Raw genomic sequence first — 57671 nt, 5'->3', positions numbered from 1 at the left:
ACTTTTCTTTTAACGTGTGATTATTTTTATGATCCACAGATGATGGCTAATGAATACAGAATTTTGCTACCAACAGCGCTATGTTTTAGATAAACAGTATTTTAATGAATGTTTTGAGCAATCGGTTGAACCAATCAGTGTTGGTCGTGCTTATGCTAAATCGATATTTTTTATCTTTTTTGGAGCCTTACTGGTGCTAATCACTGAGGTTAACCCTTACGCTGCTTGGTTTGTTTTTGCGCTGGGCATATTAGAAGCCTTAAGTGTTTATTATAAAAAGCCTTGGTGGGTCGCTCGGCAACTGCTAAGCAAGGCAGCCAATAATGAGGTTACATTAACGATTGATGAACAAGGCATTAAAAGTCACTCTTTCTATCAACAAACAATGATTTCTTGGTCAGATATTTCCCGCTTGATGCAGACTGAACTAGGCTGGATTATTGAGCACGCTGGCGGAAAAACCTATTTATCAAATCGCGTATTGTCATCTGATGCTATCGCCTATATTAGCGAACATTCACCTGTTGAAGTCATCAACAAGGCGTAAGCTTGTTTACCTTTGCCTATGTTGTCGTTACTTTTACAAAACTGAAGTTAGATAGTGCTGACTATCTGATGATAAACTGATGTAAATCAATTCAAATGAGAACTATTCTCAAAAATGTTGACAGTACCTCGTTTGTTCATTAGGCTTGCAGCCAATTACACTCTACCATCATTACTCTATTTGGATTGGAACTAAGATGTTAAATACCTCCTTGTTAAAGAAGATTGTATTAACCTGTTTATTATTACCCAGCATTGTTGCGCAAGCGGCAGAAGTGAACGTTTATTCTTATCGCCAACCTTTTTTAGTTAAACCGTTATTTGATGTTTTTAGCAAAGAAACGGGGATTAAAGTCAATGTGGTGTTTGCTAAAAAAGGCATGGCAGAACGATTAAAACGCGAAGGGGAATACAGCCCTGCTGATGTGTTACTCACCACCGATATCAGTCGATTGGTTGAGTTACAGGCAAATCAATTGCTACAACCAGTTGAATCAGCTGTGATAGAACAAGCAGTACCTGCCCAGTTTCAAGCGACAGATAATACGTGGTTTGCTTTAACGACTCGGGTGAGAAATATTTATTCAGCGAAGCGTTTAGGCGAGGTTGCCCTTAATTATGAAGATTTAGCCGACCCTAAATATAAAGGCCGTGTTTGTACACGCAGTGGTAAACATCCATATAATGTTGCCTTGGTTGCCTCTATGATTGCTGAGCATGGTGAGGAGGAAACCTTGCAGTGGTTAAAAGGACTAAAAGCCAATTTAGCACGTAAGCCACAAGGCAGTGATCGTGGTCAAGTACAAGCAATTCATCAAAATCTATGTGATTTGTCTTTAGGAAATAGTTATTACTTTGGCAAAATGCTTAAAGATAACAAACAAAAAGTATGGGCTGACGCTGTTAATATTAATTTCCCAAATCAAAATAATCGCGGCGCACACGTGAATATTTCGGGTGTTGCCATGGCAAAATATGCACCTAATAAAGACAACGCATTAAAATTGATGGAGTTTTTAGTATCAGCTAAAGCCCAGCAAATGTATGCTGAAACGAATATGGAGTACCCTGTAAGAGTCGGTGTTCCTGTATCAGCATTGGTGGCTTCTTGGGGAACATTTAAAGCGGATGAGTTATCGTTAGCGGAAATCGCCAAGCACCGTAAAGCTGCGATAAAGCTTATTGATCAGGCTAAATTTGACTTGTAATAGAATTTTATTTTGAGCCTTGGTCATAAAAGTCAAGCATGGAGCTTTACGAGTTGGTTAATAGCACTGGCGTTAATAACACCAGTGCTAGTGATGCTTACCTCAGGTATCTTTGTTTCTAGCGAGCTGTTTTCTCACCTTTGGCAATCTGTTTTACCTACATACATTAGTAATACGCTAATATTGGCAGTATTAGTGGTGTTTATTGCGCTGCTCTTTGGCGTGCCTTGTGCGATCATCATTAGTCAAACCAATGTGGTGGGGCGGCGATACCTGCGTTGGTTATTAATGTTGCCGTTAGCCATGCCAGCTTACTTAGTCGCGTATTTATATACTGACTTGTTTGATTATGCCGGTCCCGTGCAAAGGGCATTACGGGCATATTTTCAATGGCAATCACCCAGTGATTATTGGTTCTTTGATATCAGAACCATTACTGGTGCTGCTATTATGCTGGCTTTGGTATTATTTCCTTACGTGTATATGTTGGTACGTACCGCGTTTGAATGTCAGGACCAACAACTACTGCGTGCCAGCCGCAGCCTCGGCTATAGTTTTTCCAAAAGTTTTATCAAAGTGGCGTTGCCATTAGCTCGGCCTGCTATTGCGATTGCCGCCAGTTTAGTCTTGATGGAAACGCTGGCGGATTTTGCCACCGTGCAATATTTTGCTGTTAATACCTTAACCACAGCCATTTATGATACTTGGTTAGAATATGGCGATCTATCCACTGCCAATGCACTGGCGAGTATTTTGATGTTATTTGTACTGTTTGCTGTTGTCGCCGAACAAAAGGCGAGGGCGGGTCATCGACATCAATCAAACCGACCGAATAACCACATACAATTACGGCAACTGAGCACAGGTCAACATTTACTGTTTGCAGGGTATTGCTGGCTGCTCGTGTTGGCGGGATTTGTCATTCCATGCTTGTTACTCGTGCAGATGGCCATTGATTATGCAACCTTAACCCAACTTCAACAACTGCTAAGCTCAGGGCTAAACAGTGTTAAAGTTTCAGTCTTTACCGCAACTATTACCACGCTGATAGCATTACTCTTGGTATTGTTTAATCGCTTACATTCACATACGTGGCGTAAATATCCGCTACAAATATCCGGGGTAGGTTATGCCATTCCAGGAACTGTACTGGCAATGGCAATGCTAGCCACCTTTGGGCCATTAGATCATTGGCTTAACGATCTTGCTAAAGCCTTGTCGTTCTCTGGTCCCGGACTACTGTTATCAGGTTCCATTTTTGCGATTGTTTTTGCTCTGGTGGTTCGTTTTGCTGCAATCGCCAATGGTACGATTCAAAGTGGGGTGGAGCAAATCCCTGCGTCTCTTGATATTGCACCTGCCAGTTTAGGCGTTGGATTAGGGCGTAGTTTATTAAAAGTGCATTTGCCTATTTTAAAGTCATCAATCTTTGTGGCTTGGCTGTTGGTGTTTGTTGAAGCAATGAAAGAGCTGCCAGCTGTATTACTACTTAGACCGTTTAATTTTGACACCTTGAGTACACAGATTTATCAATTAATATCTGATGAACAGCTTGAACGAGGTGCATTGGGGGCCTTGCTCATTGTATTATTTGGCTTATTGCCCATTATTTATTTGAATAAAAGAGAGTAACGTTTGACAACTTTGCTGACGATTAGCGATCTAGACGTGCAACTGCGAGACAAGCAGCTGTTAAAAAACATTGATTTAACACTCGATGCTGGGAATATCTTGGGGTTAGTCGGCCCGAGTGGTTGTGGCAAAACCACCTTACTCAATACTATTGCAGGTTTTATCGAGCAAACCAACGGCCAGATAGTGTTGGATGAAGAGCTCGTCGCCTCGCATGATTATATTGCCCCGGCTGAAGATCGCCAAATAGGAATGATTTTTCAAGATTATGCATTATTCCCGCATTTAACCGTTGAACAAAATGTTGCCTTTGGCATTGCCAATCTAACAAAAAATGAACAAGCTGCGCGCGTTGATCGCTTATTAACCTTGTTAAAGTTAACCGAATTAGAGCAGCGCTATCCTCATCAACTATCGGGAGGTCAACAGCAACGAGTAGCAATTGCGCGAGCATTAGCCCCACAGCCTAAGCTATTATTACTTGATGAGCCGTTTTCTAATATAGATGCTAGGTTACGTAATGAATTAATGCTTGAGTTACGTAGTTTACTGAAGCAGTTAGAGATGACCGCCATTTTTGTTACCCATAATAAGGATGAAGTCTTCACCTTTGCCGATAGAATAGCGGTAATGCATTATGGTGACATATTACAATCAGGTACACCCGCACATGTTTTTCAACAGCCAGCTAGCTGGCAAGTCGCTGACTTTTTACAAATAGGCAGTTGGTTACCCGTACAACAACAAGCTAGCAAATGGCAAAGTGCTTTAGGTCCATTGAGCGAATTTTCTTCTGAGAGATTGGAGAACAATAAGGTTGATGAACAGTATTATTTATTAGTGAAACCAAAGTACGTTGAAATAGCCGCGGAGCAACCTGCCAATGTGGTTGTTCATCATGTTAGTATAACGGAGCAAGGCTTTCATTATTTATTGGCCAGTCTGTCCGATGAACCAAGGCTTTCATTTCAACAATTAAGTTATTACAGTGATGTGTGCTACCAACAAGGGCAAGAATTGTCTTTGAATATAATTGCACATGATTATCAAATATTTAGTCGTTGATCCCCCTTGTTATTCAAAATATCATGGTAAAAAATAAAATTTTTGCCATTTTCTGGGACGCAGATCCACAAAACCCCACAAAAACATAAACTTCCTCATACCCCTTTATTTTATTAGTGATCATGGCGATCAAATTAAAGATTCTTTGCTTGACATCACTTTACTTTACTCACTAAACTGTAACAATGTGGAGAAAAGTGGGAAATAGTGGATCTAGGTAGATTCCAAAAATAAAAATAGGGTTATGTTTAGAGGCACCAGTGCAATTACGCTTGATAGCAAGAATAGGATCACGATACCAACAAGGTATCGCGAAGAGCTATTTGCTGATTGCCAAGGAAAAATGGTGTGCACCGTTGATATCCAACACCCCTGTTTGCTGCTTTATCCTGTCCCTGAATGGGAAGAAATTGAATTAAAACTCTGTGGTTTATCGAGTATGAATCCACAGGAGCGAATATTACAGCAAGTATTGTTAGGTAATGCTTCCGACTGTGAGATTGATAAGAGTGGTCGCTTATTAATTAATGGTCCGTTGCGTCAACATGCCGGTTTAGAAAAAAACATAATGTTAGTTGGTCAGCTGAAGAAATTTGAAATCTGGAGCGAACAGGCATGGCAACATCAAATGCAGCAAGGCATTGCCAAGATACAGTCAGGTGAAATCGAATTAACTGAACGATTACTTGATTTATCTTTATAACACATAGAATTATTACAAAACGGCGTTTACAAAATGCAAACAGATAAGTCTCACATTTCTGTGCTGCTTGACGAAGCAATCACAGGACTCGCGATACAAGCAGACGGTATTTACATTGACTGTACCTTTGGTCGCGGCGGCCACTCGGGGCTTATTTTATCTCAGCTCTCAGAACGAGGGCAATTAATAGCCATTGATAGAGATCCCACAGCGATAGAAGCGGCAAAGAAATATGCGCAAGATAGTCGCTTTAGTATTGAACATCATGGTTTTGCTGAACTTCAACAAATAGCAGAGCAACATCAATTGCTGGGTAAAGTCGATGGCATTCTACTTGACCTAGGTGTTTCTTCTCCGCAATTAGATGAAGCTGAACGTGGTTTTAGCTTTATGAAAGATGGACCACTGGATATGCGCATGGACACAACCCGTGGCCAAACGGCGGCACAGTGGTTAGCTAGTGCAGATGTTGAAGATATTAGTTGGGTATTGAAAACCTTTGGTGAAGAAAAGCATGCTTGGCGTATTGCCAATGCCATTGTTGATACGCGAGATGAGGCGCCATTAACTCGAACCAGTGAACTGGCTGAACTTATAAAGAAAACCGCGCCCCAACGAGAAATTAAAAAACACCCCGCAACACGAAGCTTTCAGGCGATCCGCATTTATATTAATAGCGAATTAGAACAAATTGAAAAAGCATTGAACGCATCACTCAACGTGTTGAAGCCAGGCGGGCGATTAGTGGTGATCAGCTTTCACTCATTAGAAGATCGCTTAGTAAAACAGTTTATGAAAAAGCAATCTCAAGGTAAGCAAGTGCCTAGAGGTATGCCGATAACGGAAACAGAATTAAATAAAGGTAAAAAATTGGCTTTAGTTGGTCGTAAGCAGAAACCAACTAAGCAAGAAGTTGAAGAAAATGTACGCTCGCGAAGTTCAGTAATGCGAGTTGCACAGCGTCTCGCGGATTAACTATGGCGAATGCAAAGGTCATATTGGCTTTTGAGCTTTGGCATGACATTAAGCAACATTTTTTTGCTTATTTATTGTTGTTGCTCGTGGTTTTTTCGGCGTTTGCGGTAATTTATTTTACCCACTTAAATCGTCAAAGCACGAGTCATTTAGAGCAGTTGTTAACTGAACGAGATGAACTAGATATTGAATGGCGTAATTTATTGTTAGAACAAAACAGTTTGGCTGAGCATAGTGCCATTGAGAGTAAAGCCGAGGCATTATTAAACATGGTGAAACCAAATGCTCAGTCAGAAGTGATCATTAAAGAGTAAACGAAGGTAAGCGTGAATAAAAAAGCAACAAAATATCAACCAACTACAGTCGCATGGCGGTTTTACCTCGTGCTGTCTGTGATTGCGCTTGTTTATTTGGGGTTAGTTGCTCGCACGGCTTATATTCAAGTAATTGAGCCAGATATGCTGAAAAAGCAAGGCGATTTACGTTCGTTAAGGATCAGCGCTAATAAAGTGCATCGAGGTTCAATCGTTGATCGTAATGGTCATGAATTAGCGGTGAGTGTGCCGGTACAAACCGTTTGGGCGGATCCAAAAGTAGTGGTCGAAAATAATGCCTTGGCAAAAGTCGATCACTGGCAGGCACTTGCCGATGTGCTCGATAAAGATGTTAATGAAATCAAGGCACGGGTTACACGCAACCCGACTAAACGCTTTGTCTATGTCGAACGTCAGGTATCACCTGCCATGGCAAACTATATTAAGCAACTTAAGATCCCTGGTATTTATTTACGTAAAGAATCAAAACGTTTTTATCCCGCAGGTGAAATAAGTGCGCATGTGGTGGGTTTTACCAATGTTGATGATAAAGGTATTGAAGGGGTTGAGCGCGTTTATGATCAACTATTAACCGGAGAAAACGGTAAAAAACGTTATCGTAAAGACGCCAAAGGTCACCGCATTGAAGTCATTGAAGATGTTGAATCTGTGCCACCACAAGATTTAGTGTTAAGTATTGATCAGCGTATTCAGGCCTTGGCTTATCAAGAGTTAAAAGGTGCGGTAAAAGCATTTAAAGCCTCGTCAGGCTCTGTGGTGGTAGCTGATGTCCATAGCGGTGAAATTTTAGCCTTGGTTAACAGTCCCTCCTTTAACCCAAATAATCGTGCCAATACAGCCATTCATAGGTTTAGAAATCGTGCCATCACAGATTTTTATGAGCCTGGCTCAACACTGAAACCATTAACTGCGTTAATCGCGATGGAATTTGGCTCTGTTGAGTCTGACACTATTATTGATACCTCGCCTGGTTGGATGCGTTTAGGTGGTAGTCGTGTCAGTGACCCCATTAACCGAGGCAAGTTAAGTATTACTGATATTTTGGTGCACTCGTCAAATATGGGCACAACCAAGCTCGCCTTATCCGTACCAAAACAATTTTTATTAGATAAATTTTTCGATGCGGGCTTTGGTGAAGAAACTGGCGTAGGTCTTATTGGTGAAAGCCCTGGTATCATGCATGATCGCAGTCGTTGGTCACAATTTGAATTAGCCACATTATCTTGGGGACACGGCGTTGCCGCGACACCATTACAGTTAGCGCGATTCTATTCTTCTCTGGCAAATGGTGGTGTTAAAAAACCATTAACCATTATTAAGGGCGGTAATGATGACCCTGTTTTTGGTGCCGAACAACGTATTTTCTCAGCATCGTCAACTGAAAACTTGTTGCCTATGCTTGAAGCGGTTGTGAACGATCATACGCCGCTAGCTAAGGTAGAAGGTTATCGAGTTGGTGGAAAAACTGGCACCGCAATTAAAGCCGTAGCTGGTGGTTATGGCAATGATTATGTTGGCTTATTTGCTGGTATTGCACCTTTGTCAAAACCTGAGCTTGCCGTAGTGGTGGTGATTAACGAGCCAGGTGGTGATCTGTATCATGGCGGCGAAGTTGCTGCACCGGTTTTCTCTCGAGTAATGAAAGGTGCATTACGCTTGTTAAATATTGCACCTGATCAGGAAAAAACTGCTGCACAGCAGATCAGTGATAAGGAGTTAACGCATGTTTAGCTCTAATGGTCAAAGTGTTAGCCAAGTATTAGCCCAGTTTAATATTGATGTGTCTTTAACATTGCCAGAACAAGAACGTCATTTAGTTAACGATAGCCGAGTGCTTAGTGCGGGTGATATTTTCTGTGCCGTCAATGGCACAAAAGAAGCGGGGAGTGCCTATATTCCACAGGCGCTCGCACAAAACTGTCATGTTGTGCTACTTGAAACTGAACATGGTTCAGCGCATGGCTCGCACACGGTGGAATACAGTGCTGATGGCAGTGAAGTAGTCATTATTCGTTTCTTTGAGCTTAATAAGCAACTATTTAATCTTGCCAGTGAATTCTATCAGCGACCACAACAACAGCTTACTGTGGTCGGGGTAACTGGCACTAATGGCAAAACCAGTACTTGCCAAATGATCGCAAAATTATTGAGTGCACAGCAAAAGGCGTGTGCTGTCATCGGTACGAATGGTGCAGGAAAACTAGGTAATTTGTTACCCATTATTAATACCACGCCAGGCGCTACCGAGTTGATGAAATGGTTGCAATCGTTTGTTGAACAAGGCCAACAATATGTGGCAATGGAAGTTTCATCACATGCATTAGAACAGCGCCGAGTGAGTGCTGATTTATATAATGTTGCAGTGTTTACCAACTTAACCCGTGATCATCTAGATTATCATCAAACCATGGACAATTATGCCAAGGCTAAACGGGCGTTATTTAGTGGCAAGCAAGATCAAACCGCAATCATCAATGGTGATGATGCCACCGCGCAGCAATGGTTAGCAAAGTGGCTGAGTCAAGCCCCATTGATTGTTTATGGTCGTGATCTGTCGGTTACCAAATTTCAACACTTTGCCTACGCAAGTGAGATCTGCCACACGCATCAAGGGGTGTCATTTAAATTAACCACCCATTTAGGCAATATCACTATTGAAAGCTGCTTAATTGGCGACTTCAACGTGGATAATTTATTGGCGGCAATTGCCGTTTTGCTGGATGCAGATGTTGCCCTCGGGGATATAGCAACAGCCGTTACAACACTAACACCCACTATGGGGCGTATGGAAGCCTTTAGTGCTGCTGGGAAAGCGCTGGCTGTAGTGGATTATGCTCATACACCTGATGCGTTGAAAAATGCTTTACTTGCCTGTCGACAACATTGTCAAGGTCAACTTTGGGTAGTGTTTGGCTGTGGTGGAGACAGAGATAAAGGTAAGCGTCCGCTAATGGGCGAAATTGCACAAGTGTATAGTGATCGCATGATAGTAACTAATGACAATCCTCGCACCGAGCAGCCAGAACAAATTGCTGGAGATATTTTAGCAGGCTGTAAAGCACCAGATGAAATTACTGTAGTACTTGAGCGTGAACAAGCTGTGCTTTCGGCCTTGAAACAAGCTAAGCAGGACGATGTGGTCTTACTGGCGGGTAAAGGCCATGAAGATTATATCGTGATTGGTGAACAAAAAATTTCTTATAACGAACGAGAACTTGTGCGTTCAACGTACGCTCAAGGAGCACAGTTATGATCCCATTACTTTTATCGGAAATAGCACAAGCGGTCGATGGTACCTTAATCGGTGACGATATAAAAATTGATCAAATAGTCACAGACAGTCGCTCATTACTTCCAAATGATGTGTTTTTAGCCCTCAAAGGCGTGAATTTTGATGGTCATCGTTTTTTAGCACAAGTGGTGGATAAACAATGCTCTGCCGTGATTGTGGATCATGATTGTCAACTAGATGTACCACAAATTGTAGTGGCAGATACCCATAAAGCATTAGGACAAATTGGTGCCTACGTTAAGGCGAAAGTGGCACCAAAAACAGTGGCGATCACAGGGAGTAGCGGTAAAACAACAGTCAAAGAAATGGTCGCGGCAATTTTAGCTCGATTAGGTAATGTGCTAGCGACACAAGGCAATTTTAATAATGATATTGGCGTGCCATTAACCTTGTTACGCCTTACCCCTGAGCATGATTTTGCCGTGGTTGAACTTGGTGCAAATCACATGGGGGAAATTGCTTATACCTCAAGTTTAGTCAAACCCGATGTCGCAGTGATCAATAATATTGCAGCAGCTCACTTGGAGGGATTTGGTGATTTGTGTGGGGTAGCCCGTGCTAAAGGTGAAATTTATGAAGGATTACAACCTGATGGTATCGCGTTATATAATCAAGATTGTAAATTAGCCAATAAATGGCAATGGCGTTTGACAGATAAAACGGTAAGACGCTTTTCTTGTTTTAATCGAGCTGACTGTTACAGCGGTGACGTGATATTAGATGAAAATGGTTGCGCCAGCTTTACCTTAACCACACAAATTGGCGAATGTTTTATCGAGTTGTCAGTCCCTGGTAGACATAATGTCTGCAATGCCGTGGCAGCCGCAGCTATCGCTATTGAATTTGGCGCAACGTTAGACGATATCCGCTTAGGGTTAGCAGAAATGACGCCGGTAAAAGGGCGATTAAACCTTCATCATATTAATGACAATTTTAAACTCATTGATGATAGCTATAACGCCAATGTGGAATCGATCAAAGCCGCGACTGATTTATTAGCCAGTTACCCTGGACGTAAAATATTAATTTTAGGAGATATGGGTGAATTAGGCTCTGATGCTCGCAGCTACCACCAAGAAGTGGGTGAATATGCCAGTGAGCAAAACATTGATGATTTACTGACATTAGGTGTACTTAGTCAAAGTACGGCTGATGCTTTTGCAGCGCATACAGGACGTGGTAAGCATTTTAGTGAGCGGGATCAGTTATTGGAACAATTACAGGATTTATTAGCTGATGAAGCGCAGCAAGTGTCGATTTTAGTCAAAGGTTCCCGTAGCTCTCATATGGAATATGTAGTGAACGATATTATTCGCTGGCAAGCGCATAAAATGAAAGAGGGAGCTGCATAATGCTACTTTGGCTTGGTGAGTTTTTAACACAGTATTACAGTGCCTTTAACGTTTTTTCATACTTAACGTTTCGTGCCATCGTTTCTACCTTAACTGCCTTGGCAGTTTCACTGTACTTTGGCCCTAAATTGATCCGCGCATTACAGCGGATGCAAATTGGTCAAACTGTACGTGATGATGGTCCTGAAAGCCACTTATCAAAATCAGGTACGCCAACCATGGGAGGTATTCTCATTTTGGCGGCTATTGTTTCAAGCGTACTATTATGGGGTGATTTAACTAATCATTATGTTTGGGTAGTACTGTTCGTCATTGTTAGCTTTGGCATCATCGGCTTTGTTGATGACTATCGTAAAGTGATCCGCAAAGATTCAAATGGCTTAATCGCGCGTTGGAAGTACTTTTGGCAGACGATTATTGGCTTCGGTACCGCTTTTACGCTGTATTATTTAGCGCAAGGCCCTGAAGAAACCGCTTTGATCATTCCATTTGTTAAAGATGTATTACCGCAATTGGGAATTTTCTATATTGTTATGACTTATTTTGTCATTGTCGGAACCAGTAATGCGGTTAACCTGACCGATGGCTTAGACGGCTTAGCGATTGTCCCAACCATTATGGTCGCAGGAGCCTTTGCCGTATTTGCTTACGTCACCGGAAATGTCAATTTTTCCACTTATTTAAATATTCCCTATATTCCCATGACCAGTGAATTAGTGGTTGTTTGCACCGCGATTGTCGGTGCTGGTATTGGCTTTTTATGGTTTAACACTTACCCAGCCTTAGTGTTTATGGGGGATGTCGGTTCATTAGCACTTGGTGCTGCGCTTGGTGTGATTGCGGTATTAGTTCGACAAGAGCTGGTGTTATTTATTATGGGCGGCGTTTTTGTGATGGAAACGGTGTCGGTTATTTTACAAGTTGGTTCATATAAGTTGAGAGGGCAACGAATATTTCGTATGGCACCTATTCATCATCATTATGAGTTAAAAGGCTGGCCAGAGCCCAGAGTTATCGTCCGCTTTTGGATTATTTCATTGGTACTGGTATTAATCGGCTTAGCTACTTTGAAGTTACGTTAAGAGTATATAGCTATGATGTTAGAGCGAGTTATCGCTAAGTTAAAAAACAAACGCATTTTAGTGTTAGGCGCAGGTCTGACAGGAATGTCGTGCGTGAATTTTTTAACAAAACATCAGCTAAGCTGTACGGTAAATGACAGCCGAGCAGACATTATTGACCCTAAAGTGTTTGATCAGCAATATCCTGACCATACCCTTGTACTGGGTAAATGGCAGCAGCAGGCCATAGAAACAGCGGATGTTATAATTGCAAGCCCTGGTATTGATTTGTGTGCTGAGGGCATCTCATCATTAATCAAACCGGAAACGGTATTAATGGGAGATGTTGAGTTATTTTGTCAACTGACAGATAAACCAATCTTGGCGGTGACAGGTTCAAATGGTAAGTCGACTGTCGTGTCATTGCTTGCTCATATCGGTGAAGCTTTAGGTTATAACATTGGGCTAGGTGGTAATATTGGTACGCCAGTGTTAGATCAACTGACCGATGATATTGATTATTACGTTTTAGAATTGTCCAGCTTTCAATTAGAAACAGTGACCACCATGAAAGCGCTAGCTGCCACCGTGTTAAATGTCAGTGATGATCATTTAGATCGTCATAAAACATTGGCTAGTTATAGTGCGATTAAACAAAAAATTTATCAATTGGCTAATGTTGCCGTGATTAATCGTGACGATAGCTTGAGCCACACAAGTATCACCTCTGAACAACAGCATGTGGACAGTAAAGTAGTCTCGTTTGGTCATGACAAGCCTGATAGCGGAGACTTTGGCTTAATGACTGTCTCCGGAAATATCTACCTTGCATATGGTGAAACGCCACTGATTGCACTCGATAGTTTACCTCTTGCTGGTATTCATAATGCGATGAATTACCTTGCGGTGTTAGCCTTAGGTGTTAGTGCTGGCTGGTCATTAGAAAATATGGTGCAAGCCTTAGACAGCTTCACTGGTTTGCCTCATCGTTGCCAGCGGGTAGATACGCGAGACGATATTATTTGGATAAATGATTCAAAGGCAACGAATGTCGGCGCAACTATTGCCGCTATTAATGGGTTAGCACCAACACTCAAAGCAAGCAATAAGTTGATATTACTTGCAGGAGGAGATGGTAAGGGCGCAGATTTTTCGCCATTACAACCCGTATTTTCTCAGCATGTAGCACAGGTTTTTGCTATCGGGAAAGACGGTGACAAAATAGCTGCGTTATCTGAGCACTCAATGCAGTTAGCTAACTTACCGTTAGCTGTCACTCAGGCAAGCAGTATTGCTAATGCTGGCGATATCGTGTTGTTGTCTCCTGCTTGTGCCAGCATTGATATGTTTAAAAACTTTGCAGAACGCGGGCAAGTCTTTGTTGATGCGGTCCAAGCATTACAGGAGGCATGTTAATGGCGTTATTATCTCTTCCTTCGCTAGCACTTCGCTTCCCTTTACTCAAAGAAAGTGAAGTTGTGCAAACGACAACGTTTGATCGAAGTTATGTCATTTTAGCGATTGCCATGTATGTGATTGGCTTAATTATGGTTGCTAGTGCTTCTATGCCAGTGGCTGAACGGTTATTTGATAATCCATTTCATTTTGTTACTCGTCACATCATTTATATCGGTTTAAGCTTTGCTATCGCTGCGATCACTTTACAAATACCACTAGCAAGCTGGCATCAACACAGTACACATTTATTGATACTTGGCATCGCGTTATTGGTGGTGGTCTTATTAATCGGGCGTACGGTTAATGGTTCAACCCGTTGGATAGTATTAGGCCCTATCACAGTACAGGCGGCAGAGCCGGCAAAATTGTTTTTCTTTTGTTACTTATCGGCTTATTTAGTGCGCCGTCGCGATGAAGTGATGGAAAACGTTAAAGGCTTTATCAAGCCGTTGATCGTTTTTGGTGCCTTAGCCAGTTTATTATTGTTTCAACCGGATTTAGGAACCGTTGTCGTCATGTTTGTCACAACCTTTGGTCTGCTGTTTTTAGCAGGGGCGAAGTTATGGCAGTTTATTAGTGTTGCTGCGGTTGGTTTATCGGCTATTTCAGCGTTAGCGTACTTTTCTCCTTATCGATGGGCGCGCGTCACCAGCTTTTTAGATCCTTGGAAAGACCCTTTTGGCAGCGGCTATCAACTGACACAATCGCTAATGGCATATGGACGAGGGGAACTATCGGGGCAAGGGCTAGGCAATAGTATCCAAAAACTGGAGTATTTACCCGAAGCACACACCGACTTTGTTATGGCGGTGCTGGCGGAAGAGTTTGGTTTTATTGGCATTTGCTTAGTGTTGGTGTTGAGCATGACATTAGTATTTAAAGCCTTGATGCTGGGTAGAAGAGCAGTACAGAAGGAAAAATATTTTGAAGGTTTCTTTGCCTTTGCCATTGGTATTTGGTTTAGCTTTCAGGGGGCAGTCAACATTGGGGCGAGCGCAGGTATCGTACCAACCAAAGGTTTGACTATGCCGTTAATTAGTTATGGCGGCAGTTCGATGATTATTATGACTATCGCGGTAGTGGTGCTGATCCGTATCGATCATGAAATGCGACTACAGAGCATTCAAGCAACAGCCAATCATAAGAAAAAAGGAGGGCGAAAATGACAATGAATAAAACTCGTCCCACTTTATTAGTAATGGCTGGCGGCACTGGCGGACATATTTTCCCTGGTATTGCCGTTGCCGATTATTTGGCGGCACAAGGTTGGGATATTCACTGGTTAGGTACCGCAAAACGTATGGAAGCAGAGATCATTCCTAAGCATGGCTTTGAAATTTCATTTATTAATATTGCCGGTCTGCGTAATAAAAGCTGGCAAGCGTGGTTAAAACTACCGTTCAAGTTAATGCAATCTGTGTGGCAATCGATGTCTGTCATTCGTCAGGTACAACCTGATGTTGTCTTAGGTATGGGCGGCTATGCTAGTGCTCCAGGGGGATTTGCTGCTTGGTTATTAACTAAGCCATTAGTGTTGCACGAACAAAATGCCGTTGCGGGTTTAAGTAATCGTTTTTTAAGTGTGTTAGCGACTAGAGTGTTGAGTGCATTTCCTGGCGCATTTAAAGCGCGGGTAAAACATCAAGTGGTGGGCAATCCTTTACGCAGTGATATTGTCGCGTTAGAAAATATTGCACCTGAGCGACCAGCAAGCACCAAAAAGGTACTGGTTGTTGGTGGTAGTTTAGGGGCAAAAGTGCTGAATGAAACCGTGCCAAAAGCGATGAAGCAGATAAAGGTACAAAATATTACTGTCTGGCATCAAACCGGCAAAGGCAATCAATCTGCGGTGTTAGACAGTTATAAAAACTATGGCTTGCCACAAGACAATGTCAAAGTGACGGAATTTATTGATGATATGGCCGAGGCCTACCAATGGGCGGATGTAGTGATTTGTCGTGCTGGTGCCTTGACGGTGTCAGAGTTAGCAATGGCTGCAAAACCTGCGATATTTGTGCCTTTGCCACACGCAGTCGATGATCATCAAACGAAAAATGCTTTGTATTTAGTCGAGCGCAATGCGGCAAAAATGCTCCCGCAGAAAGAGTTTAATGGTACCAGCTTAGCGCAAATGCTAAATAGTCTGTTTATTTCAGACAAGGTGCTTCAATCTATGTCTAAAGCGGCACATGATGCAGCCCATGCTGATGCAACCATTCGTGTCGCAAAAACTTGTATGGAGCTAGTGAAATAATGAGTAGTAAAGAGAATAATCAAGCAATGGCTCCGATTAAAATACCAGAAATGCGCCGAGTAAAATCCATTCATTTTGTCGGTATTGGTGGTGCTGGAATGGGTGGTATCGCAGAAGTATTATTGAATGAAGGTTACCGAATTACCGGATCTGACATTGGTGAAAATCAGGTTGTTAAACGTTTACGTGACTTAGGTGCAACTATTACGATTGGTCATCATCAAGACAACATTGAGGGGGCGAGTGTCATTGTTGTATCTACTGCGATTGATCAACAAAATCCTGAATTAATTCACGCATCTAAGCTACGTATTCCGGTGGTAAGACGCGCAGAAATGTTGGCTGAACTGATGCGTTTTCGTCATGGTGTGGCGGTTGCTGGTACGCACGGGAAAACTACAACCACCAGTTTGATTGCCAGTATTTATGCAGAAGCTAACTTAGACCCTACTTTTGTCATTGGTGGCTTACTTAATAGTGCTGGCACTAATGCCCGTCTTGGGACAAGTCGTTATCTTATCGCTGAAGCAGATGAAAGTGACGCGTCTTTCTTACATTTACAACCTATGGTTGCCGTGGTGACAAACATCGATGAAGACCACATGGAAACCTATGATGGTGATTTTGAAAAGCTTAAAGATACATATATTGAGTTTTTACATAACCTACCTTTTTACGGTTTAGCCGTTGTTTGTATTGATAACCCAGTGGTACGTGAGATTTTACCTCGCATCAGTCGTCAGGTGATCACTTATGGTTTTTCTCAGGACGCTGATGTAGTGGCGACTAATTATCAGCAAAGTGGTGGCAAAAGTTACTTTACGGTGGAGCGTGAAGGACAGGCTGATTTAGATTTAAGTGTTAATTTACCAGGACAACATAATGTCTTAAATGCGTTAGCGGGTATCGCAGTGGCAACCGATCAAGGCATTAATGATGAAGCTATGGTGACTTCACTTGCGGGTTTTGCCGGTATTGGCAGACGGTTTGAGCACTTAGCGAATTTACATACCGAGAAAGGCGACATGGTGTTAATTGATGACTATGGCCATCATCCGCGCGAAGTTGCCGCGACGATAAAAGCGATGCGTGAAGGCTGGCCGAATAATCGGTTAGTGATGATTTTTCAGCCGCATCGTTATTCTCGCACCCGTGATTTATATGAAGATTTTGTTGATGTGTTATCGCAAGTGGATTGTTTATTACTGTTAGATGTTTACAGTGCCGGTGAAGCACCTGTGCTGACTGCTGATAGCAAGAACTTAGCGCGCAGTATACGTCAACGTGGGCAAGTTGATCCAATCTATGTTGGTGATCAGGAGCAATTACCAGAGTTATTAGCGGCTCAATTACAAGATGGTGATATGGTGATCACACAAGGCGCTGGTAATATTGGCATGGTGTCTCGCCAGCTTGCTAGTAACCCGATATTTGCAGGTGGTGGTGATGAGTAAGTTAACAGACATTAAAAATGAGCATATTGCCGTACTGTATGGCGGTGATTCTGCAGAGCGTGAAGTGTCGTTGCTTTCAGGTAAGGCCATAGCTAAAGGCCTTAAAAGAGAAGGTTTTAAGGTCACTTTGATTGATACTAAAGGTTACTGTTTATCTCAGTTAAGCCAATTAAACATTGATCGAGTATTTATTGCTCTACATGGTCGTGGCGGTGAAGATGGTTGTGTACAGGGTGCGCTTGAATATATGGGGATCCCATATACAGGCTCGGGTGTCCTTGGTTCCGCATTATCTATGGATAAAAATCGCAGTAAGCAAGTCATGCAAGCATGTGGTTTACCAACGGCACCGTTTGTTGTGGTGGATAAAGCACATTTTAATGAAGCAAAAGCCAGCAACATTCTCGCTAAGCTTGGCGGTAAAGTGATGGTGAAACCTGCTCATGAAGGTTCAAGCATTGGCATGTCGATGGCAAATGATGCCACACAGCTGACAAAGGCATTGGCAGACGCATTTTCTTATGACGCGGAAGTGTTAGTAGAAGCATGGATTAATGGCCCCGAATATACCGTTAGCATTCTAGGGGAACAAGCCTTGCCAGCGATACACATGGAAACGCCCAATGCGTTTTATGATTATCAGGCAAAGTACCAATCGACAAGTACCTTGTATCACTGTCCTTGTCATTTATCTGAACAAGATGAACAAACATTGCAAAGTCTGGCGTTACAAGCGTTTAAAGCAACTGGTGCACAAGGCTGGGGACGCGTAGATGTGATGCGTAATGAAAATAATGACTGGCAAATATTAGAAGTAAACACCGTACCAGGCATGACGGAAACTTCCTTAGTACCTAAGGCGGCAAAGGTGGCGGGTCTAAGTTTTGAGCAACTGGTGACTCGCATCCTTGAATTGAGCGCAGAAAAAGACACAGGGAGTTCACACGACTGATGTCACAACGTAGCGAACAATTAAGCTTAGCTGAACAAACACCAGAAAAACTTCATTGGAGTTTTTGGTTTGGTGTAACGTTTTTTGTTTCGGTAATTGTCGCATTAGGTGCATTAAGCTGGTTCGTCATTGGAAAAATTTCGGCAGAAGAAACAGCGCCAGTTACATCGGTGGTGATCAGTGGTGAAATGCCCTATACCAAAAAAGCTGATATTGAACAGCAAATAGAAAGCATAGCGCTGAACAACTTCTTTAATGTTGATGTCAATGTTGTTCAACAGAGAGTTGAAAGCTTGCCTTGGGTATATTCGGTGTCGGTACGTAAACAATGGCCAAACGAATTAAAAATATACGTAGTCGATCAAAAGCCGATTGCATTTTGGAATGGCGATTTTTTATTAAACGAACAAGGGGTCGCATTTCAGGCGGATAGTGAGCGAATTAACCACTTCTTACCGTCATTATATGGTCCCGAGGGTAGTGAAGGTATCGCGTTAGAAAATTACCGTAATTTTAATGGTTTATTGAGCTACGCCAATTTAGCCATTGATGAATTACTGTTATCTGAACGGTATTCATGGCAGTTGACATTAGACGATGGGGTGATCCTCAATTTAGGGCGAGAAAATCGTGTTAAAAGGGTACAACGTTTTATGGATGTATACCCAAAAATTAAAGCAAATAAACAAGCAGATCAGCAAGTAAAATATGTTGATTTACGTTATGAAACTGGGCTTTCCGTTGGTTGGAAACCGCAAATGGCAAAAGAAAGAGTTTAACATTAATGGCAAAAGTTAATGAAAGAAACCTCGTTGTAGGTTTAGATATTGGCACTTCGAAAATATCGGTTGCGGTAGGTGAAATTACGCCTGATAACCAACTAAGTATTGTTGGTGTCGGGAATCAGCCAGCGCGAGGAATGGATAAGGGCGGAGTCAATGATCTGAATTTAGTGATTCAGTCAATACAGCGTGCCATTAATGAAGCTGAACTTATGGCGGATTGTCATATTAGCTCTGTCTATTTGGGCATCTCAGGTAAGCATATCAGTTGTCAAAATGAAAATGGCATGGTGCCGATTAACGACAAAGAAGTGATCCAAGAAGATGTAGATAATGTCATTCATACCGCGCGCTCTGTGCCAATTTCGGCAGAACGAAGAATGCTGCATGTCTTGCCGCAAGAGTACTCCATTGATTGTCAGGATGGCATTAAAAGCCCTATTGGTATGTCAGGTGTGCGAATGGAAGCGAAAGTTCATATTGTCACTTGTGCTAATGATATGGCAAAAAACATTGTTAAGTGTGTTGAGCGCTGCGATTTAAAAGTCGATCAGTTAATTTTTTCCGCCCTAGCATCGAGCTATTCAATTTTAACCGATGATGAAAAAGAGCTGGGCATTTGTGTCGTTGATATGGGTGCCGGCACTATGGATATTGCCGTCTTTACGGGGGGGGCTTTACGTCATACCGCAGTGATCCCGGTAGCGGGTAATCAGGTGACTAGCGATATTGCTAAAATTTTTCGAACACCATTAAGCCACGCAGAAGATATAAAAGTGCAATATGCGTGTGCACTTCGTCAAATGGTGAGCATGGAAGAAAATATTGAAGTGCCGAGTGTTGGTGGACGCCCTGCTCGTTCGATGTCTCGTCACACCTTAGCAGAAGTTGTGGAACCGAGATATCACGAGTTATTTGAATTGATCCAAGAAGAATTGCGTGAAAGTGGTTTAGAAGATCAAATTGCGGCAGGTTATGTATTAACAGGTGGTACCTCGAAAATGGAAGGGGTGGTGGAATTTGCCGAAGATGTATTTCAAATGCCAGTGCGAATTGCAGTACCTCATGATGTTGCAGGGCTGAGAGAGTACGTTAACGATCCAACATACTCAACGGTAGTGGGATTATTACACTATGGCATGCAGGCAAGCGATCAAAGTAGCAATGATACTAAGTCGACAGAAGGTGTCGCAGGTATTGGTTCACGTATTTTGGCGTGGTTTAAAGGCGAATTTTAAAATTTATGGGTAAGTAACACTTACTTGTATTTGGTAGAGCAAGAAGTTTTGGTGGAACAAAACGATAATAATCGGAGAGAGAAAAATGTTTGAATTAATGGAAGATCATAACGAAGAAGCGGTAATTAAAGTCATAGGTGTTGGCGGCGGTGGCGGTAATGCCGTTGAACATATGGTGAGCCAGACCATTGAAGGCGTCGAATTTATTACGGCAAATACAGACTCACAGGCATTACGTAATTCATCGGCGAATGTGACTTTACAGTTAGGCAGTGATGTCACCAAAGGTTTAGGTGCGGGTGCTAACCCTGAAATTGGACGCCGCAGCGCTGAAGAAGACAGAGAGACCATCAAAGAAACCTTACAAGGTGCTGACATGGTATTTATCGCTGCTGGTATGGGTGGAGGCACTGGTACTGGTGCTGCGCCTGTTGTTGCGGAAGTTGCCAAAGAAATGGGGATTTTAACTGTCGCGGTTGTGACGAAGCCATTCCCATTTGAAGGTAAAAAACGTATGAACTATGCTGAGCAAGGCATCGACTTCTTAGCTAAAAGTGTTGACTCATTAATCACTATCCCAAATGAAAAGTTATTAAAAGTATTAGGTCCAGGCACATCGTTACTCGATGCATTCAAAGCCGCCAACAATGTTTTGCTAGGTGCGGTACAAGGTATTGCTGAACTTATTACTCGTCCAGGTCTTATTAATGTGGATTTTGCTGATGTGCGCACTGTGATGTCAGAAATGGGCACGGCAATGATGGGCTCAGGTTTAGCATCAGGTGAAGATCGTGCTGAAGAAGCGGCTGAAGCTGCAATTTCAAGCCCATTATTGGAAGACGTTGACTTAGCTGGCGCACGCGGCATTCTTGTTAATATCACTGCGGGCATGGATATTAGTATTGATGAATTTGAAACGGTTGGTAATGCTGTTAAAGCCTTTGCCTCAGAAAATGCTACTGTGGTTGTCGGTGCAGTGATTGATCCTGAAATGACAGAAGACTTACGTGTAACGGTTGTAGCTACAGGTATTGGTGCTGAGCGTAAACCAGATATCACGTTAGTTAACCCAACACCTGCGGTAGAACCTATTGCCGTGGGACAAGAGTTTATAACTAATGCGCAGCCTGAACCAAGTACTCAGTCAGTTGTCTCACCTGAATCAATCAGAGAAGCCCAAACTGTGTCACAAGAAAGCCTTGATGAGTATTTGGATATCCCTGCGTTTTTAAGAAAACAGGCTGACTAAGGATTAATTTGAAATTAATTTAAAAGCTACAAGCTGAGGTTTTGATTTTGTTAGGCTTTTTTGCTATATTATGCGCCCGCCGATTTCAGGCGTGCTATTTATAGTGGAATATAGGCTTAAGAAGGCTATTTATGATTAAACAATGTACAATTAAAGAGCAAGTATCAGCCGTAGGGGTTGGTTTACATAAAGGTGAAAAGGTGCAGATCACTCTCCGTCCTGCGCCTGCAAACACAGGTATTGTGTTTCGCCGTGTAGACCTTGATCCCGTTGTTGATATTAAAGCGACACCTGATGCCGTTGGTGAAACAACTTTATGTACCTGTTTAGTGAATGAACAAGGTGTACAGATTTCCACCGTCGAGCACTTGTTATCTGCATTAGCAGGCTTAGGTATTGATAATTTGATTATCGATGTAGATTCCCCTGAGATTCCAATTATGGATGGTAGTGCCTTACCGTTTGTTTATTTAATACAATCGGTAGGTATTGAAACTTTAAATGCGGCTAAACGCTTTATTCGCATCAAACAACCTATTCGGGTTGAAGAAGGTGATAAGTGGGCGGAATTAACGCCGCATCAAGGCTTTAAAGTTAATTTTGTTATCGACTTTGAACATCCTGTGATCGCTAATACTTGTCAATCGATGACCATGGACTTATCGAGCTGCTCATTTATTAAAGAAATTAGCCGTGCTCGTACGTTCGGTTTTATGCGTGATATTGAATTTTTACGCTCACACAATTTAGCTCTGGGCGGAAGCTTAGAAAATGCGATTGTGTTAGATGAATATCGAATGCTAAATAAAGACGAATTACGTTACGATGATGAATTTGTTAAACACAAAATTCTTGATGCCATTGGTGACTTATACATGTGCGGACACAGCATATTAGGGCAATTAAATGCCTATAAGTCGGGACATGGCGTGAATAATTTATTGTTGCGTGAAGTATTTAAGCAAACTGATGCGTGGGAATGGGTGAGTTATGAAGATGACACCGTTTCTCCGATTGAATTTCAGGAAGTTAGTGCGTCAAACTTTTAATCGCGACATATCTGAACATTAAAACCAGCAATATTGCTGGTTTTTTTATGGCTATTTCTTCGCTAATCGGGCTAATTGTTGTAGTTTTCGTTTCAAACTTTCTGGCGCATTCTCTGCCACTTCATTTAATTGTTTAGCGGTTTTACTTGAGATAAATTGTGTTTTTGCTTCGGGCGTTTGTTGATTAATTGGTGCTTGCTTATTGCGGTATGGTGAGACCTTAATTTCAATCTGATTAAAATCATTATTAGTCGCTTGGGCAAGTTGCTGACAAATCTTCATGCGTTCGAACTGGAGCCGTTGTCCCCAGATACTTGATATCACTTCAATGATGATGCAATTTTGACGAAAATTACCAATATGCCATACTTCTGCTGGCAGGTCGGGGCAAGTTTGTCGTACAATGTCAGCTAACAAAGTTAAAGAGTTGGTTTTTGCTGCAATTTGTGCCAAAGTGCCTGACGAAGATTTTAGCAAGTGGGATGCATCTATAGGATTTTTAGTTTTTCTTGCCATCATTCAACCAGCTAGTAATTAAGCGTATCAATTACTAACAATACCATAAAAGAGTATTATGAGTTTAACATTACTGTATCGTGGAAAAAACGTTAGATTTTCAATGAAATTAAATAAGTTTCATTGGATTTCTGCGATCACGGTATTTGCTATTATATCAGGGTTTATTGTCCATCTGATCATGTCAGCTGACGCTAAGCCTGAAAATTTGCGCTACTCAGTAACGCAATCACCTGAACAATCAAATGAAACTGGCACGGTTAATCAACAACAAGTATTAGCTTTGACCATGAAACTGGCGGAGCTACAGAGCCAAGTATTGAGGTTAAATGCCTTAGGGGATCGTTTAGCCGACGAAGCAAATATACCCGAAAAAGAGTTTAATTTTCATCAAGCGCCACCTAGTGGCGGGCCAATGACTCAGCATTTGAGTGAGCAAAAATCACTCGATGAATTGTTAGTAGAGATAGCAAAAGTCGAAAAAACGCTAGAAATTGAAGAAAAGCAGTTAACTATGCTTGAATCTCTTACATTGGGTCACTATATAGAAAATACGAGTTATTTATCTGGACGACCAATTACTAAAGGTTGGTTATCTTCATATTTTGGTACCAGAAAAGATCCTTTCACTGGTCGCCCTGCGACTCATAAAGGGGTTGATTTTGCTGGCAAAGAAGATTCAGAAATAATCACTACCGCAGCAGGTGTTGTTACTTGGGCGGGTGATCGCTACGGTTATGGTAAATTAATTGAAATTAATCATGGCAAAGGGCTTAAAACTCGCTATGGTCACAATAAGAAAATATTGGTAAAAGTGGGTGACGTGGTAAGTAAAGGGCAGGTAATTGGACGAATGGGGAGTACAGGACGTTCAACAGGCCCACACGTACACTATGAAATTTTGCGAAATAATACGCAAATTAATCCAATAAAGTATGTCTATCGCAAAGCTAAATAGCACACGATAAATGATATTTTTTTGTGATCGGCTTCGGCCGATCACTTTTATTTTAAAGCAGCAGTTTTCTGCTACTCATTTTTAGATGGTTTAAATAAGATGTTTGTAAAGTTAATGACAAAGTTGTTTGGTAGTCGTAATGATCGATTACTCAAACAGATGGGCAAAGAAGTAACAAAAATAAATGCTCTAGAACCGGTATTAGAAGCCTTAAGTGATGACGAGTTAAAAGCAAAAACTGCTGAATTTAAAGAACGTATTGCCAATGGAGAAACTTTAGATAGTTTATTACCAGAAGCATTTGCCGTCGTACGTGAAGCGAGTAAGCGTGTCTTTGGTATGCGCCACTTCGATGTACAGATGATCGGCGGTATGGTGCTTAACGATGGCAAAATTGCTGAAATGAGAACGGGTGAGGGTAAAACTCTTACGGCAACACTACCTTCATATTTAAATGCTTTAACGGGTAAAGGTGTACATGTCATCACAGTTAATGACTACTTAGCCCGCCGTGATGCTGATTGGGCAAGACCATTATTTGAATTTTTGGGCTTAACGGTTGGCTGTAATATTCCTGGTTTGAGCCCACAAGATAAGCAAGCAGCTTATCAAGCGGATGTTACATACGGTACTAACAACGAGTTTGGCTTTGATTATTTACGCGATAATATGGCGTTCTCACCAGAAGAGCGAGTACAGCGCCCATTACACTTTGCGGTTGTCGATGAAGTCGATTCAATATTAATTGATGAAGCGCGTACTCCATTGATCATCTCCGGTGCAGCAGAAGATAGCTCTGAGCTATATAAAAAGATCAATGCCATTGTGCCGAGTTTAGACTTGCAAAATGAAGAAGATAAAGAAGAAGAAGTTGGTCAAAAAGAAGACTTTGTTGAAGGTGACTACACCATAGATGAGAAAGCCAAGCAAATATATCTTACTGAACGTGGTCAGATACGTATCGAAGAGATCATGAATGAGCAAGGTTTAATTGAAGATGGCGATTCATTATTTTCAGCGGGTAACATCACTTTACTACATCATGTGATGGCGGCATTACGCGCCCATAAATTGTTCCAAAAAGATGTCGATTATATCGTTAAAGATGGCGAAATTGTGATCGTTGATGAGCATACCGGTCGTACCATGGAAGGTCGTCGTTGGTCAGAAGGTTTACACCAAGCTGTGGAAGCAAAAGAAGGGGTAGATATTCAAAATGAAAACCAAACATTGGCCTCTATTACTTTCCAGAACTTCTTCCGTATCTATGAAAAACTGTCAGGTATGACAGGTACTGCAGACACTGAAGCGTTTGAGTTTAATCATATTTATGGTTTGGAAACGGTGGTTATTCCAACTAACCAACCGATGATCCGTAAAGATTTACCCGATTTAATTTATCTTACCGCAGAAGAAAAATTTGAAGCGATTTTAGAAGATATACAAGATTGTGTAGAACGTGGTCAGCCGGTATTGGTTGGTACGATCAGCATTGAAACCTCTGAATTTTTATCTTCTTACCTGAAGAAAGCCAAGATTAAGCATAAGGTATTGAATGCTAAGTTCCATCAGCAGGAAGCCGAGATTGTTGCTGATGCCGGTAAGATTGGCGCGGTGACTATAGCAACAAACATGGCCGGACGTGGTACCGATATCGTGTTAGGCGGTAATTTTGATGCCATTGTTGCTAAGTTAAAAAATCCAACAGAAGAAAATATCGCTAAAGCAAAAGAAGCGTGGCAAGAAGAGCACAATAAGGTGTTGGAGTTAGGTGGTTTACATATTGTAGCTACTGAACGACATGAATCCCGCCGTATCGATAATCAGTTGCGTGGTCGTTCTGGTCGTCAAGGTGATGCTGGTTCAACGCGTTTTTATCTATCCATGGAAGATGGTTTAATGCGGATTTTTGCTTCAGAACGTATTACCAATATGATGCGTAAGTTAGGCATGGAACGTGGTGAAGCCATCGAGCATCCTTGGGTAACCAAGAGTATCGAGAATGCTCAACGTAAAGTAGAGGGTCGAAACTTTGATATTCGTAAGCAATTGCTGGAATATGACGATGTCTCAAATGATCAACGTAAAGTCATTTATGAGCAACGTAATGAGTTAATGGACGAATCAGACATTAAAGACGTGATCAGTGCAATTCGTGTAGACGTAGTTAATGGCATAATTGATCAACATATTCCGCCGCAATCTTTAGAAGAAATGTGGGACATTCCTGGGCTTGAAGAGCGTATTAAGGGTGATTTGGCAATCGAAATGCCGATTGCGCAATGGCTTGAACAAGACAGTAAATTACATGAAGAGCCCTTACGTGAAAAAATTCTTGAGCGGGTTGAGCAAGAATACGAAGCGAAGGAAGAAATGGTCGGTGCTGATGTGCTACGCCAGTTTGAAAAAGCAGTGATGTTACAAAGCTTAGACTCTCATTGGAAAGAACATTTAGCGGCGATGGACCACCTTCGTCAAGGTATTCATTTACGTGGCTATGCACAAAAGAATCCGAAGCAAGAGTTCAAGCGTGAGTCATTTGAATTATTCTCAGAATTATTGGAAAATCTTAAATATGATGTGATTGGCATTTTAAGTAAGGTGAAGATCCGTGAGGAATCGGATGTTGAAGCAGTTGAAGAACAACATCGCAAAGCCGAAGATGTGCCAAAAGAATATACGCACGAGTCATCTGAGAACCCTACAGCACAGCAACAAATGCCTCGCGTAGGAAGAAATGAACCTTGCCCTTGCGGTTCTGGTAAGAAATATAAACAATGTCATGGTAAGTTGACCTAACTAAACCATCCAGATTTCACTTCATAATGCCAATCAATTGATTGGCATTATTTTTTGGGAGTAGCTATTAAAATGAAACAAGTGCATGTGGCTGTTGGTGTCATTGTCTCAAATCATCAGTTTTTTTTAACCAAACGACTTGATCACGCGCATCAGGGAGGTAAGTGGGAGTTTCCTGGCGGCAAGGTAGAGCAAGGCGAAACTGTGGCTCAAGCGCTTGCTAGAGAGCTTAAAGAAGAAGTTGCCATAGACGTATTAGCTTGTACAGAATTAATGAAAATTTCTCATGACTATGGCGATAAACAAGTGCTGCTCGATGTGTATTTAGTAGATAATTTTTCTGGCGAGCCGAATGCGCAAGAAGGTCAGCAACAAGGATGGTTTGCTCTAGAAGAGTTATCGAAAATTGACTTTCCAGCTGCGAATGAAGCGATAGTCGCTAAAATAAAGGCCTACTATACGACCTAATTCCATTGGTATAAACACAGTCAAAACTCGATTGCTAAGCTTCAAAGAGCATCCGACGAATTACTTGGTTATTCTGACTCAACAAAGAACTTATTGTGTTGTAAAAATTGTTCTTCAAGCGCGTCAAGCATCTCTTCATTCAGTTCGACATCTTTTTGCATCGGTTGAGATATCTTGTGATTTTCTTCTGCCCAATCACCTAAATCAATCAACTGACAACGTTTGCTGCAAAAGGGTCTAAATTCATTTTCGACTTGCCAGATTATTTGTTTTTCACAAGTGGGACAGGAAACTTTTAAGGTCATATTAATGCTTAATCTAATGTGTTATTGGTTGCTATTATAAAAAATGACGAGCTGTGATACCAGATCAACAGCGAGCAATTTGAAACTGTATCGGTTGATCACAATATTTTCGCCCTGATTCTTGGCAAGGCATCATAAAGCGAATTGAATAGCGAAAACGATTACCACTTACCGTTGGATAATAATGGGCGTTGCTATCGACTTTGATGCGGAGTAGAAAAATACCTTCACCTGTGTCTTGATAAAAACCTTTTTCGGTATATATGGTTTCAAACTCAGCACGTTGGCGTAAAAACTTCAATACTAAAGCTAATGCACTAAATATCTGATCGAGTTGAGATAACCACATCGCTACATCAGCTTTAATGGTGTCAATGGGTTGATTTAACCAATATTTAAGCTGAGGTACATCAAAGCTGGCAGTGCCGCCTTGCATGGCATAACGTTGCTTAAGACCCGTTAAAAACTTATCTTCTTTTAGTTGTGTCCATTGTTGGGTCGGTGATTTAAGAAGGCAGAGTAGGGAAACTGTTTCTTTAATATTTTCTTCTAAGGCTTGATCGTCAATTTCGGGTGAACGCGACCATAGCACCAGATTTTGTTCTAATTTTTCGAGATCTTTTATCAGTACTCCGCGAATATCATTACGCTCTAAAGTATCAATAATGGCGAACAGAGCTGAAAAAAACACTTGCTGGCTCAGTTCAATATTAGATGAAAAACAGTCACTCGCCTGAGCATAAAGTTGCTCGAGTTTTAAGTAGCTTCTGATACGCTCGTTGAGCGGATGTTCATATAATACTGTTGACATGATCCACAAATAAATCTACTAGTTGCGACTATCTTACCTAGTGCAATACTAAATGGCTAATTTTTTTATAAATTAGTGTAATAGTTTGCTATTTAGCGGCAAGATTCTGGTATTTAGCGTTAAGTTGTACCACTTGCTGTTTTGCTTGTGACAGATCTGCAGACTCATTTTCGATAATATCATCGGCTAAGCTTAAGCGTTGTTCGCGGGATATTTGACTGGCGATGATCGCTTCAACTTGTTGTTGATTAACACTGTCACGTTTCGTGGTTCGTGCTATTTGGCTAGCTGGGCTAACGTCAATGACTAAATTTCTGTTGGTAATTTCATTGAGCTTATTTTCGAATAGTAGAGGAGCCGATAAAATACAGTAATCACCAGAGCATTGGGTTAATGCGGCTAAGATATCTTGGCGTATAATGGGGTGCATTAACTGGTTTAGCCATGCTTTTTCCTGTGCATCGTGGAAGATTTTTTCCCTTAATAGCGCACGATTAAGTTCGCCATTTTCCAGTAATATTTCTTTGCCAAAATGTTGAGCAATTTTTTCTAGCGCGGGTTTGCCTTTTGCTACTACTTCACGGGCAATGATGTCGGCATCAACCACAGTCACGCCCAATTGTTCAAAAAAGCGAGAAATAGTGGTTTTTCCGCTACCTATTCCGCCTGTTAATCCAACTATATAATTTGCCATATTTGACCGATTAAACCAGTAGGTTGAGGTACCACTGCCAAATACCCTCACCCCATATTAAGCAAATCCAACCTGCGATGGCAAGGTATGGGCCGAATGGGATCGCCTGTTCACGCTGATGCCCTTTAAAGAGCATTAGGGTAATACCAATGATGGCACCGACAGCAGATGACATTAAAATCATTAAGGGTAATAATTGCCAACCAAACCAAGCACCAAAAACGGCTAGTAACTTAAAGTCACCATGGCCCATGCCTTGTTTGCCGGTGAGCAGTTTAAACAGCCACATGACCGAATAAAGGCTCATATAACCTGCTACCGCACCAATAACAGCCGTTTCAATTGGAACGATTAAGCCATTGAGATTAATTAACAGTCCTAACCATAATAATGGGTAAGTGAATTGATCGGGCAGTAACATATGATCAAAGTCGATCATCGTGAGGCAAATTAGCCCCCAAGTTAACAGCAATACATAGAGTGTTAGTTGGCTCACGCCATAATGATGCGCCACAATTACACTTAATACTGCGGTTGCTGCTTCAATTAAAGGGTAGCGCATTGAAATGCCTTGTTGGCATTGACTACATTTGCCTTTTAACACTAGCCAGCTAATGACTGGGATATTCTCATAAAAACGTATCTTGTGACCACAATGAGGGCAGGTGGAATCTGGTTTTGATAAGGTTAGAGGCTGATATTTTTTAGCGGGTATATCTTTGACTTCTTCGGCTAAAAACTCGCGGCAGTCTTGATACCATTCTTGCTCTAGCATCTTGGGAAAACGGTAAATGACAACATTTAAAAAACTGCCAATAGCTAGGGAGAGTATGAAAATAGAAAGGTAAAAACTGAACGGATAAAGTTCAAACATGGTAAGGGTATTGGCTAACACGACAACCTACTTAATAAGTAAAATAAATACACTGTGCTCTAAATGAGCGCAGTGTACAAAGCTAAGTTAATAAAGTTACAAACAACCGATAAAACTGCAGTATTGTTATACCACCATACCAATTTGGAAAATAGGTAAGTACATAGCAACAATGAGACCCCCGATAACCACACCTAACACTGCCATGATCATCGGCTCAAGTAATGCGGTTAAGTTATCAACGGCATCATCTACTTGGCGCTCATAGACATTAGCCACTTTGGCAAGCATATCATCTACCGCACCAGATTCTTCACCAATCGCGACCATTTGAATGACCATATCGGGGAAAATATTACAGTTACGCATGGCCAAATTCATTTGCATCCCCGAGGTAACTTCAGCACGAATTTCTAATATCGCATCACGAAAGACGGCATTACCTGATGCGCCTGCGGCTGACTCTAACGCATCAGGTAACGGGACACCGGCAGCAAAGGTGGTGGATAAGGTACGGGCATAGCGGGCTACAGCGGCCTTTTTTAAAATATCACCCACAACTGGCAGTTTCAAAATTTGTTTATCAACACTGTCGCGGACGTTTTGACTGTTACGGTGGGCGCGTCTAAATAAAAATCCGGCGGCAAATAATACCCCTAATGCAATATACCAATAAGATTGCATTACATCTGAAATCGCCAGTACTAACAAAGTAAAAGCAGGTAATTCGGCGCCAAAACTGTCAAAAATATCTTTAAATACCGGTACCACAAAAATAAGTAATACGGAGGTGACAATTGCAGCAATAACCATAACAGCAATAGGGTAGGTCAGCGCTTTTTTAATTTTGGCTTTTAACGCTTCGGCTTTTTCTTTGTAGGTGGCGATCCGGTCATAAATGGTTTCTAACGCGCCAGATTGCTCACCCGATTGTACTAAATCACAATAAAGACCATCAAAATACAGTGGATGTTCTCTTAAACATTCTGATAGTGGAATACCTGATTGTAGTTTATTGCCAATATCTGACAGCATTTTTTGCATTTTGCCATTATTATGGCCTTTACCGATCATTTCAATGGTTTGTACTAAAGGTACGCCAGCACCTAACATGGTGGCGATTTGGCGAGTAATGGTGGCAATATCTGCTTGAGTGATGGCTTTATCGCCGCCTAAACCGAATAATGGCTTAGGCTTTTTCTTAACTCGCCCAGGAGTAACGCCTTGTTTACGTAATTGCGCTTTAAGCTCTATCATGCTGGCAGCAGAGAGTTCACCGCTAACTTTTTTACCCTTACGGTTAACCCCTTGCCATTGAAATACGTCTAATGCTTTTGGTGCTATCACTTTTGCTTTGCTTGCCGAAACTGCCATATTCTACCCTATGTAAAGTTAGCTGCTAGTCACTCGGTTAATCTCTTCCAGGCTGGTCATACCCTGCATTGCCTTTTTAAGACCAGATTGCCTTAAGTTATCATAGCCTTCTTTTTGACATTGTGTCGCAATATCAAGCGAATTACCACCTTCCATAATAATGCTGGCAACGTTTTGACTGAGCTTGATCACTTCGTAAATACCAACTCGCCCTTTATAACCACCTGTACATTGATCACAGCCTACTGGTTTATATAAGGTAAATTGGCCAATTAATTCAGCAGGGAAACCCTGATTAATTAACTCAGCTTCAGGCACTTCTTCTTCTTCACGGCATTGAGTACATAAACGTCTGGCTAATCGTTGGGCAATAATAATACTAACAGAGCTGGCGACATTATAGGCTGGTACGCCCATATTCAGTAATCGGGTTAAGGTTTCGGCGGCAGAGTTGGTATGTAAGGTGGATAATACTAAGTGTCCGGTTTGTGCGGCCTTAATGGCAATTTCTGCCGTTTCTAAATCACGTATCTCACCGACCATGACAATATCGGGGTCTTGACGAAGAAATGAGCGTAGTGCACTCGGGAAAGTTAGCCCTGCTTTGGTGTTTATTTGTACCTGATTGATGCCCTCAAGGTTTATCTCTACCGGATCTTCTGCGGTGGAAATATTTCGCTCAGGGGTGTTTAGAATATTTAAACCGGTATACAAAGAAACAGTTTTACCTGAGCCGGTAGGTCCTGTCACCAGTATCATACCTTGGGGTTGTGCTAAGGCATCCATATAAATTTTCTTTTGCTCAGGTTCATAACCTAGCATATCTATGCCTAACATGGCACTGGAAGAATCGAGTATCCGCATTACTATTTTCTCGCCCCACATGGTAGGTAGGGTAGAAACACGAAAATCGATCGATTTGCGTTTAGATAACGCGAGTTTGATGCGACCATCTTGCGGAATACGGCGCTCGGCAATATCAAGTTTAGACATTACTTTTAAACGTGCCGCCATGCGTGATGCTAAGGCGATCGGCGGTTTGGCGACTTCGGTTAAAATACCATCAACACGAAAACGAATGCGATAGGCTTTCTCATAAGGTTCAAAATGTAAATCTGACGCGCCTTTTTTAATGGCATCAAGTAATATTTTGTTAATATAAACAACGATTGGCGCATCTTCTTTATCGCCACTGACGGGATCATCTTCTTTTCTTTCTTCTTGTACATCGATGCCGGATAATTCTTCGGTATCCATGTCAGAGATATCTAAGGCGTCACTTTCTTCTTCTAAGACTTTTTCTATACACTTATGGAGCCCTTGCTCATTGGTGAGCACCAATTCAGTGGAATAGCCGGTATTAAATTGTATTTCTTCTAGGGCATCAAGGTTAGTAGGATCTGACATGGCAACAAACAACACTTTACCCCGTAAAAATAGCGGCAGCGCATTATGTTTGCGGATCAGCTTTTCATTGCGAATGCCTTCAGGCACTAAGCTGGTATCAAATTGTTTTAAATCGATTAACGGATAACCAAAACTGCGGGCAAGAATATTGGCAATATGGTGGGCATCAAACTTTTTATCTTCAACCAAGTATTGTACAAAAGGCTTTTTTTGCTGGATAAAATCGGCACTGATTTTATCCACCATATCAGTGGGGACAATATTATGTTTCGATAATGCTGATAACACACTGGATTGTTGGTGAAGTCCTTTCATAACACCTTGAATAAACTATGTTCTGTGTAAAATAAGTGTAACCTAAACTTGAATGAAAAGACAAAGTTTCTATTTATTTGTCAAAAAAAAAGCCCTAAATAGGGCTTTTTTTTTATAATAGGGTCAATTAAATTAACAAATACCTGCAGCTACACATGTTGATGCAGTAGTATCTACAGCCCAAGTAACATTTCCTGCTGCAGTTAATGTAGGTTCGATTTCATAAATATAACTGCTACCCCCAGCTGTTGCTGTAACTTGAATTACACCATCAGTTACTGAAATTGCAGTTATAATACCTGACGCTGCTGGTGTGGCAATACCATTGCTACCAGCTGAGCAGCCTGTTACTGTATCTAACCTTTGAGCACAAACTTCTACTGCAGCTTTAGGTCCACTTGTTGCTAGAACTGCTTCTGAAAATTCTGCTTTCGCTGTATATGTTTGATAAGCAGGCAAGGCGACTGCTGCCAAAATACCGATGATCGCTACTACGATCATTAATTCAATTAGGGTAAAACCTTTGTTAGTTTTTGCTGTTGCTAAGTTTTGTAGTGTCTTTTTCATAGTAAAAATTCCATATGTTTTTACGGGGGCTGAATTTATACTGCGACAAAAATTAGCAAATGTAAAATTTTGTGATGCATTTTTTTTAATTTTTCGTCTTTTAGCTATTTTTTCAACAAAATCAGCTGGTTTGTTAACAGTTTATTAACCTTTGTTAAAGGTTATTTAATAGCCGATACAAGTATTTAACAGTTAAGCATTGAATTGACTATCGAAGACTATACAGCAGTTATTGAATATCAATTACTGTGCTTTACGTTCTGTAATATCTTAGACAAAGCGCATTGAGAGATCTATGGCGTTAACATGCTTAGTTAAGGCACCCACAGAAATAAAGTCGACCCCTGTTTTTGCATAACGGGTGAGTGTGTCTAAGGTCATATTACCTGACACTTCCAGTTTAGTGTTGCCTTTGGCAATCTGCTGAGTAAGCGAGACTGCTTGTTCAATCATTTGTGGGGTAAAGTTATCAAGCATGATGATGTCAGCTTGTGCGTTTAATGCCTGAGTGAGCTCATCGATGCTTTCTACTTCTACTTCTACCGTTTTATCCGCATGATTTTTTCTGGCGGTATTTATAGCATTAGCAATACCGCCACATGCAGCAATATGATTCTCTTTAATTAGAAAGGCATCAAATAAACCGACTCTATGATTCACGCCGCCACCACATGTTACTGCGTATTTCTGTGCGCTGCGTAAACCGGGAATGGTTTTTCGGGTATCGAGTAATTTTGTACTGGTGCCTGCTAAGCATTCAACGTATTGACTGGTGGTCGTAGCGGTTGCTGATAAGCTTTGCAGGAAATTTAGTGCACTGCGCTCGCCTGTGAGTAGGATACGAGCATTGCCGGATAACTCAAACAAGGTGGTATTTGCTTTAACTGCTTGGCCATCTTGGACAAACCAAGTAATTTTTGTTGCCTCATCGCCTGTCAAATCATTGATATCATCAAGTTGTTTGAATACTTGGTTGACCCATTCAACGCCACAAATAATGCAATCATCTCGGCTGATGACATTGGCAACAGCCTTATGTTGTGCGGGAATTAATTTAGCTGTGATATCTTGTGCTTTAAGTAAGTCATTTTTATTATCTACACCTAAATCTTCACATAACGACCAAGTGACTGTTTGCTGAATATCGTTTAATAATTGTGGGGCGAGCATATTGGCTAATTCTCTATGGTTATTGCTAGTGACTTTACTGTTCTCGAAGGATCAGTTTTTTTCCTGATTGGGTAAATTCTACCTTTTTTAGGGCGCTCATGCCCAATAATATTTCATCAGACTTCATGCCTGGGTTGATACTAGCGCTGACATTGTAAAGGTAAAGGTTACCAATATTAAGTTGTGCGATTTGGGTTTGATAAACCCTGACATTACCGTTTGCTGTTTGGGCAATATGACTTCCCATACTCTTTAGTTGAAGTTGCTCGGCAATATGCACAGGGATTGAAACATTGGTGGCTCCGGTATCAAGTAAAAAAGTCACGGGCAGATCGTTGATATAACCTTGAGTGACATAATGACCTTGTCGATTTTGCATTAATACCACTTCACTTTTACCTGTACTGGTGAGTCGGTAATTGGGATCCTGGTTTGGATTCCATTGCTTTTCTAATAGCTCTTGAAAGAAAAATACCAGTAACCCTAACGTTAACAGCCAAGCGAACCAAATAAAATATTTGCCTAGTTGTAGGGTTTGATCGTTTTTATCTGTTGGTTCGCTCATGACTTTCATTCATCTGTGGCTCGCAGTATGATATTACCACTTGCCTTAAATTTATGCGGCTATTGTATGACAACTCAGCTTGAACGCTCAAATGTTTCTGAAAATTCTGCGCACTTAACCTTAATCGACGGCTGGTTGCAAGGTATCAAACATTGTCGCTCACCTCACTTTGATCACAGGGAGCCGGATGCTAGCCAGCATATTAGTTTATTGGTGATTCATAATATTTCATTACCAGCGGGACAATTCGGCCTACCTTATATTACCGATCTATTTTTGGGACGGTTGAACCTTGATGCTCATCCTAGTTTTAAAGACCTTGCTCAAGTAAGAGTTTCAGCACATTGCTTAATTCGTCGTGATGGTGAGATTATTCAATATGTTTCGTTTAATGACAGGGCTTGGCATGCTGGAATTTCTTGTTTTAATGGTAAAGAAAAATGTAATGATTATTCAATAGGGATAGAACTGGAAGGCACTGATGATATTCCTTATACTGAGCAGCAATATCAACAACTTAGTTTGTTAACTAATGTGCTTAGAGTAAATTATCCCAAAATAACGGATAATATTGTTGGTCATTGTGATATTGCACCTGGCAGAAAGACCGATCCTGGTGAGGCCTTTGATTGGGAGCTTTACCGGCAACTGATTGAGACTAGGGCGTGTTGATCTTTCAAGTTTGTTTTTGCAGCAGTTTGTTGTAGATTTATACAGGGCAGTGCTTTTGGTGTGTGGTTGTTCCACATGATAAAGCACTAAAGATTTTGTGCTCCTGCAAAATCACCTTACCCCACATCCATGTGGGGCAACATAGTAGAAATGACAACAAACGCTGCCTGAAAGGTTCGGTTAAAAGCGTTTTACTCTATGTTGTGAGGAGATTTACTTAGATGGCTAAGCGTCATTCCTCACGTCGCGTTTAAAACGCTTTTATCTCGAACAAAAATTAAACAGCAAAGATCAACACGCCCTAATAATGAATAGTTTGAAATTTAACGGATATAAATCATGAGTTTAATAAGTTTACTAATTGCTTTGGCTGCCGAGCGCTATTTTTCTTCTGCTACATGGCAGTTTAATGTGCATTTTACTCATTACAGTAAGTGGTTTAATCGCTTGCTTGGTGGAGCTAAATCAAAGCGTTCAACTATCATTAATATTGCTTTTATATTAACCCCTGTTATCGCGTGTTACTTTTTATTGCAATTAGTTGATGATGGTTTAGTGCACTTTCTCCTTTCTACTCTTATTTTAATTGCCTGTTTTGGTTGTATCAAAACACGAGACACTTATAAGCAATATTTACTCTGTGCCTTTCGCGGTGAGCAAACTAGCTGTGAAATGCATCATCAACAATTATTAGAAGATAAAAACTTACCGCAAATGAGCTTTGGTCAGATGCTCATTTGGCTTAATTACCGTTATTTTATTGCGATTATGCTCTTTTTTGTGGTGTTTGGCGCCCCAGGCGCATTAGCTTATCGGCTAGTGAGTAAAGTGGTAGAACAACAAGGGCAAAGTGAAACTGATAGCCAAGAATCAGCACCAGATCCGAGTACAAAATCGGCAGAGCAATTACAAGTAGAGCAGTTTAATTACCAACTACTGTTTTGGTTAGATTGGTTACCGGTGCGTATCGTTGCCTTTGGTTATATGTTGGTGGGTCACTTTTCTCGCGCGCTACCTGTCTGGTTAGAAAATTTATTCGACGTAGGAAAATTACCACATTTGATTTTGACTGAGGTTGCGCAAAAATCAGAAGATTTTATGGTTGATCAAGAAGATTGCACAGCAGAACCTTGTTTACTGGTACGACTTGCAAAGCGCACCTTATTACTTTGTTTAGCCCTTATCGCCTTGCTTATTTTAACTGGTGTGATGAGTTAGCCTTCTGCTTATCGTAAGCAAAGCAAGACTGCTTTGCTTACCTTTGTTTATGCACGTTTAAGCGTTTTTTATGCAAAATATCGCTTAATCACTATTGTTGATTTTATACCAATGGAAATAAATATTTAGCCAGTTCAGAGCTGTGTCATGGAAGTTAGAACAAAGCAAATTGATGCAGGTGTAGTCATTCTCCATCAAAGCAATTTGTAACGTTATCACTTTCATGACAAGCTCCCAAAGGGCGAGTTTAATAGGCTTATATGCTTACGTTATTGATTTTGACAAGGGAATAGCCATTCTCTGCAATCAATGCCTTGCCTATAAGCCTTTTAATTCTCGCTGAATGATCAAATCATTAATTCCATTGGTATTAGTCAATCTTATAGTTGTTTTTTTCAGCAACTGTTCTATGTTCTATTTACAATTAACCACTATTTTGCTATTTTTACATCACTTTTATTAATGGTAATACCAATTTACCAAGAGGTTTTTTCTCTTGGTTGTTGCTTAAAATATTGAATTTTTATGGTGCTTGACAACATTAAACAGCCAGTGAAACAAGCGAAACTTTCTGATGTGATTTTGTCGCAGTTAGAAGAGATGATCTTGGAAGGTAGCTTAAAAGCGGGTCAGAAATTACCAGCTGAACGCGAGTTGGCGAGTCAGTTTAATGTCTCTCGTCCGTCATTACGTGAAGCGATCCAAAAATTAGAAGCCAAAGGCTTAGTGACTCGTCGTCAAGGCGGCGGTACTTTTGTCAGCGAGCAGATTTTAAAAGGCTTTTCTGACCCTTTATTTGAATTAATGGCGCAAAGCAATGAATCTCAGTTTGATTTATTAGAATTTCGCCATGGTATTGAAGGCATGTCTGCTTATTATGCCGCGATGCGTGGCACGAAAGCTGATTTTGAAGAAATTCAACGTAAACATAATGCCATTGGTGAAGCACAGCTTGATAATGATTACCACCAAGAAGCTGAAGCGGTATTCGAGTTCTACCTTGCCATTTGTGGGGCTTCCCATAACGGAATAATTTTACATTTAGCACGCAGCATGGCGGCAATAGTCATTGATAATATTGAACAAAACCTGACGACACTTGCGCAACGTCCCGATGTATTTAGCAAAATAGCCGAATACCGTACCAATTTGATGGATGCCATTATTAGTGGCCAGCCGCAAAAAGCCTGGGGAGCAAGTCATCGTCATTTAGCTTTTATTGAAGAAGTATTGCTGAATTTAACAGAAGAGCAAAGCCGCATGGAGCGCTCGATGCGCAGAATGCAGAAGTAGAAAGAGATAAGTAGTTGTTAGGTACGTGATTGCCTAACGTGGACGAATGTCCAACAAATAGCAGATTAAAGTGGACTTTGTTAACGAAGTTGTCATTGAGTTTACTTTAATTGACCAATTTTAATTACATAACAAATCGGAGACTAAGTAATTATGTCTGAGCTCCCAAAGAATGATATTGATGCCATTGAAACACAAGAATGGATTGAATCAATGGAATCCGTACTGGAAAATGAAGGTCCGGATCGAGCACATTTCCTTTTAGAAAAATTAATTGACCATGCACGTCGTAGCGGTACGCATTTACCGTTTGATGCCACAACTGCTTATGTGAACACTATTCCACCTGGACAAGAACCTCATATGCCGGGTGATTTAACCATCGAAGCAAGAATTCGTGCGGCTATTCGTTGGAATGCGGCAGCATTAGTATTACGTGCTTCAAAGAAAGATTTAGAGTTAGGCGGCCATATTGGTTCGTTTGCTTCGTCGGCTACCTTGTATGATGTTGGCTTTAACCACTTCTTTAAAGCGGCAAGCCCTGAAGATGGTGGTGACTTTATTTTCGCTCAAGGTCATATTTCTCCAGGGATCTATGCACGTGCCTTCGTTGAAGGGCGATTAACTGAAAAGCAAATGGATAACTTCCGTCAAGAAGTCGATGGTGAAGGGTTATCGTCTTACCCGCATCCACATTTAATGGATGATTTTTGGCAGTTCCCAACGGTTTCTATGGGCTTAGGTCCATTACAAGCGATTTACACAGCACGTTTTCTTAAGTACTTAACCGATCGTGGTATTAAAGACTGTTCAGGTCAGCGCGTGTATTGTTTCTTAGGTGATGGTGAAACCGATGAGCCAGAATCATTAGGTGCAATTGGCTTAGCAGCACGTGAAGGCTTGGATAATTTAACCTTTATTATCAACTGTAATTTACAGCGTTTGGATGGCCCTGTTCGTGGTAATGGTAAAATTATTCAAGAACTTGAAGGGACTTTCCGAGGTGCAGGTTGGGAAGTGATCAAAGTGATTTGGGGTTCATATTGGGATGCATTATTAGCCCGTGATACCTCAGGTAAGTTATTACAGTTAATGAATGAAACCGTTGATGGTGAATATCAAAACTGTAAAGCCAAAGGTGGTAAATACACCCGTGATAATTTCTTTGGTAAGTACCCAGAAACCGCCGCTATGGTAGCAAATATGTCAGATGAAGATATCTGGCGTTTAAATCGTGGTGGTCATGATCCGGTAAAAGTATATGCTGCCTATGAAAAAGCGATGAATACCAAAGGTCGTCCAACGGTGATCTTAGCGAAAACGGTTAAAGGCTATGGTTTAGGTCAATCAGGTGAAGCACAAAACGTTGCTCATAACGTCAAGAAAATGGACCTTGAATCAATTAAAGCATATCGTGATCGTTTTAATATGCCTATCCCTGATGACAAGATTGAAGATTTACCTTTCTTTAAGTTTGATGAAGATAGCCCTGAATTAAAATATATGCGTGAGCGCCGTCAAGCATTAGGTGGCTCATTGCCTGCACGCCGTCAGCAAGCTGATGAATCATTAGAGATACCGCCATTAAAAACGTTTGATGCGATTTTAAAAGGCTCAGGTGAACGTGAAGTATCCTCTACCATGACATTTGTCCGTGTACTTAACAGCTTATTAAAAGACAAAAAAATTGGTAAGCGTATTGTACCGATCATTCCTGATGAAGCGCGTACTTTTGGTATGGAAGGCTTGTTCCGTCAAGTGGGAATTTACGCTAACGAAGGTCAGAAATATATTCCACAAGATGCAGATCAAGTGGCTTACTATCGTGAAGATAAAAAAGGTCAAGTATTGCAAGAAGGGATTAACGAGCTTGGTGCCATGGCATCATGGGTAGCTTCGGGTACTTCTTATTCTACTTGTAATGCAACCACTATCCCATTTTACATTTACTACTCAATGTTTGGTTTCCAACGTGTTGGTGACTTAGCTTGGGCAGCAGGCGATAGCCAAGCGCGTGGCTTCTTATTAGGTGCTACCGCTGGTCGTACGACCCTTAATGGTGAAGGTTTGCAGCATCAGGACGGACATTCGCATGTGCAAGCGGGTTTGATCCCAAATTGTGTCACTTATGATCCAACTTATGGTTATGAAGTTGCGGTAATTGTGCGTGATGGTTTACGCCGCATGTATGAAGAAAATGAAAATGTTTTCTACTACTTAACTTTGATGAATGAAAATTATCAGCATCCTGCAATGCCTGAAAATAAAGAAATTGCCGATGAAATCATTAAAGGTATTTATAAGTTAGAAACCGTGAAAGCGAAAAAATCAGTAGCGAATGTGCAGCTGATGGGCTCAGGTACTATCTTGTTGCAAGTTCGAGAAGCCGCGCAAATTTTGGCGAATGATTATAATGTGTCAAGTGACGTCTTTTCGGTTACCTCATTTAATGAGTTAGCGCGTGAAGGTCAAGAAGTGACTCGTCATAACATGCTCAACCCAGAAGCGAAACCACAAGTACCATATATTGGCAAAGTGATCACTAAAGAAAATGGTCCAGCGATTGCGGCAACTGATTATGTTAAAGCATATTCAGATCAAGTACGTGCTTTTATTGATACCGAGTATCGCTGTTTAGGTACCGACGGTTTCGGTCGTAGTGATAGTCGTGCCAACTTACGTCGCCACTTTGAAGTGAACGCTGCTTATATCGTGGTTGCGTCATTATTTGAATTGGCCAATCGTGGCGAAATTAAAGCGAGTGTTGTATCTGAAGCAATCAAGCGTTTTGATATTGATACTGACAAACTTAACCCACTGTACGCTTAATAAGGAAATAGGAGAAATATTATGTCTGATGTACAAAAAATTCTAGTTCCTGATGTCGGTGGTGACGAAGTTGAAGTTATCGAAATCTGTGTTGCTGTTGGCGATACTTTAGAAGCTGATGAAGGTATTGTTACCGTTGAAACGGATAAGGCGTCAATGGATATTCCAGCTCCTAATGCAGGCGAGTTGATCTCGTTGAGCGTTAATGTTGGTGACAAGATCAAAGAAGGCGACTTAATTGGTGAGATGAAAGCCGCTGGGGCTACAGAGGAACCAGCGAGTGAAGCTCCGGCAGAACAAGATTCTGCGCCAGCACCAGAGAGCAAGCCAGAACCAGCAGCAGAAACACCTGAACCAGCTGCAAGCTCAGGTAGTGAAGTGATTGATGTCGTAGTGCCTGACATTGGTGAAGATGGCGAAGTAGACGTGATTGATGTGTTAATCGCTGTTGGCGATGAAATCGCGGAAGAAGATGGTTTGATCACACTAGAAACTGATAAAGCAACCATGGATGTGCCGTCTTCACACGCCGGTATTGTTAAAGAAGTTTTAGTGAGCACTGGTGATAAAGTCAAGCAAGGCTCATTAGTGATCAAACTTGAAACTAACAGTGGTGCGCCAGCCGCAATTGAACAGCCTGCTGCGCCTGCACCTGTCAGTGAAGAGCCAAAGGCTGCACCTGCACCGGCAGCGAAAAAACCAGCGCCAGTGCCGCATCATCCAAGTTCAGGTAAAACGACAAAAGGTAATATTTATACTTCGCCATCAATTCGTCGTATTGCCCGTGAATTTGGTGTTGATTTAACTTTAGTCAAAGGTTCTGGTAATAAAGGACGTATTCTAAAAGAAGATGTTCAATCGTATGTGAAATATGAATTGTCGCGTCCAAAAGCCAATGCTGGTAGCTCTGTAGCATCAGGTGAAGGTGGTTTACAGGTAGTTGCTAGTAAACCGGTCGACTTTGCTAAATTTGGTGAAATTGAAGAAAAACCATTATCTCGTATTCAAAAGATCTCTGGTCCATTTTTACATCGCAACTGGGTAACGATTCCACATGTTACGCAATTTGATGAAGCAGATATCACTGACGTTGAAGCATTTCGTAAAGAACAAAATGTTGTTTGTGAGAAACAACAGTTAGGCTTTAAGATCACTCCTCTTGTGTTCATTATGAAAGCGGCAGCAGATGCTTTACGGGCATTCCCAGTTTTTAATTCAAGCTTAAGCGAAGATGGTGAAAGCTTAATTTTGAAGAAATATTGCAATATAGGTGTTGCAGTTGATACGCCAAATGGTTTAGTGGTACCCGTGGTACGTGATGTTGATAAGAAAGGCATTCATGAGTTATCACGTGAATTACTGGAAATCAGTAAAAAAGCACGTGACGGCAAGTTAACGGCTAACGATATGCAAGGTGGATGTTTCACTATTTCAAGCCTTGGTGGTATTGGCGGTACGGCATTTACACCGATTGTTAATGCGCCTGAAGTGGCTATTTTAGGGGTGTCAAAGTCAGAGATGAAGCCTAAGTGGAATGGTTCAGAATTTATACCACGCTTGATGTTACCTTTATCTATGTCTTACGACCATCGTGTAATTGACGGCGCAATTGCGGCACGCTTTACTGTGCACTTAGCATCAGTTATGAGCGATATTCGTAAACTGATACTGTAATAGTTAGTAGTTTTTGATCGGTAATAATGAAATCTTTCAAATAAGGTTTATTATTACCGACATTCTTTGATTAAAAGATGGCGATTTTTATTCACTTTGAGTACACTTCGCCCATAAAAAATTCAGATCCAATCGGTATTTTTTAATAAATCTATCATTGGTTAAATCAAATTAATTTGAGGTTAGCATGAGTAACGATATTAAAACTCAAGTCGTAGTTTTAGGTGCAGGTCCTGGTGGCTACTCAGCAGCATTCCGTGCCGCTGATTTAGGCCTAGATGTGGTATTAGTTGAAAGCCGTGAAACATTAGGTGGTGTTTGTTTAAATGTTGGGTGTATCCCATCAAAAGCATTGCTTCATGTTGCTAAAGTGATTGATGATGCGGCGGAAATGGCATCGCACGGTGTTACTTTTGGTAAGCCTGAAATTGATTTAGACAAAATCCGTAGCTGGAAAGAAAGTGTTATAGGGCAATTAACTGGTGGTTTAGGCGGCATGTCTAAAGCGCGTAAAGTGAAAACGGTGACAGGTTTTGGTAAATTTACTTCTGATAAAAGCATCGAAGTAGAAGGTGCTGACGGCAAAACAACGATCACTTTTGATAATGCTATTATCGCTTGTGGTTCTTCAGTGATTGATTTGCCATTTATCCCTAATGATGATCCTCGTGTGATTGATTCAACAGGGGCATTAGAGCTTAAAGACGTACCTGAAGAAATGCTAGTACTTGGTGGCGGTATTATTGGCTTGGAAATGGGCACAGTCTATAACGCTTTGGGTTCGAATGTGTCGGTAGTTGAGTTTGCTGACCAATTAGTACCAGCTGCTGATAAAGACATTGTACAAATCTATACTAAGTACAATAAGAAAAAATTCAACATGATGTTATCAACTAAGGTTGTTGCTGTTGATGCTAAAGATGATGGTTTATACGTAACATTTGAAGGTAAGAATGCTCCTGAAGGTCAAGTGCGTTATGACAAAATTTTAGTCGCTGTTGGCCGTAAGCCAAATGGTCACTTAGTTGCTGCTGATAAAGCGGGTGTTAATGTTGACGAGCGTGGCTTTATCAATGTTTCTAACGAATTACGTACTAACGTTAATCATATCTTCGCGATTGGTGATGTGGTTGGTCAACCTATGCTTGCGCATAAAGCGGTTCATGAAGCGCACGTTGCTGCTGAAGTGATTGCTGGTAAGAAACACGTATTTGATCCGCGTTGTATCCCTTCTATTGCTTATACCGATCCTGAAATGGCTTGGGTGGGTGTTACTGAACGTGAAGCAAAAGAGCAAGGGCTAAATATTGAAGTGGCAAACTTCCCTTGGGCTGCTTCTGGTCGTGCGATTGCTTCTGCACGCACTGAAGGTAAAACTAAGATGATCTTTGAAAAAGAAACGGGTCGTGTCTTAGGTGGTGCTATTGTTGGTATCAACGCTGGCGAAATGTTGGGTGAAATTTGTTTAGCGGTTGAAATGGGCGCTGATGCAGAAGATGTTGGTTTAACAATCCACGCACATCCAACGTTAAATGAATCAATTGGTTTAGCGGCAGAAATCTTTGAAGGTTCAATTACTGATTTACCGAATCCTAAAGCGGTCAAAAAGAAAAAGTAACCTGAACAATAATAAATAAATAAAAAAACCAGCAATCTTGCTGGTTTTTTTGTCTCTGTTGTATTCACTTTGCTGTTAGCGCTTAGTAACAGGTACCTTTTCAGCGCCAGTGATGGTTGCTTCCGTACGACGGTTAATTGCGTGTGCTTGAGCAGTATTAGCTGGATCTTTTAATTGACTTTCGCCATGGCCGATTGCAGTTAAGCGGTTTGCAGCAACGCCAAAGTCATTCACTAAAATATCAACAATTGCTTTTGCACGTCTTTCAGAAAGATTTTGATTGTATTCAGCTTTACCAATAGCTGAAGTATGTCCATTAATAGTCACCGTTGTTTGACGGTATTTCTTCATAAAGTCGGCGACCTTAGCAATCTCTTTCATTTCGTGTGCTTTTACGTCGCTTTTGTCGTTATCAAAGTTGACTAATAATTCTACGGTCTGCTGGCGTTTCATATAAACAGTACAGCCTAAAGCATCAACTTTGTGTGTGATAGGTGTATTGGCACATTTATCTTTACTATCGATTACGCCATCTTTGTCACTATCTTGGCTGACAACTTTCGCGACTTTTTTCACAGGTGTGCTGTGAGTTTTAATCGGTTTAATCGGAGCAGCATCTCGACCAAAATAATAAACAAAGCCAATCTTGGTAGAAAAGTCAGTGTAATTGTCATCAATTTGATAATGTCCTTTCCCTTCTACATAGAATGCGGTGTTGTTATTGATAAAATAACGATAACCAGCCCCTAAATCAGCAGAAAGGTTTGAATTATCAATATCTAAAAAATCTGCACCCGCGACAAAATATAAGCTCTTTTTGTAGGGGAAATATAGCAAGTCAAACGCAACGCTTGAGCCGTCTGCCACATCATAACCTTGGTTATCGGTATTCACATTGATATTCGTATAAGATAAACGAGCTTCATGTTTTTCTGAAATACGGTAGCCAAATTCAGCACCTAGTCCTGAACCATGATCAATTGATGAATTGCTATCGTTTGTGAATAAACGATCATTGTCTGTTTTAATATACATGCCATGAGCACCGATATAGCTTTGGCCAACTAATGAGCTGGCGTCTGGTTGCTCTGTAGCAAATAATGGTTGAGCTACCAGCGTAAGACCTAGTGCTGGAAGCAGTTTAGCTATTTTATTTTGAGAGAAGTTATACCGACTCATTTGAAAATCCTTTAGTCTTTAGTGTGTTCGAGAATATTAGGGCGTGTTGATCTTTTAAGTTTGTTTTTGCAGCAGTTTGTTGGAAATTTATAAAGAGCAGTGCTTTTGATATGTGGTTGTTCCACATGATAAAGCACTAACATAGTAGAAATGACAACAAACGCTGCCTGAAAGGTTCGGCTAAAAGCGTTTTACTCTTTGTTGTGAGGAGATTTGCTTAGATGACTAAGCGTCATTCCTCACGCCGCGTTTAAAACGCTTTTATCTCGAACAAAAATTAAACAGCAAAGATCAACACGCCCTAGTGTTATTTTAAATGTATATATTACGTTAATAAGGTTAAGTTTTCATTAATAAATGGTGCTAACAACAAAATATCCGAACAAGCTATATTGCGTTATAATTTGTACAAACATGATGAAAAAAGATTTTTTTATGAATGAGCTCAAACGATGTATATTCGTACTTTTGTTATTTTCTGTTGTTACATCAGCGGCAGAAGTTGAAAAACTTTATGATTTTGATCATCAGCTGCACTATAAACAACAGCGGATTTCAGATGTAGAGTATCATATTGAAGTACTCACTGACGAAAATCGACGTTTTAATCGTTTAGCGACTTTCTTATTACGACATGCTTATCATTTATGTCAAAGCTATCAATTTAATTTACAGATATTAGATGGGATAGAGCAGTTTGATGATCGTCGAATAAGTCCGAATTATATTCAACCTTCGTTATCGGCTAACCTTGTGTGCCCGAAAAAATAGACTATCTTTAATCTACATCAACTTTGAATGCTGGTATACCAGTTAAGTGGCGTGTAACATTTTGAATGATAAGTTTTATATATGTAATTTATAACAACTATCATTCTTATGAATGCTTGTGAGATTTTAATTGTTTCGGGCTTATCGTATAATCACGCCGAATTTCTAATTTATAACAGTATTTGTCTTAACGTGTAAATACTGTTTCTTATCACAGAGGTGGACGCCGTGCTTCAAGAATATCGTAAACATGTAGAAGAACGTGCCGCACAAGGCATAGTACCAAAAGCATTAGACGCAGAGCAAACTGCTGCGCTAGTTGAATTAGTGAAAAACCCTCCGGCAGGTGAAGAAGCGTTTTTATTGGATCTTATCACCAATCGTGTACCAGCAGGTGTTGATGATGCGGCTTATGTAAAAGCTGGCTTTTTAGCTGCGATTGCAAAAAATGAAGCAAGCTCACCAATCTTATCGGCTGAAAAGGCGACTGAATTATTAGGCACTATGTTGGGTGGCTATAATATTCAGCCAATGATTGATTTATTAGATGATGCGGCTTTAGCTGACAAAGCCGCAAAAGGATTATCTGATACTTTATTAATGTTTGATGCTTTCTTTGATGTAAAAGAAAAAGCTGAAGCGGGTAACGCGGCGGCGAAAAAAGTGATGCAATCATGGGCGGATGCCGAATGGTTCACTTCGCGTGAAAAAGTTGCTGAAAAGATCACTGTGAAAGTATTTAAAGTGACTGGTGAAACTAATACCGATGATTTATCACCGGCACCAGATGCTTGGTCTCGTCCTGATATTCCATTACACGCAAAAGCGATGCTGAAAATGGAACGTGAAGGTATTACGCCAGATGAGCCAGGAGAAGTTGGTCCAATCAAACAGCTTCAAGAATTACAAAAAGACGGTATTCCACTTGCTTATGTTGGTGACGTTGTTGGTACAGGTTCATCACGTAAGTCAGCCACTAACTCTGTATTATGGTTTATGGGAGATGATATCCCATGTGTACCGAATAAACGCGCTGGTGGTGTTTGTTTAGGTGGTAAAATTGCGCCAATTTTCTATAACACCATGGAAGACTCAGGTGCGTTACCTATTGAATTAGACGTACAAAAAATGAATATGGGAGATATCATTGATATCTATCCTTATGAAGGCGTAGTGAAAAAAGGCGATGAAGTAATTTCAACCTTTAAGCTAAGCCCTGTATTACTTGATGAAGTACGTGCCGGTGGTCGTATTCCATTGATTATCGGTCGTGGCCTTACTGGTCGTGCACGTGAAGCGTTAGGCATGCCAGAAACTGATTTGTTTGCTAAGCCTGTAGATCCTCAAGCGTCTTCAAAAGGTTATACCCTTGCACAAAAAATGGTTGGTAAAGCATGTGGTGTAGATGGGGTTCGTGCTGGTCAATATTGTGAACCTAAAATGACAACGGTTGGTTCTCAAGATACAACAGGCCCAATGACGCGTGATGAATTAAAAGACTTAGCTTGTTTAGGCTTCTCTGCAGATTTAACGATGCAGTCGTTCTGTCATACTTCTGCTTATCCTAAGCCTGTTGATGTACAAACCCACCATACTTTACCTGATTTTATTATGAACCGTGGTGGTGTTTCGCTTCGTCCAGGTGATGGTGTTATCCACTCTTGGTTAAACCGTATGTTATTGCCTGATACTGTTGGTACTGGTGGTGATTCTCATACCCGTTTCCCATTAGGTATTTCATTCCCAGCTGGCTCCGGTTTGGTTGCTTTTGCAGCAGCAACAGGTGTTATGCCATTAGATATGCCTGAATCAGTTTTAGTACGTTTTAAAGGTGAAATGCAACCAGGTATTACTTTACGTGACTTAGTGCATGCAATTCCTTACTACGGCATCAAAAATGGCCTATTAACGGTTGAAAAAGCAGGTAAGATCAATGAATTCTCTGGTCGTGTATTAGAGATTGAAGGCCTTAAAGGCTTAACGGTTGAGCAAGCATTTGAACTTTCTGATGCTTCGGCTGAACGTTCGGCTGGTGGTTGTACTATCAAGCTTGAAGAAGATGCTGTTAAAGAATATTTAGAATCTAACATTGTCATGCTTAAGTGGATGATCAGTGAAGGCTATGGTGATGTACGTACTATCGAACGTCGTATTAAAGCGATGGAAGACTGGTTAGCTAACCCATCATTGATGGAAGCCGATAGTGATGCAGAATACGCCCATGTGCTCGAAATTGATTTAAATGAAATCAAAGAGCCAATTGTTTGTTGTCCTAATGACCCTGATGATGCCAAGTTATTGTCTGAAGTTGCTGGTACTGAAATTGATGAAGTATTCATTGGTTCTTGTATGACAAATATCGGTCACTTCCGTGCAGCAGGTAAATTGATTGATAAATTCGCAGGTACACTACCAACGCGTTTATGGGTTGCACCTCCTACGAAAATGGATAGAGATCAATTAACGGATGAAGGTTACTACAGCATTTATGGTAAAGCTGGTGCCCGTATAGAAACTCCAGGTTGTTCATTATGTATGGGTAACCAAGCACGAGTTGCAGATAAATCAACAGTACTTTCTACGTCTACCCGTAACTTCCCGAACCGTTTAGGAACAGGTGCAAATGTTTACTTAACATCAGCAGAATTAGCGGGTGTGGGTGCAATTGTTGGTCATTTACCAACGGTTGAAGAGTACATGAAGTACGCTAAAGAACTTGATGCAACGGCAGCGGATACCTACCGTTACTTGAATTTCCATAAAATGGAGCAATACACCAAAAAAGCAGATCAAGTGATCATTCAAGAACCTGCTTAATTAATGTATTAAAAGTTTTAGTGAGAAAAACGCCGCATCATGCGGCGTTTTTTTATGCTCTGATGATATTGCCGCTTTTCATTTTATCAGGGGCAAAGAGCAAACAATACTCAATTGATGTAACTATGCATGTGTCTTTTGTGGTTAAGGGACTTCTAACGAGCAAATTTCACATGAATGTGAGCGATAAAAAGATAAGAGCCCGCAAGCTTTTTTCGTAAATATCAATGTTTATTTAACAGTAAAAGGGGGGGGGCACTGTGATTTAAGATAGTTAAAATCGATGAGTGTAGTGAGAGCTAATCACGATATTTGATAATAAGTTCTTGAAAAGAGTAATACTGCAACAGATATAAGTTTATAAGCCATTTTTAAGTTTAGGAATATATGAAAAGGATATTAATCGTATTTATCGTTATCTTTTGCTCATCTCTGGTAAAAGCTTCGGAAGAAGATGTAGCGCGGATGGATGTTATAACAGCAAAGGAAATGAACACGGTAATTAAAAATATTATCCATATTTTGGATAATTTATATTTGTATCCAAGTAAAGCCGAATACGTGTCTCAAACACTTCTTACCGATTTGAATACAGGACGTTTTAAAACAGAACAAAATATAAGCCATTTTCGTGAATACATTAGAGCTGCTTTGGTTAAGGCGACACATGATACTAGCATAGATGTCATAGAGGAAAAGCCTCTAATACGATACAAGGAAGGTGGCGTAGAAATTCTTAACGCACCCAATAGCGGGGTCGATTTTGAAATTTCAAATGACAATATAGGTTACTTAAATATTAAAGGCGATTTTTCTTCTGAGGAAACATATCAGCTGATAGTTGACGCATTGGGGCTTATGACTGTCGCAGACGCAATAATAATTGATTTACGCTTAGCTAATAGTGCTAGTTTAGATTTAGTTCAGACGTTGATCAGTTATTTTGTTCCATCAGGCACTGTAATCGGAAATTTAGTTTTAAATAATGAAACATCGGATTTAACTTCTTTACCTATTACAGAGCACGAAAAATTTGAGAGTTTAGTTCCTGTATATATTATTAATTCCGCATTCGTATCAGGTGAATGGGAGTTTTTTAGTTATTCACTAAAGAGCCTTGAGAAGGCTGTTGTCATTGGTCAAACTACAATGGGGGTTGGGCATTTAACTCAATCAATAAAGGTTGGTAACGATATTGTTTTGAAGTTCCCTTACGCGCTTATCACTAAACCTGCATCAAATGATACTTGGGAGCAAATAGGAGTAATGCCTGATTATTTTTCAACCGATGATGAAAGTATAAAAAAAGCATATGATTTAATTATGGTTGAACTATCGAAACAATAAATTTTATCTTCTAGTTTGTTGTTAATCACATAGAAAAATAAACTCTATTGTTGAAATCGCCTTAGTGGCGGCGTTTTCTGTGTAAATGCAAAACTGTGTAGGTATCATTTTTAATTATTTGTACATGTAAGTTTGTTATTTGGTTGAGTATAGTTATTTGACACTCCCCTAGCTAAGGGCTAATAAATGGAAATTATTGCGCTGATCCTTTTTGTTTTATCTTCTTCTGGTACACCTGGTCCTAATAATGTGATGTTGTTGACCTCGGGTGTTAATCATGGCGTTCGGCAAACAATCCCTCATGTGTTAGGGATTAATTTGGGTTTCCCGATCATGGTTATTTGTGTCGGGCTTGGCTTAGTGTCACTTTTTCAACAATTTCCTATGTTATATACCGTATTGAAAGTGATCGGCATACTGTATTTATTGTATTTAGCTTATAAGATTGCGACGATTTCACAAATTGAGCGCGGTAGTATTAAACAGCCTCCGTTTACTTTTATGCAAGCGGCTTGTTTTCAATGGTTAAACCCAAAGGCTTGGGTGATGGCGGTGAGCGCGATTGTGGCATTTTCTTCTGCTCAAGAGAGCGCTACTTCAGAAGTGGCAGTTATCGCATTAGTTTATTTACTGTTTGGTTTACCTTGTTCATTTTTCTGGCTGATGATTGGTGCAGGGTTAAAAAATGTATTGGAAAATCAGTCTTTTTTAGTGTGGTTTAACCGAGGCATGGCAGCGGTGTTGGTGCTATCAATTTTACCTATGATAGAGTCGAGTATTGTGTAAAGTGCTACTGTGACCTGAATGAAAATGCCCTGTAACTTTAGGATGTTAACTTGTTTTATCTCACAAGGATTATTTCCCCAGTTTTTTTAGTACTTTTTTCATATGCGCATTAAAATTCTTTTCAAACTTTGTTTGGCCGCAGCTAAAGCCTTCGAGTACTGTTATTCCTTCCATACCTACGGATGATAAATCACGTTCAATCACACAACTGCCATTATCGCCTTTAATGATTTTCATACCTGAAGTTAATTGTTGAGTGGCTTGGCTGATTTTCTCATCGGTTGATGGCTGCTTTTTAGAGTGAGGGACCAATTTAGGTGTGCCGTGCATAATTGAAGGAGATTTTTTTCTACTATATTCAAATACTTGTTCTGATATGTTCTGATTATCAAGTGATTGACTTAACGCTTGCAATTGTTGGCTTGGTGAAAAGCGATGATACTTTTGTGTTTCGGATTTTTGTTGCGTGATAGCTGGGTTAAGGGCTTTATCAGCATTTTGTTGAGATTTTGATGGTGCTTGTTGGTTTTTTTCTTTCTTTGCTGTTAATTCGTCACTGACGGTGACTGATTCATTCATTTCTGTATGCTCTATGCTCGCTGTATTTTCTGTGTTAATAGGTTCATCAGTTGTTGATTGGCTCTCAACTGGTGGTGGCTGTTTTGCAGGAGCTTGATATAAGTAACTGGTAATTGCTTTAGGTTTGAGCTGCTGCGGTATTGGGATCACTAGTGTCTGGCTGATGATCCATAACAGCATTGCATGAAGTAAAATGGCGTAGCAGGCATAGTGGTAATGCTTTTTGGACACGTGAATGCGGTTATTTTTTGAATAATGGTGAGCCAATAGACTGCAATTAGATGATTTTGTTCAAAATAAAATTGTCGTTACCATAAAAAAATAACCTTGATAGATGTATGGTCAGTGATCGTTATGAAAGTTTGTCATTTTAGCATCGCGCTTGCAGGATCTCTTCTATACTTAAGAACAAAAGGTATAATTAGTCTTTCGTTTTTAGGCGGTGAGGTGATTATGGAGTATGAGTTTATTCATGATACGGTAACAGGCTACGCTAAAGCTAAGTTTTCATTTGAGCATCAGATCATAGGGCCGTGGTTAGAACTGGAAGTGGGCAACAATACTGAAAAATTGACTGAGTTGCTCACTGTTATTGATCAGGTGGAATCGGGAGCAATTCAAGAGAAGGTCATTACTGGTTGTGAGTACTCGGTGGTATTAAGTCGTGACGATATTAAAATCCAAGCAAATGCATTACTTAATGGTGAAAGTCAGCTGCCTGATGAATTGCAAAGTGATGAGTTACACTTCGATAGTCAGGATAGTTCAGAGTGTGGGCTCAATGATTTCCGTACGTTATTGCTTTCGTGGGCTAAATTTACGACCAATTAGTATCTTTACAATAATTTTACATTATTTGCGTTGAAATTAATCACATCCAAGTGATAATAACCCCTCTATTATATTAACAAATGACTTGAGACGCTTTATGTCAGATCCTAAGCCTTCTATGAAATCTAGCCCACGCATGGTACCACTGCGTTATGTGTTAATGCCTTTTGCCATTATCTTGGCTGCTATTATTGTCTTGGTTATTGTCGGAGCTTTAGCGCCAAAACCCGCGAAAAAGCCAGTGGAGCTTAAAGCACCGTTAGTGGAGGTCGCACCCTTGGTAAAACAGGCTGTCACTTTTATGATCCCCTCGCAAGGTTCAGTAAAGCCTCGAACACAAACACAATTGATATCTGAGGTATCAGGGCAAGTTATCAAGGTTGATGAACGATTTAAAGTAGGAGGTTTTTTTAACAAGGGTGAAGTGTTACTGGCGATTGATGATATTAATTATCAAGTGGCATTGGTGCAGGCACAAGCTCGGTTAACGACGGCACAAGCGGTGTTAGTTGAGGAACAAGCAAGGGTTAAACAAGCAAAAGAAGAATGGTTGTTATCCGGCAAATCACTTGAGCAGGCGCCACAGGTAGCATTACGTCAACCTCAACTACAAAAAGCACAAGCTGAAGTCAAAGCAGCAAAAGCGAATGTAAAGCAAGCAAAAGTGACATTAGCGCGCACTAAAATCCGCGCCCCTTATGATGCGATGATCCAATCAAAAAATGTTGATATTGGTCAATACGTTGCGATGGGTAGTAACATAGCGACGACTTTTGCAATTGATTATGCCGAAGTGCGTTTACCGGTTAAATTGCGCGATATTCCATTTTTGTCATTACCTAAAGTGGGCGAGAAGAAACAGCATGGCTCTGCTGTCAACTTATCATTATCTATTGGTGCTCAGCAGGTAAGTTGGCCATCAAGTATCAGCCGATATGAAGGGGTTGTGGATAGTCAAAGCCGCGTTCATTATTTAGTGGCCAAAGTTGATGATCCGTATGCGCTTTTAACCGAAGGTCATCAACAAGAACTGCGAGTGGGCACTTTTGTTAATGCAACAATCACTGGCAGAACCATAGATAATGTTATTGCGATCCCGCGTAGCGCTATTACCGGTGCTAATACGGTTTACTTACTTGATCAAAATAACCAACTTCATATTCAGACAGTGGATGTGCTTAGAACGGATAGCAATTTTATTTATACGCAAGATGATCTTAATCTTGATTATCAGTTAGTGATGACAAAGTTAGAAACCCCGATTGAAGGGATGACCTTACGAGTCAATGGTATCGATAACGAACAACCTTCGAAACAAGCTGAACAATTAGCAGGTGATGCCTAATGTCAGTTAGTAAAGAACAGTTTAGAGGTACTATTGCTTGGTTTGCACGTAATAGCGTTGCTGCCAATTTGTTGATGATGTTTATTTTGGTGGCAGGGTTTATTTCTTATCAGAAGATTAATAAGAAAATGTTTCCTGATTTCAATCCAAACACGATTCAGGTGATGGTGCCGCACTTAGGCGCTTCGCCTGAGGAAGTTGAAAAAAGTGTGGTGTTAAAAGTTGAAGAAGCTCTGGAAGATATAGAAGGCTTTAAGCGTATTACTTCACGTGCGCAAGAGGGCATAGGTATCGTGACTATAGAGCTGCAATCTGGTTACTCATTGGCTGAAAAGTTAGATGAAGTGCAAATGCAGGTTGATGCTATCACCACTTTTCCGGCACAAACAGAAAAGCCAATTGTTACCAAGCAAGAATTTAAAAGCCAAGTCATGTGGTTGTCAGTTAGTGGGGATATGTCACGTAGAGCGAGACAAAATTTAGCGCAGGGTATTCGCGATGACATTATGTTACTACCCAGTGTGAATAGCGCTGAAGTAGTTGGCAAACGAGATTATGAGATCAGTATTGAAATTACTGAAGACAAATTACAACGTTATGATTTAACTTTTGATGCGATTACTCGCGCAATACGCAATTCTTCACTCGATATGCCCGGCGGCACCATTAAAACCTATGGTGGTGATATTTTATTGAGAACACAAGGGCAAGCTTATACCGGACAAGAATATGCCAATATTGTCTTAAAAACGGCTAAAGACGGCACCCGAATTTTATTAGCGGATATTGCTAATATTCAGGATGGTTTTGTCGAAAGTGAGGGCTTTGCTGAATTTGATGGTCAACATACTACCAGTATTATGGTGCAGTCCACGGGGGATCAAAATGATCTGGCGATTGCGGCAGAAGTAAAAGCATACGTTGCAAAGAAAAATAAAGAATTGCCAAAAGGGGCGAAACTAGCCGTTTGGGGCGATACGTCTTTTTACTTGTCTGAACGACTCGACATGATGATCAGTAACTTATTACTGGGAGCTGCACTCGTGTTCTTGGTATTAACATTATTCTTGCGGATCCGTATAGCGTTTTGGGTCATGTTAGGTATTCCTATCAGCTTTCTTGGCGCCATTTTTATGATGCCATTGCTAGGTGAGTGGTCAGTTTCTATTAACTTACTGAGCTTATTTGCCTTTATTATGGTGCTTGGGATTGTCGTTGATGATGCAATCGTCATCGGAGAAAGTGCCTATTCGGAAATTCAACGCTATGGTCATTCTCACGATAACGTGATCCGCGGTACCATGCGAGTTGCGATGCCGGCGACTTTTGGTGTCTTAACCACAATCGCAGCATTTGCGCCGCTATTGATGATAGATGCGACTTTTGCTGCTTTTTTCCGTGCTATTGCGCTGGTGGTTTCGTTTTGTTTGATATTTTCATTGATCGAGTCAAAGTGGATTTTACCGGCTCATTTGGCCCATATGAAATATCGTCCATTGACCGATGAAACGGCAAATCGTTTAGAACGTCTGCAAATGCGTTTTAAAGAAAAACTTGATCATTTTATCCATCATAGCTATCAACCTCGTTTACAAAAGGCACTTAAGGTGCGTTATAACACCTTGGCGATATTTACTGCTGGACTGATTTTAACCATGTCTTTAATTGTTGGTGGTTTTGTTAAAGTTGAAGTTTTTCCTAATGTGCCGAGTGATTTCATCCAAGGTAATATCACCATGATCGATGGCACAGCCCCGCATGAACGTAATAAAGCCATTAAGAGAGTGGTCAATGCTGCCCATAAAATAGCAGATGAACATAAAATTGATGGTACCAGTTTTATTAAACACACCATGGTGTTCACACAGGGAAATACCCAAGCGACATTCTTGTTAGAGTTGGTCAAGTCAGAAAATAGAAGCTTAGATGCCTATGAGATTGAAAAATTATGGCGAGCAGAAATTGGAGAAATTGTTGGTGCCAAAGAATTACGCTTTTTTGCTGGTACCAATGCTGGTGGTGGTGCGGCAATTGAATTTCAGTTAACTGGTAAAAATGATGATGAACTTGAAGCAGCAGCGCATGATATTCAGAACAAATTATCCAGTTATGACGGTGTGTTCGATATTCGTAATTCGTTTAGCCGAGGGAGTCAGGAAATTAAATTAAGCATTCGTCCTGAGGCTGAAGTATTGGGGTTAACATTAGCTGATTTAGCGAAGCAAGTGCGTCAGGCATTTTATGGTGACGAAGCACAACGTATCCAACGAGGAAGAGAAGAGCTGAAAGTGATGGTACGTTATCCGAAAGAAGATCGCTTATCAATTTCTGATCTTGAAGATATGTGGATCCGAACACCAAGTGGTGAATTAGTGCCATTTTATCAAGTGGCTGATATCGCGATAGGCCAAGGTTTTTCATCTATTACGCGAATTAATCAAAAACGCTCTATTACTATTTCTGCCGATATTGATAGTGAAAAAGTAGAATCACGTAAAGTTATCGGCGACATGAGTCAAACCAGTATCCCAGAAATTTTGTCTCATTACCCGAGTGTGCAATATGGTGTGGAAGGCGCAAGTAAAGAGCAGCAAGACTTTATCCAACAGCTTGCGATGGCAGGTGTAGCAGCATTGTTTCTTATTTATGTGCTGATTGCTATTCCGACTAAGTCATATACTCAACCATTAGTGATCATGTCGGTGATCCCATTTGGTATTATTGGCGCTATTTTTGGTCACTGGTTACTCGGTAAAACCATCAATATGATGTCTATCTACGGCTTTATTGCGTTAACTGGTGTGGTGGTCAATGATTCATTGATCCTGGTGGATTTTATCAATAAAGCAAAAGATTCAGGTATGAAAATGATTGATGTGGTGAGTCAAGCAGGTACGCAACGTTTTAGAGCTATTTTACTAACGTCTTTGACCACATTTTTTGGTATTTTTCCGCTTTACTTTGAGCAAAGTCTCCAAGCACAATTTATTATCCCAATGGCAATTTCATTAGGTTTTGGGATTGTTTTTGCTACGGTGATCACCTTATTTTTAATTCCTTCGTTATACTTAATCAAAGAAGATATTCGTTGGGTATTTAATAAAAAGGACAACGAAAAAGCTTATCGTGCAACGAGTTAGCAAGAAATAATACTACAGTGCTTATCCATAACATAGGTATAAGCACTGTAGGTTACCTAGTAATTCCACTGAGTTGCTTAATGGCAGTGTTCAAATAGCACGTTAATTGGGATGCGCATGATATCTCGTTTAATAATATTGAGC

Annotated in this window: 49 protein-coding genes (1 of these 49 cut by a window edge); 36 read left to right on the top strand and 13 right to left on the bottom strand. The window is 40.7% G+C overall.

Features of this window, described 5'->3' with window-relative positions; translation table 11 throughout:
- Nucleotides 1–49 precede the first annotated feature (49 nt).
- From IV514_RS10045 to lpxC, 20 genes are all read left to right on the top strand, one after another.
- Nucleotides 50–547: a YcxB family protein gene (locus IV514_RS10045; RefSeq protein WP_206485081.1), complete on the top strand. Its 498-nt coding sequence runs from the start codon at nucleotides 50–52 to the stop codon at nucleotides 545–547.
- 196 nt (nucleotides 548–743) lie between these two features.
- Nucleotides 744–1754, top strand: coding sequence for a Fe(3+) ABC transporter substrate-binding protein (locus tag IV514_RS10040; protein WP_206485079.1), 1011 nt, complete (start codon nucleotides 744–746; stop codon nucleotides 1752–1754).
- Nucleotides 1755–1766: 12 nt separating this feature from the next.
- Nucleotides 1767–3386 (top strand): iron ABC transporter permease, encoded by a 1620-nt coding sequence (locus IV514_RS10035; protein WP_241242277.1) that lies wholly within the window; start codon nucleotides 1767–1769, stop codon nucleotides 3384–3386.
- Between the two features lie 3 nt (nucleotides 3387–3389).
- Entirely contained in the window at nucleotides 3390–4451 is a 1062-nt protein-coding gene (locus IV514_RS10030; RefSeq protein ID WP_206485077.1) for an ABC transporter ATP-binding protein, read from the top strand.
- Between the two features lie 244 nt (nucleotides 4452–4695).
- The gene (mraZ, locus tag IV514_RS10025) at nucleotides 4696–5154 is read left to right on the top strand and encodes a division/cell wall cluster transcriptional repressor MraZ (RefSeq protein ID WP_206485075.1); all 459 of its coding nucleotides are present in this window, start codon (nucleotides 4696–4698) and stop codon (nucleotides 5152–5154) included.
- A gap of 33 nt (nucleotides 5155–5187) precedes the next feature.
- A complete protein-coding gene (gene rsmH, locus IV514_RS10020; protein ID WP_206485073.1) occupies nucleotides 5188–6129 on the top strand; it encodes a 16S rRNA (cytosine(1402)-N(4))-methyltransferase RsmH in 942 nt (313 codons plus the stop codon).
- Nucleotides 6130–6131: 2 nt separating this feature from the next.
- Nucleotides 6132–6443, top strand: coding sequence for a cell division protein FtsL (gene ftsL, locus IV514_RS10015; protein ID WP_206485071.1), 312 nt, complete (start codon nucleotides 6132–6134; stop codon nucleotides 6441–6443).
- A 12-nt stretch (nucleotides 6444–6455) separates the two neighbouring features.
- Nucleotides 6456–8195, top strand: a complete 1740-nt coding sequence (locus IV514_RS10010) for a penicillin-binding transpeptidase domain-containing protein (RefSeq protein WP_206485061.1) — start codon at nucleotides 6456–6458, stop codon at nucleotides 8193–8195.
- Complete coding sequence (locus IV514_RS10005) at nucleotides 8188–9717, top strand: UDP-N-acetylmuramoyl-L-alanyl-D-glutamate--2,6-diaminopimelate ligase (protein WP_206485059.1); 1530 nt, start codon at nucleotides 8188–8190, stop codon at nucleotides 9715–9717. The genes IV514_RS10010 and IV514_RS10005 overlap by 8 nt, the downstream gene beginning before the upstream one ends.
- The gene (gene murF, locus IV514_RS10000; RefSeq protein ID WP_206485056.1) at nucleotides 9714–11108 is read left to right on the top strand and encodes a UDP-N-acetylmuramoyl-tripeptide--D-alanyl-D-alanine ligase; all 1395 of its coding nucleotides are present in this window, start codon (nucleotides 9714–9716) and stop codon (nucleotides 11106–11108) included. The genes IV514_RS10005 and murF overlap by 4 nt, the downstream gene beginning before the upstream one ends.
- Complete coding sequence (gene mraY, locus IV514_RS09995) at nucleotides 11108–12190, top strand: phospho-N-acetylmuramoyl-pentapeptide-transferase (RefSeq protein ID WP_206485055.1); 1083 nt, start codon at nucleotides 11108–11110, stop codon at nucleotides 12188–12190. Before murF ends, mraY begins: the two co-directional genes overlap by 1 nt.
- A 12-nt stretch (nucleotides 12191–12202) precedes the next feature.
- Complete coding sequence (murD, locus tag IV514_RS09990; protein WP_241242276.1) at nucleotides 12203–13585, top strand: UDP-N-acetylmuramoyl-L-alanine--D-glutamate ligase; 1383 nt, start codon at nucleotides 12203–12205, stop codon at nucleotides 13583–13585.
- Complete coding sequence (ftsW, locus tag IV514_RS09985; protein ID WP_206485052.1) at nucleotides 13585–14793, top strand: cell division protein FtsW; 1209 nt, start codon at nucleotides 13585–13587, stop codon at nucleotides 14791–14793. The genes murD and ftsW overlap by 1 nt, the downstream gene beginning before the upstream one ends.
- A complete protein-coding gene (murG, locus tag IV514_RS09980; RefSeq protein WP_241242275.1) occupies nucleotides 14790–15881 on the top strand; it encodes an undecaprenyldiphospho-muramoylpentapeptide beta-N-acetylglucosaminyltransferase in 1092 nt (363 codons plus the stop codon). The genes ftsW and murG overlap by 4 nt, the downstream gene beginning before the upstream one ends.
- Nucleotides 15881–17335: a UDP-N-acetylmuramate--L-alanine ligase gene (gene murC, locus IV514_RS09975; protein WP_241242274.1), complete on the top strand. Its 1455-nt coding sequence runs from the start codon at nucleotides 15881–15883 to the stop codon at nucleotides 17333–17335. The genes murG and murC overlap by 1 nt, the downstream gene beginning before the upstream one ends.
- Complete coding sequence (locus IV514_RS09970; protein WP_206485050.1) at nucleotides 17328–18287, top strand: D-alanine--D-alanine ligase; 960 nt, start codon at nucleotides 17328–17330, stop codon at nucleotides 18285–18287. Before murC ends, IV514_RS09970 begins: the two co-directional genes overlap by 8 nt.
- On the top strand, nucleotides 18287–19066 hold the full coding sequence (locus IV514_RS09965) for a cell division protein FtsQ/DivIB (RefSeq protein ID WP_206485048.1): 780 nt from the start codon (nucleotides 18287–18289) through the stop codon (nucleotides 19064–19066). The genes IV514_RS09970 and IV514_RS09965 overlap by 1 nt, the downstream gene beginning before the upstream one ends.
- Before the next feature lie 5 nt (nucleotides 19067–19071).
- Entirely contained in the window at nucleotides 19072–20307 is a 1236-nt protein-coding gene (ftsA, locus tag IV514_RS09960) for a cell division protein FtsA (RefSeq protein WP_206485044.1), read from the top strand.
- Nucleotides 20308–20392: 85 nt separating this feature from the next.
- A complete protein-coding gene (ftsZ, locus tag IV514_RS09955; protein WP_206485042.1) occupies nucleotides 20393–21556 on the top strand; it encodes a cell division protein FtsZ in 1164 nt (387 codons plus the stop codon).
- A 131-nt stretch (nucleotides 21557–21687) separates the two neighbouring features.
- Nucleotides 21688–22605 carry a UDP-3-O-acyl-N-acetylglucosamine deacetylase gene (gene lpxC / locus IV514_RS09950; RefSeq protein ID WP_206485041.1) on the top strand — a complete coding sequence of 306 codons (918 nt, stop codon included), beginning with the start codon at nucleotides 21688–21690 and terminating at the stop codon, nucleotides 22603–22605.
- Between the two features lie 51 nt (nucleotides 22606–22656).
- Here lpxC and IV514_RS09945 read toward each other — a convergent pair whose 3' ends face one another.
- Nucleotides 22657–23124 carry a DciA family protein gene (locus tag IV514_RS09945; RefSeq protein WP_241242273.1) on the bottom strand — a complete coding sequence of 156 codons (468 nt, stop codon included), beginning with the start codon at nucleotides 23122–23124 and terminating at the stop codon, nucleotides 22657–22659.
- Between the two features lie 55 nt (nucleotides 23125–23179).
- Here IV514_RS09945 and IV514_RS09940 point away from each other — a divergent pair, with 55 nt between their 5' ends.
- From IV514_RS09940 to mutT, 3 genes are all read left to right on the top strand, one after another.
- Nucleotides 23180–24079, top strand: coding sequence for a M23 family metallopeptidase (locus IV514_RS09940; protein ID WP_206485039.1), 900 nt, complete (start codon nucleotides 23180–23182; stop codon nucleotides 24077–24079).
- A gap of 99 nt (nucleotides 24080–24178) precedes the next feature.
- Nucleotides 24179–26878 (top strand): preprotein translocase subunit SecA, encoded by a 2700-nt coding sequence (gene secA / locus IV514_RS09935; RefSeq protein WP_206485037.1) that lies wholly within the window; start codon nucleotides 24179–24181, stop codon nucleotides 26876–26878.
- Nucleotides 26879–26950: 72 nt separating this feature from the next.
- A complete protein-coding gene (mutT, locus tag IV514_RS09930; RefSeq protein ID WP_206485035.1) occupies nucleotides 26951–27346 on the top strand; it encodes an 8-oxo-dGTP diphosphatase MutT in 396 nt (131 codons plus the stop codon).
- Between the two features lie 68 nt (nucleotides 27347–27414).
- Here mutT and yacG read toward each other — a convergent pair whose 3' ends face one another.
- From yacG to IV514_RS09885, 9 genes are all read right to left on the bottom strand, one after another.
- Nucleotides 27415–27651: a DNA gyrase inhibitor YacG gene (gene yacG / locus IV514_RS09925; RefSeq protein WP_206485033.1), complete on the bottom strand. Its 237-nt coding sequence runs from the start codon at nucleotides 27649–27651 to the stop codon at nucleotides 27415–27417.
- Nucleotides 27652–27715: 64 nt separating this feature from the next.
- Complete coding sequence (zapD, locus tag IV514_RS09920; RefSeq protein WP_206485032.1) at nucleotides 27716–28462, bottom strand: cell division protein ZapD; 747 nt, start codon at nucleotides 28460–28462, stop codon at nucleotides 27716–27718.
- Nucleotides 28463–28550: 88 nt separating this feature from the next.
- Nucleotides 28551–29156, bottom strand: a complete 606-nt coding sequence (gene coaE, locus IV514_RS09915) for a dephospho-CoA kinase (RefSeq protein ID WP_206485030.1) — start codon at nucleotides 29154–29156, stop codon at nucleotides 28551–28553.
- Between the two features lie 10 nt (nucleotides 29157–29166).
- Nucleotides 29167–30030 carry an A24 family peptidase gene (locus tag IV514_RS09910; RefSeq protein WP_206485311.1) on the bottom strand — a complete coding sequence of 288 codons (864 nt, stop codon included), beginning with the start codon at nucleotides 30028–30030 and terminating at the stop codon, nucleotides 29167–29169.
- Nucleotides 30031–30156: 126 nt separating this feature from the next.
- Nucleotides 30157–31404: a type II secretion system F family protein gene (locus IV514_RS09905; RefSeq protein WP_241242272.1), complete on the bottom strand. Its 1248-nt coding sequence runs from the start codon at nucleotides 31402–31404 to the stop codon at nucleotides 30157–30159.
- Nucleotides 31405–31422: 18 nt separating this feature from the next.
- A complete protein-coding gene (pilB, locus tag IV514_RS09900; RefSeq protein WP_206485028.1) occupies nucleotides 31423–33126 on the bottom strand; it encodes a type IV-A pilus assembly ATPase PilB in 1704 nt (567 codons plus the stop codon).
- 132 nt (nucleotides 33127–33258) lie between these two features.
- On the bottom strand, nucleotides 33259–33693 hold the full coding sequence (locus tag IV514_RS09895) for a prepilin-type N-terminal cleavage/methylation domain-containing protein (RefSeq protein WP_206485026.1): 435 nt from the start codon (nucleotides 33691–33693) through the stop codon (nucleotides 33259–33261).
- A gap of 270 nt (nucleotides 33694–33963) precedes the next feature.
- Nucleotides 33964–34863 (bottom strand): carboxylating nicotinate-nucleotide diphosphorylase, encoded by a 900-nt coding sequence (nadC, locus tag IV514_RS09890; RefSeq protein ID WP_206485025.1) that lies wholly within the window; start codon nucleotides 34861–34863, stop codon nucleotides 33964–33966.
- Nucleotides 34864–34897: 34 nt separating this feature from the next.
- Nucleotides 34898–35428, bottom strand: a complete 531-nt coding sequence (locus IV514_RS09885; protein ID WP_206485023.1) for a retropepsin-like aspartic protease — start codon at nucleotides 35426–35428, stop codon at nucleotides 34898–34900.
- A gap of 66 nt (nucleotides 35429–35494) precedes the next feature.
- Here IV514_RS09885 and ampD point away from each other — a divergent pair, with 66 nt between their 5' ends.
- The 6 genes from ampD to lpdA all read left to right on the top strand — a co-directional run bounded on the left by ampD (nucleotide 35495) and on the right by lpdA (nucleotide 44732).
- Complete coding sequence (gene ampD / locus IV514_RS09880; protein WP_206485021.1) at nucleotides 35495–36100, top strand: 1,6-anhydro-N-acetylmuramyl-L-alanine amidase AmpD; 606 nt, start codon at nucleotides 35495–35497, stop codon at nucleotides 36098–36100.
- A 339-nt stretch (nucleotides 36101–36439) separates the two neighbouring features.
- The gene (gene ampE, locus IV514_RS09875) at nucleotides 36440–37318 is read left to right on the top strand and encodes a beta-lactamase regulator AmpE (RefSeq protein WP_206485019.1); all 879 of its coding nucleotides are present in this window, start codon (nucleotides 36440–36442) and stop codon (nucleotides 37316–37318) included.
- Between the two features lie 540 nt (nucleotides 37319–37858).
- Entirely contained in the window at nucleotides 37859–38611 is a 753-nt protein-coding gene (gene pdhR / locus IV514_RS09870; RefSeq protein WP_206485309.1) for a pyruvate dehydrogenase complex transcriptional repressor PdhR, read from the top strand.
- 153 nt (nucleotides 38612–38764) lie between these two features.
- Entirely contained in the window at nucleotides 38765–41440 is a 2676-nt protein-coding gene (aceE, locus tag IV514_RS09865; protein ID WP_206485017.1) for a pyruvate dehydrogenase (acetyl-transferring), homodimeric type, read from the top strand.
- Nucleotides 41441–41461: 21 nt separating this feature from the next.
- Entirely contained in the window at nucleotides 41462–43114 is a 1653-nt protein-coding gene (gene aceF, locus IV514_RS09860; protein WP_206485015.1) for a dihydrolipoyllysine-residue acetyltransferase, read from the top strand.
- A gap of 187 nt (nucleotides 43115–43301) precedes the next feature.
- Complete coding sequence (lpdA, locus tag IV514_RS09855) at nucleotides 43302–44732, top strand: dihydrolipoyl dehydrogenase (protein WP_206485013.1); 1431 nt, start codon at nucleotides 43302–43304, stop codon at nucleotides 44730–44732.
- A 75-nt stretch (nucleotides 44733–44807) separates the two neighbouring features.
- Here the strand turns inward: lpdA and IV514_RS09850 are convergent, their stop codons facing one another.
- Complete coding sequence (locus IV514_RS09850; RefSeq protein ID WP_206485011.1) at nucleotides 44808–45911, bottom strand: OmpA family protein; 1104 nt, start codon at nucleotides 45909–45911, stop codon at nucleotides 44808–44810.
- 435 nt (nucleotides 45912–46346) lie between these two features.
- Here IV514_RS09850 and IV514_RS09845 point away from each other — a divergent pair, with 435 nt between their 5' ends.
- The 4 genes from IV514_RS09845 (at nucleotide 46347) to IV514_RS09830 (ending at nucleotide 51632) form a co-directional block, all read left to right on the top strand.
- Nucleotides 46347–46682, top strand: coding sequence for a hypothetical protein (locus IV514_RS09845; RefSeq protein ID WP_206485009.1), 336 nt, complete (start codon nucleotides 46347–46349; stop codon nucleotides 46680–46682).
- A gap of 228 nt (nucleotides 46683–46910) precedes the next feature.
- Nucleotides 46911–49499 carry a bifunctional aconitate hydratase 2/2-methylisocitrate dehydratase gene (gene acnB / locus IV514_RS09840; protein ID WP_206485006.1) on the top strand — a complete coding sequence of 863 codons (2589 nt, stop codon included), beginning with the start codon at nucleotides 46911–46913 and terminating at the stop codon, nucleotides 49497–49499.
- 387 nt (nucleotides 49500–49886) lie between these two features.
- Nucleotides 49887–50846, top strand: a complete 960-nt coding sequence (locus IV514_RS09835) for a S41 family peptidase (protein ID WP_206485004.1) — start codon at nucleotides 49887–49889, stop codon at nucleotides 50844–50846.
- 186 nt (nucleotides 50847–51032) lie between these two features.
- Nucleotides 51033–51632, top strand: a complete 600-nt coding sequence (locus IV514_RS09830; RefSeq protein ID WP_206485002.1) for a LysE family translocator — start codon at nucleotides 51033–51035, stop codon at nucleotides 51630–51632.
- A 69-nt stretch (nucleotides 51633–51701) separates the two neighbouring features.
- Here IV514_RS09830 and IV514_RS09825 read toward each other — a convergent pair whose 3' ends face one another.
- The gene (locus IV514_RS09825; protein WP_206485001.1) at nucleotides 51702–52442 is read right to left on the bottom strand and encodes a hypothetical protein; all 741 of its coding nucleotides are present in this window, start codon (nucleotides 52440–52442) and stop codon (nucleotides 51702–51704) included.
- Nucleotides 52443–52664: 222 nt separating this feature from the next.
- On the opposite strand from IV514_RS09825, the gene IV514_RS09820 reads away from it, so the two are divergent.
- From IV514_RS09820 to IV514_RS09810, 3 genes are all read left to right on the top strand, one after another.
- Entirely contained in the window at nucleotides 52665–53042 is a 378-nt protein-coding gene (locus IV514_RS09820; protein ID WP_206484999.1) for a YacL family protein, read from the top strand.
- Between the two features lie 97 nt (nucleotides 53043–53139).
- A complete protein-coding gene (locus tag IV514_RS09815; RefSeq protein WP_206484997.1) occupies nucleotides 53140–54387 on the top strand; it encodes an efflux RND transporter periplasmic adaptor subunit in 1248 nt (415 codons plus the stop codon).
- Nucleotides 54387–57527: an efflux RND transporter permease subunit gene (locus IV514_RS09810; protein WP_206484996.1), complete on the top strand. Its 3141-nt coding sequence runs from the start codon at nucleotides 54387–54389 to the stop codon at nucleotides 57525–57527. Before IV514_RS09815 ends, IV514_RS09810 begins: the two co-directional genes overlap by 1 nt.
- Before the next feature lie 77 nt (nucleotides 57528–57604).
- Here the strand turns inward: IV514_RS09810 and IV514_RS09805 are convergent, their stop codons facing one another.
- Nucleotides 57605–57671, bottom strand: partial view of a GIY-YIG nuclease family protein gene (locus IV514_RS09805; protein ID WP_206484994.1) — the final stretch only. Its footprint extends 269 nt past the window's final position; the window shows 67 of its 336 coding nt (coding positions 270–336); its start codon lies off the right edge, out of view — the gene reads right to left on this strand; it ends in the stop codon at nucleotides 57605–57607.

The organism is Thalassotalea sp. G2M2-11, assembly GCF_017168195.1.
Taxonomy (GTDB): domain Bacteria; phylum Pseudomonadota; class Gammaproteobacteria; order Enterobacterales; family Alteromonadaceae; genus Thalassotalea_E.
The sequence above is the reverse complement of the archived record's forward strand: the minus strand, read 5'-3'. Positions and strand labels throughout refer to the sequence as shown.

What these genes read in the sequence shown, in the direction of transcription:
- mutT (WP_206485035.1), top strand. Translation starts at nt 26,951, where the DNA reads ATGAAACAAGTGCATGTGGCTGTTGGTGTCATTGTCTCAAATCATCAG.
- ftsL (WP_206485071.1), top strand. Translation starts at nt 6,132, where the DNA reads ATGGCGAATGCAAAGGTCATATTGGCTTTTGAGCTTTGGCATGACATT.
- pilB (WP_206485028.1), bottom strand. Translation starts at nt 33,126, where the DNA reads ATGAAAGGACTTCACCAACAATCCAGTGTGTTATCAGCATTATCGAAA.
- ampE (WP_206485019.1), top strand. Translation starts at nt 36,440, where the DNA reads ATGAGTTTAATAAGTTTACTAATTGCTTTGGCTGCCGAGCGCTATTTT.
- IV514_RS09820 (WP_206484999.1), top strand. Translation starts at nt 52,665, where the DNA reads ATGGAGTATGAGTTTATTCATGATACGGTAACAGGCTACGCTAAAGCT.
- rsmH (WP_206485073.1), top strand. Translation starts at nt 5,188, where the DNA reads ATGCAAACAGATAAGTCTCACATTTCTGTGCTGCTTGACGAAGCAATC.
- IV514_RS09885 (WP_206485023.1), bottom strand. Translation starts at nt 35,428, where the DNA reads ATGAGCGAACCAACAGATAAAAACGATCAAACCCTACAACTAGGCAAA.
- lpdA (WP_206485013.1), top strand. Translation starts at nt 43,302, where the DNA reads ATGAGTAACGATATTAAAACTCAAGTCGTAGTTTTAGGTGCAGGTCCT.
- murG (WP_241242275.1), top strand. Translation starts at nt 14,790, where the DNA reads ATGACAATGAATAAAACTCGTCCCACTTTATTAGTAATGGCTGGCGGC.
- nadC (WP_206485025.1), bottom strand. Translation starts at nt 34,863, where the DNA reads ATGCTCGCCCCACAATTATTAAACGATATTCAGCAAACAGTCACTTGG.
- IV514_RS09910 (WP_206485311.1), bottom strand. Translation starts at nt 30,030, where the DNA reads ATGTTTGAACTTTATCCGTTCAGTTTTTACCTTTCTATTTTCATACTC.
- mraY (WP_206485055.1), top strand. Translation starts at nt 11,108, where the DNA reads ATGCTACTTTGGCTTGGTGAGTTTTTAACACAGTATTACAGTGCCTTT.
- IV514_RS09815 (WP_206484997.1), top strand. Translation starts at nt 53,140, where the DNA reads ATGTCAGATCCTAAGCCTTCTATGAAATCTAGCCCACGCATGGTACCA.
- IV514_RS09810 (WP_206484996.1), top strand. Translation starts at nt 54,387, where the DNA reads ATGTCAGTTAGTAAAGAACAGTTTAGAGGTACTATTGCTTGGTTTGCA.
- yacG (WP_206485033.1), bottom strand. Translation starts at nt 27,651, where the DNA reads ATGACCTTAAAAGTTTCCTGTCCCACTTGTGAAAAACAAATAATCTGG.
- IV514_RS09845 (WP_206485009.1), top strand. Translation starts at nt 46,347, where the DNA reads ATGAATGAGCTCAAACGATGTATATTCGTACTTTTGTTATTTTCTGTT.
- IV514_RS09850 (WP_206485011.1), bottom strand. Translation starts at nt 45,911, where the DNA reads ATGAGTCGGTATAACTTCTCTCAAAATAAAATAGCTAAACTGCTTCCA.
- murC (WP_241242274.1), top strand. Translation starts at nt 15,881, where the DNA reads ATGAGTAGTAAAGAGAATAATCAAGCAATGGCTCCGATTAAAATACCA.
- mraZ (WP_206485075.1), top strand. Translation starts at nt 4,696, where the DNA reads ATGTTTAGAGGCACCAGTGCAATTACGCTTGATAGCAAGAATAGGATC.
- IV514_RS10040 (WP_206485079.1), top strand. Translation starts at nt 744, where the DNA reads ATGTTAAATACCTCCTTGTTAAAGAAGATTGTATTAACCTGTTTATTA.
- IV514_RS09905 (WP_241242272.1), bottom strand. Translation starts at nt 31,404, where the DNA reads ATGGCAGTTTCGGCAAGCAAAGCAAAAGTGATAGCACCAAAAGCATTA.
- IV514_RS09830 (WP_206485002.1), top strand. Translation starts at nt 51,033, where the DNA reads ATGGAAATTATTGCGCTGATCCTTTTTGTTTTATCTTCTTCTGGTACA.
- aceE (WP_206485017.1), top strand. Translation starts at nt 38,765, where the DNA reads ATGTCTGAGCTCCCAAAGAATGATATTGATGCCATTGAAACACAAGAA.
- lpxC (WP_206485041.1), top strand. Translation starts at nt 21,688, where the DNA reads ATGATTAAACAATGTACAATTAAAGAGCAAGTATCAGCCGTAGGGGTT.
- IV514_RS09835 (WP_206485004.1), top strand. Translation starts at nt 49,887, where the DNA reads ATGAAAAGGATATTAATCGTATTTATCGTTATCTTTTGCTCATCTCTG.
- ftsA (WP_206485044.1), top strand. Translation starts at nt 19,072, where the DNA reads ATGGCAAAAGTTAATGAAAGAAACCTCGTTGTAGGTTTAGATATTGGC.
- ftsZ (WP_206485042.1), top strand. Translation starts at nt 20,393, where the DNA reads ATGTTTGAATTAATGGAAGATCATAACGAAGAAGCGGTAATTAAAGTC.
- IV514_RS09965 (WP_206485048.1), top strand. Translation starts at nt 18,287, where the DNA reads ATGTCACAACGTAGCGAACAATTAAGCTTAGCTGAACAAACACCAGAA.
- murF (WP_206485056.1), top strand. Translation starts at nt 9,714, where the DNA reads ATGATCCCATTACTTTTATCGGAAATAGCACAAGCGGTCGATGGTACC.
- IV514_RS10005 (WP_206485059.1), top strand. Translation starts at nt 8,188, where the DNA reads ATGTTTAGCTCTAATGGTCAAAGTGTTAGCCAAGTATTAGCCCAGTTT.
- ftsW (WP_206485052.1), top strand. Translation starts at nt 13,585, where the DNA reads ATGGCGTTATTATCTCTTCCTTCGCTAGCACTTCGCTTCCCTTTACTC.
- IV514_RS09970 (WP_206485050.1), top strand. Translation starts at nt 17,328, where the DNA reads ATGAGTAAGTTAACAGACATTAAAAATGAGCATATTGCCGTACTGTAT.
- IV514_RS09945 (WP_241242273.1), bottom strand. Translation starts at nt 23,124, where the DNA reads ATGATGGCAAGAAAAACTAAAAATCCTATAGATGCATCCCACTTGCTA.
- aceF (WP_206485015.1), top strand. Translation starts at nt 41,462, where the DNA reads ATGTCTGATGTACAAAAAATTCTAGTTCCTGATGTCGGTGGTGACGAA.
- murD (WP_241242276.1), top strand. Translation starts at nt 12,203, where the DNA reads ATGATGTTAGAGCGAGTTATCGCTAAGTTAAAAAACAAACGCATTTTA.
- IV514_RS09895 (WP_206485026.1), bottom strand. Translation starts at nt 33,693, where the DNA reads ATGAAAAAGACACTACAAAACTTAGCAACAGCAAAAACTAACAAAGGT.
- zapD (WP_206485032.1), bottom strand. Translation starts at nt 28,462, where the DNA reads ATGTCAACAGTATTATATGAACATCCGCTCAACGAGCGTATCAGAAGC.
- coaE (WP_206485030.1), bottom strand. Translation starts at nt 29,156, where the DNA reads ATGGCAAATTATATAGTTGGATTAACAGGCGGAATAGGTAGCGGAAAA.
- secA (WP_206485037.1), top strand. Translation starts at nt 24,179, where the DNA reads ATGTTTGTAAAGTTAATGACAAAGTTGTTTGGTAGTCGTAATGATCGA.
- IV514_RS10045 (WP_206485081.1), top strand. Translation starts at nt 50, where the DNA reads ATGAATACAGAATTTTGCTACCAACAGCGCTATGTTTTAGATAAACAG.
- IV514_RS09940 (WP_206485039.1), top strand. Translation starts at nt 23,180, where the DNA reads ATGAGTTTAACATTACTGTATCGTGGAAAAAACGTTAGATTTTCAATG.
- ampD (WP_206485021.1), top strand. Translation starts at nt 35,495, where the DNA reads ATGACAACTCAGCTTGAACGCTCAAATGTTTCTGAAAATTCTGCGCAC.